The following is a 57,671-nucleotide window of genomic DNA, read 5'->3' on the forward strand; positions in this document are numbered from 1 at the left end:
AATAAGAATACTGAATGGTTATTACTATCTAATTCCATTATTATACCAACCTTTATCAATTATAAGACTGATTATAAAAGAAGAAAAAATAAAAACGAGGGAAACCGATGTACAGAATCAGATGATTCGAAGGTTTTCTAGAAAGGATGCATATATATTGTCTTTTCCTAACATCCCTAATATTACTCCCACTATTTCTGTTACGACTGCACAGACGATTCCATTACTTTTAAGCTCCATTGCCCTAGAAGAATTAGCTTTGGCTCACATTATCAATGCTGAGGCAGAGAAAATTCAATTTGTTCTCGGAACATTACCACCAGGAAGAACGACACTTTCTCCTCCGGTGGTTACGATATCCAATCTTCTTGCTATCGACTCGAGCGTGCAAAGAACTCTTCGTGACGTCATCAAGAAGGAAATGCTGCTTGAATTCAAATTTGAAAATGTTCTGGATCTATTAGAGACTATTTCTCCTACTCCTCCTCCATCCACAACAACGATTACCCTGAACGCTAATCCAACTACTATTATTCTAGGAATAGGATTTACCTCAACTCTTACTGGTCAAGTATTGGTGAATGGAAGTCCCCCTTCAGCAGGTACACCGGTCAATTTTTCAGTGAATAATGCTGCTCTTGGTACTATATCTCCTAATCCTGCTTTTACAGACGCATCGGGCAACTTTACTGCCATTTTTACAATCAGTGATGGAACTGGGACAGTAATGATTACCGCTACTGCTTTGGGAGGAAGCAGTGACCCCGTCACTATTACTATATTTTGATAATAGGGTTCTGTTACAAAATTTCACAAGAGATAGACATAGGTCAACAACGTGTATGACTAAATATTATGCAGCCGCTAGTAATTGTTATGATTCATTGTACGTCGAAAAGACGAAGTCTATTTAAAGACTTCGTCTCCGTTTATATAGGGCATGATTCTTCTCAATCAATTGCACGATATAAATAACACCCGTTTTCTTTGACTTTTATTATTCCCTATGCGTTAAAACGATTTCTTCTTCGCTCCATTCTCGTCTGTCCTTGCACTGTTCCAGTATCATTATGTTGCTCTGTTTGTGTTGCACTGTAAGTTGGTGTTTGGTGTTCTTCATAGTTTCGTTCATATGGACGAGTGTCTCTTTGTTTAGAAGATTTTTTACGGAACTTGAGCATTTTAAATTTTAATCTCGGTAAACTTGGAATGCGAATTTTGAATGTAGGTCTCATTCGCTTCTTTTTTTGTTTAAATGTGTTTGTTTTTTCTTGCTTATTGTTATCACGATGCAGCGCGTTTGCAAGCAATCCACCGAGTAAGAAACCTGCCACTAAAATGACTAAATACAATTTTTCTGATGTGAGTAGGTTCATCATTCGCTGAAGAACTGCTAATGATTGAATTTGTTTTACATCCCAAAGCATTGCGCCCCATAATGCGAGTAATCCTAGCGTAATGGCATATGTACGGAATCGGAATAAAAACGGGATTACAGCAATACATGCAGCGATTTTTGCGTTTGCAATTAAAGAATCGACTGTTATGTATTGATTCCAAATTGCCAGCAAGAGTGTGATAAATGCTGCGTATGCTATCCAACTAAATATTCGTGAATGCATTCGTTTTGCATGATAACTCCCAAAACTAGTTAAAAACAATAACCCGCCTATATATAATGATAATTGTAGCGGCATTTGTTTCATTATACCTGTAACTGGGAACAGGACGCTGAGCACCATTAACAGTACATCAAGTTTTTTCACAATTCTCAATCCCTTTCAGTTTTCTAACCTCTATAGCATAATAGTATTTTTCTGTTTTGTATATGTAAAAATAACATACTTAAAAAATATCTTAATCCTACTGATGATAAAAAGTAAATAAAAAAACATAACGATAATTGACAATAGATTACTACTTTTATACAAGGGAATGACAAATCCCGCTTCTTCCAAATAAGCGGGATTCTCATATCAGCGTATGTAAGGCTATATCCTATCTTTTCGATACAAATTGATCACATCTTTTAAAGCTGCGGCTGCCGCTCCTCTTGGATTGGAAGCTCCGCCAATAGAAGTGACTGATCCCATCGTGTCTGTATAAAAAGTAATTCCTTTTTCAGTTCCTGTAACACCTGCTAATGAGTGGTTCAAGTCTACTGCAGATGGTTGTACTTCAAGCCGCACTTTTCCGTCATCGTCTGTAGATGCTCTTGCTAGTAGTTTGATTTGTGTTCCTTGCTTTTTTGCTTTTTGTATATCTTGTTTTGATACGTTTTCTATTCCTTTCATACTCATATCTTCAAGTGTATATTCTGTATGTAATAAACTATTTGATAACAATAATAATTTACATGCGCTATCCATTCCGCTTACATCTAATACAGGATTTGTTTCAGCAATTCCTTTGCTTTGCGCTTGTTGCAATGCTTCTTCATATGAAGTGTTGTCTTCATACATTTTTGTTAAAATATAATTGGTTGTCCCATTTAAAATTCCTTCAATGCGTTTAATTTTGCACCCCGCTAAGCTAAATTGACCGATATCTAATGTAGGTAGTGCAGCAGCTGTTGCACCGCTATAGCGGATGCTTACATTTGCGACTCGAGCTGCTTCGCTTATTTCTTTCCACGATGTTACAAGTGCACCTTTGGAAATAGAGACAATATCCATTCCATTTTCAATCGCTTGCAATATATATTGTTTTCCTGGTTCCCCACTTTCAATATTGGTTGGTGTAGATTCAATTAAAACGTGCCCCTCCATGTTTTCGTTATACACCGAATGCTGTTCTATATATCTATGTAAAGCTGCTGATCCGTCGCCTAATGCAAGTAAAGTATCGGTATAAAGCCCCTCTGGGCGATATAACTTCACATCACGTCCAATAATTCCAGCAAGGAGTAACTCTAAACCATATTCTTTTTGAATACATGACGCTTTCTCGTGAATAAGTTTTACAAATTCTTTTCCAACGTTTCCATAACCGGCAAGTATTAATTTGATTTGCATAAGATCCTCCGCTAACTTTTGAATGTTTATTTTTTGACAGGTAAATATAAAACAAGTTGCGGTCCAATTGGTCCTATTCGGCGTTGTCCTCTGTCTTCAAATCCGACTGTTATGTATAATTTTTGTGCAGGAATATTTCTTTCATTGACGGCTAATACAATTTCTTCTATGTTTAGAAAGTATACATCTACATAATTTGGTAGCAAATGCAATGCTCGCTTTGCATATCCTCTTCCTTGTTCAGTGTAATTGATTGAAAATGAAGTAAGTAACAAAGAGTTTTCTTTGTTTGTATATTCTTGCACACGACTTCCTGATTGCAACGCAAAAATACCAACTGGCTTGTCATCAGCTAAAATAACAATAGGATTTCGAGTTGGATCCTGCTGTACTTTGTCTAAAAGTTCCATTGGATGAGCTGTGAATTGTACTTGTTCTTCTGGTAAAGTAAAGGTTTGTAACGCTTCTTTATATTCCTCTGTATATGGAACAAGTTGAATAGATTGATTCATTTTCATTACTTTTAATCCCCCAGTTCTAAAAACATATGTTTCCTTCCATACAAAATCATACAATATTTTTGGGAATAAATGAAATTTTCAGTCTTAAAAACGATAAAACAATCCCCGTGCTACATAACACGGGGATTGTTTTATCGTTTTAATTGTTGATTCGATTGGTCAACTTGTTCTTGTTTTAATTCATTTTGTTCGCCTTTTTGTAATTGTTGATCGTTTTCTTTAACTGGATTGTTCTGTTTTGTTTCTAATAAATCATTTGGAACTTGCGGCATCGCACGCCCTACAATTGCCGCAAGTTCATCGAGAATTCCTTCACCAGCTTTTCCTTCTTGAATACGTTTTCCAATTTCTTTTAAGCGCTCGTACGTATCTAAATCGGCCACAACAACTGCGTTTGAACCTTGTGGATCATGTTTTAAGCTCTCTGCAACGGAGTATTTTATTGTTTCTACTCTTGTACGATCTAACTTAGCACCTACATCAATGCCGACAATGGAATACTTACCAAGAACAACAGCCGTTGCATCTCTTACACCAGGTATACTTGAAGCAATGCTTGCAAGATGATCAGCCTTTGTTTCATCTGATTTGCGAGTATTTTCTTTATTTGTTACGTTTCTTGTTTTATATTGATTTATATTTGAAGTTGGTTTTGGGTTAGCTGCATTATCATTCTTTTTTGTACTGCAACTTGCTAATAGAAGTAAACAGATACAAAAATATAAGGTTTTCCTCAAAGGTGTCACTCCTATTCATTAATCAAAAATTTGTTCTACACTTTGCAATTTTTTCACTTTTTCTTCAGTACCACTATCGGCATTAATAAAGATTTGATAGGTGTCTTTCCCAAGTGTTCCTAAAAATTCATAACATAGTACCTCTTTATGCAAGTCATTTACAACGATTGCCTGACGCTCTTCCATAACTTTTAAATTAGGATTAATTTTCTTCCGCGCATCCGGAACCGATAGTGTTGGTTTTGGAATTTTTATATCTTTCCGAGCTGCTAAATAGTCTTTAGAAGAGAAGCCAACAATCGAACCGTCATCAAGCGCTATTTTCATTTGAATGGATTCTGGATATATACGCACGTTGTCCCGATTCGTTACGAATGTGAAAACACCGATAGAGTCGTATTGTGAACTTTCATATAACTCCATATCTTTGAATTTATTTTGTTTTAAAAAGGAAAGTCCCTTTTCTCCTGCTTCATTTAAGCTAATCTTTTGTTCTTTGACTTCACGGCTGTTCATCACCCAAATTGGATAGCCACCTTGTTCAGTAATGTCCATATTCGTTTCACTATTCGTCTTAGGATCTTTTACTGTAATGCTATAAAATTTTTCTTTTGCTCCCTTGCTGCTTTTTTCAGCAGAAATCGTTTCAGATCCCTTTAAGCTAAGGAAAGATTTTGCGATATTTATCGCTTGGTCTTTTGAAATTTTTGGACCAGATATGTGCGTCTCACCTTTTTTTTCTGTTTGCAAACTTGTAAACGTTGGTCCAAAACGCTTTTCTGAATAAGCGTTACTGTTTTTTTCTACTGTTTTAAACCCGTCTATAATCGTGTTATCGGCTGGGTTTTTATTAGAAGCAAGCGCTAGTTCAACATCCATCCAACGTAAATTATTTTTTAGAGCAAGATGCTGTACTTTACGCAGTTCATCTTGAATATTTGCAGCATTATTATATAGTTGCTGGAGTGTATTATATTCTTGGTCATTCAATGGTGCTTTATCTAAATCACGTATAGCTGTACGGTAACTAAATTCTCCGATATTTGATAGAAATTCTTCTGTTTTATTAAACGGGAGTAACGTAAGTGGTAATTGACCAATATCAGAATGTGCCTGAGATGTGATGCGCCACACTTCGGCTAATGCAGGTGATAATGATGTTCGTGAATTCATTGCTAATGTTGTCCCAATTTTGTCATGTAATAAATCAACTTGATAGGCTAAATCATGGAAAGCACGCTGGTAGTTATTTTCAGCGTGAATTAATACCGCATTTTTTTCTTGGTGCTCTTTATATCCCCAATATCCTGTGCCTACAACTCCGATTGTTAATAAAACAATAATTAAACCTCTAAACATATCTCATCCACCTCCTAACTAGTTACAAAAAATGTGTCTTCCAATTTTCTTAATTTGCGGGCGACCCCAAATCCACTTACTTGTTGCAGTATTTGGATTAAAATAATAAATTGCTCCTCCAGAAGGATCCCATCCGTTAATTGCATCAAGCACGGCTTTTTTTGCTGTTTCATTTGGTGTTAAATTAATTTGGCCGTCTGTAACAGCAGTAAAGGCGCGCGGCTCATAAATAACTCCTGCGACTGTGTTTGGAAAAGATGGACTGCTAACGCGATTTAAAATAACAGCTGCGACGGCAACTTGTCCGATATAAGGTTCACCGCGCGATTCTCCGTATACAGCATTTGCCAAGATTTTAATGTCATTTTGCGAGTATCCATTCGGAACATTTGTGCCTTTGTTTTGTGCCGGTTTATTATTTTGTGCTGGTTTATTCTTTTGGTTGTTCGCTGTGTTACTTGATTGTTTTTCGTATTTTGTAGCTTTAACGAGCTTTTGTTTTGTCGCTGTACCAACAAGTCCGTCAACCTTTAATCCGAATTTTTGCTGAAAATTCCGAAGTGCCCAATATGTACCCCACCCAAAGACACCATCTACTTTCCCATTGTAAAATCCAATGTACTTGAGTCTTGATTGTAGTTCGATTACATCTTCTCCAGAAGCTCCCTTTTGGATGACTTGATTGGAAAAAGCCCCTACCTGCTTCTCATGAACACTACTTACCAACAAAGTAATCGCCACCGTAATGAGTAGAAGCGGTACTTTGAAGAAAGCTTTACACTGCATAGTTCAACCTCCTTGAATTTGACGATGATTTCAAGGTTATTTTTTGTAAATAATGCGATTTTATGTAATGAAGACCAAAAAAAGCACATTCATATGAATATGCCTAAATGTAAATACTATAAAAAATGCTATAAAGGAGCTTAATATGACTCGTTTATTTATATGCATCGGCCTTGCTACAATTGTTTTATTTATTTATAAACCTTTTCCTGCTGTTCATGCGCAGCCTCCATATGCGAAATGGGGAAAGATTGCGGTGCAAAAGACGAAAGAAAAATACCCGCAAGCTGATATTATCGATTATCTTCATATTGGAAGAAGACCAAAAACAGTAAATATATCAGTTGAAAAATTTAAGTTGTGGTTGCGGGAGAAAAACGGAAAAGAATTTGGAGTATTTGTTGATGTAGAATTTGACACAAAAACAGAAAAATTTATTAGCATTTCTTTCAAAGAAACTCCAAGATAAGAAAAGCGACATGCCATGCCAAAAGAAGAAGCTATTTTCATGGTAAGTATTATATAAGGTGAACTCTATTCCATTAAAGGAGTTTATATTTTGGTAGTACGTAAGTATGGAAATCATGGCTTTAAAATCGTATGTAAGCATCGCAACAAATTCAGTGAGCGGTTTTGTTGCATTACAATATGTTTGGACAAACAAAGTCTGTTTTTCAGTGCATTTCTTGTAAATATTTCACAAACAGTTTGAGTGGTACTAAACCTCGTTTAGGCATTTGACTGCTAATGACTGCGGTGAGTTCTAATTGAGGTACAATTAAAATATACTGTCCGCCGTATCCCATTGCAAAATATGTATGATATGGCACGTTGCATGTCTCTCTATCTAAGATCCACCAGTGATATCCGTATGCTCCAACACGTTCATACGTTGTAAATCTCTTTTGATGCGATTGTTCAATCCAGTTTGAAGACACGAGTTGCTGTCCGTTCCAATAGCCGTTTTGTAGACATAATTGACCAATTTTCAACATATCTTTTGGTTTCATTTTCATACCAAAACCGCCAACAAAAATTCCTTGTGGATCTTGTTGCCATTGATAGCTCGTAATGTGTAACGGTTCAAATAAATATTTATCAACAAACGCTGCTGTTGTCATTCCTGTCACAAGTTGCAAAATGTAACTTAATACATGTGAAGAACCAGAATTATAGTTCATTTTTGTACCCGGTTGCTTGGTGATCGGTTTATTAAGAATATAGTCAATCCAGTTTTGTGACTCTACGAAATCATTTGGGAAAATAACACCGTCACCAAACTCTTTCCAGTCTTCTCCCGTTGTCATCGTTAATAAATGATACATCGTTAGTAGCTGTTTTTCTTTTGGCATATTTGGAATCCACTCTACAATAGGTGTATGAATACTATGGATATACCCTTTTTCAAGTGCAATGCCAATTAGAATAGAGATAATACTTTTCGTTATCGAATTAATTTTATATACGTTTTGTGCACATTTCTCTGTTTTATAATATTCTATAACGATTTCTCCTTTTTGATAGACGAGGAAAGCATTTACTTTTTTCTTTTTAAATGTATGTTCCAATTCTGATAAGTTCAATATACACCCCTCCATTACTACTTAGCACTAATTTGACTTATTATAACGAAATTTGAAATGAGAAACAAAAAAGAGTAGATTTTTTCTACTCTTTTTATATGTATTCATATGAACGTTATGTTTAAGGGAGCGGCGGATTATCCCATTCTTCGCGTTTCCAAGGTGCTTGGCGAGGGTCGCTATGTTCGTTTGAATAGAGAAGATAAGCTGGATCACCGTAATAAAACGTATCAGGAGCAGCTACATATTTTGTTACACCATCAATTGGATCATTGCTATAGAGAATCCATGGTTGATTCGTTTGATCCCCTTCATCAAGACGTCCATTATTTTTTGTAATGTCTCCATTATAACGAATTTGGACTCCATCTTCTTTATCCCATTTCATCGCATGAGCTCCTCCATCAACACCAATTAAGGGATGCCCATCATCTTTTGAAACTTCTGCCCATGGCTTTATTTTATAACCATTGTGACTCGATATAAGCAAATGTGTTGGAACGCCATTTTTCAAGTAAACAAAATACTTTTCCCAATCGTGTTCATGGTTGTTAATCCAATCATTATCGGCATAATAAAGCCAATACTCATATATTTCATATTCTCCTTTTTTAGCGATATGAAAATAGACAGCTGGTTGTTGATTATTTGGACCACGATTTGTTAATCCTGTTGATCCTATTCCTGTTACGGCATTTCCAATTTTGAAACGAATTTCATTTTCTTTATTATGTTCAATATCGTTATCATAAGACTGGAAACGAAAAGCGTGAGGGAAATTTTTTTCCCCTGTATCCATCCAATCTGTTCCATCAAATTGAAGTGTTGCTAAATAAGCAGATGGATTGGGAGCCGCTTCAACATTTGATGAAAGGATTCCAAAAGATCCTCCTATTGCAGAAAATGTTATGAATGTCTTTTTAAAGAAATTTTGCTTACTAAACATAATCTTTTCACCTACTTTATTTCGTATAACAATACTATAATACATAATTTCAATTTAAAAATATGCAAATAAGCATAAAAGCTTTTTTCATAAAGAAAACTTTTATGCTTATTGTTTAATCGTTTATAGTTTTGTCCGAATAGCCCAAAGTTCTGGGAAAAATGATTGATCAAGTACACGTTTTAAATACGAAACGCCTGAAGATCCGCCAGTGCCCATCTTATTCCCAATAATACGTTCTACCGTTTTCATATGACGGAATCGCCACTGCTGCAGCCAATCTTCAATATCGATTAGCTTTTCAGCTAATTGATATAAATCCCAGTATTTCTTCACATCTGAGTACACTTCTAACCATGCTGCTTCTACTGTTGCATCCGCCTCATATGGTTGTGTAATATCCCTTTGAAGAACGCTTTTATTAATTGGAAAGCCTTCTTTTGCAAGTGATTGAATCGCAACGTCATATAGGCTCGGTGCATGAAGTGCCTTATGTAGACGAGCGTGCAACTCTGCATCTTTTTCATAGATTTTAAGAACATGTGGTGTTTTATAACCGAGTGCAAATTCAATCATGCGATATTGATAAGATTGAAATCCAGATGCTTGACCAAGTGAATCACGGAATTCAATATATTCAGACGGTGTGAGCGTAGCAAGAATATCCCACGACTGAATAATTTGCGATTGAATTTTTGAAACACGTGCAAGCATTTTAAAAGCAGGAGCAAGATTATCATTTTTAATGGATTCAATAGCTGCTTCTAATTCATGCAAAATTAATTTCATCCAAAGTTCACTTGCTTGGTGAATCACGATGAATAACATTTCATCATGATGATTAGACAGCCGCTTTTGACTCGATAGTAAACTATCAAGTTGTAAATATTCCCCGTATGTCATGTTATTACGAAAATCTGTATGAATCCCCTTCTCCATAATCACTTTTTCATTTTCATTCATGCGTGAACATCCTCTCTATGCAGTATATACTTATTTTTATAATGGTTTTAGTACGGCACGCACTGGACTACCGTCTGCATCTGTTAGTGAAAGCGGCAGGGCAATAAGTTCGTAGTCTCCGTCTTGTACATTTTCTAACACAACATTCTCTAAAATATGAATACCGCGTTTAAATAACTCATGATGTGCTGCTAGTTCTTTATCATCAAGTGGGTCCACAGACGGAACATCAACACCAATTAAACATATTCCCTTTTCATAAAGAAAAGGTGCAAGATCCGCACGTAAATATGGAATCGTTTCAGGAAATACATGTGGATTTATTTTTGATGAGGTCCGCAATAATAATCTACTAACCCCCTCTAAATCATGGGCTTTAAGTTCTTTTGCTCCGATGCTTTCGTGACCTGTTACATCTATAATTCGAGCAGGGCCAATGTAGACGTTAATGTCTAAATCACTTACTTTTTTACCGTCGCTATCGAAGTGAAACGGAGCATCAATATGTGTGCCGGTGTGAATACTCATCGAAACTTTACCAACATTAACAGAGCCGCTTTGCTCTTTTGTCCATGAAACTTCATAGGAAAAAGGTGTATCACCAGGCCAAGTGGCAATATCATTGTTTAGAGGTTGAGAAATATCAATCCACTTGTTTTCTTTCATCTTTACGCCACAACCTCTCGTTTATTTTCAAATTGTTTATACTCCTCTTCCACCATAATTTTCTTTAAAATTCGGACAGCATTCCACACTTCTTCATACGTATTGTATAAAGCAACAGGAGCTAAACGAATTCCATTTGGTGCGCGGAAATCAGGAATAACTCCATTTGCCTTTAATGCTTTGCAAATACGTGCTGCTTCTTTATGTTCCAAATAAATATGTCCGCCTCGTTTTTCATCTTCTAATGGATTACCAAGTATAAAGTCCATATCTTTTAATTCATAATTTATGAGGTTTATCATATAACGTGTAATATGCAAAGACTTTTGTCGTAGTCGATCAATGCCCGCTTCTTTAAATATCTCTAAAGAACCAATCAGTGGTGCAACGCTTAATACGTGCGGTGTTCCAATCTGATAGGCGCCGGCATGTTCAGCTGGTGTAAGTTCGTGCTCCATATCAAACTGTTTATCTTTTCGAGAGCCAAACCAACCTGCTAATCCTGGTAGACGATTGAAATGCTTTTTATTTACGTACAAGCCGCCAACACCGCCTGGACCAGCATTTAAATATTTATAATTACACCAAACTGCAAAATCGACGTCCCATTCTTCGAAATGGTGCGGAATGGAACCGATTGAATGGCAAAGATCAAAGCCAATATGGATCCCGCGTTTATGTGCTTCTTCTGTAAGAAGTTTCATATTTAAAATTTGTCCGCTTCGATATAACACGGCTGGAAGTACTATGAGTGCAATATCTTCCGTCATCGCTGCAATGATATCTTCTTCATTTAACGTTCTTCCATCCCTGCTTTTCACTTGAACGAGATGCTGTGCAGGGTCCAATCCTTTTAAACGAATTTGGCTTTGCAAAGCATAAATATCAGATGGAAATGTTAATTCATCAGCAAGGATTTTTGTTTTTCCTTCTTTCGGTTCGTAGAACGTAGCAACAACTTGATGTAAATTTGTCGTCGTAGAACCAGTTACAATTACTTCTTCGGGCGTGGCGCCAATAAGGGGAGCACTTAATTCTCCTAATTGTTCAGATAAGAAATACCAAGGATGCTCTCCTTCTGTCCAGCCATCAATGCCAGATTGTTTCCATGAATCTAGCAATGTTAATAAAGACTTCTCAGCTCGTTTTGATAAAAGTCCAAGCGAATTTCCATCTAAATAAATGGTTCCGTCTTTTTTATAGAATTCATGTTGAAACGATGCAAGTTCATCATAACGATCACATTGACAAGCATACTCATAAGATGGTTCAAATGGTTTTGCGTACATTCTGTCACCTTCCTTTGAATTTTCTCTTAATTCTAATTAGTTAAAATATATCACCAAAACTGACATAACGTCAATGACATAATGTCAGTTGACAGTATATTACTATTTCCCCTACAATAAAGTTAATTTTTCTGATATTTCAGTATAAAGGTGTGGTACATATGACTAAAGATACTTTTTCGGCAAGACAACGCCGTTCGCTAGAAACAAAAAAGAAATTATTATCAGCTGGTCGTGAAGTATTTATAGAACAAGGATTTCAAAAAACAACAATTTCCCAAATTATAAAAAAAGCAGAAACAGGATATGGAACAGCTTACGTATACTTTAAAAATAAGGATGATTTGCTCATTGTTTTAATGGACGATGTGATGAACCAGTTTTATACAATTGCAGAACGTGTCTTTCATCCGGTAACAAAGCAAGCAGCTCACAGTATGATTCAAAAGCAAGTTCATGCATTTTTACAAATGGCAGAAACAGAAAGACAACTATTACAAGTTGTTGAAGAAGCAATCGGTACTTCTAAAGAAGTTCGAAACAAATGGGATGCTATTCGAGAACGATTTATTGAACGAATTGTTCAAGATATTACATATTCACAAAGAAGCGGTTTAGCACGTAAAGATTTAAATTGTTTTTTAGCAGCAAGAAGTTGGTTCTTTGCGAATGAAATGTTTTTATGGGAAATTGTACGAAATGAACGAGACTTTTCTCTCGAAGACATTGTACATACATTAACGGAAATGTATATGGGAGGGCTTTATTCTTAAAATGTACCGTATAAAACAGGCCTTTTAAAGTGTATATTCTATACCGTACACTTTCATTTCTCGTATTTCTAGGTTATCTATTGGAAATAGCATTTCCCTTTTATTTCCCTGGTAAGCGCATATTCTGACAGATAAAAGGGAATTTCCCTATAAATCTACTTTTTTATATAAGAATATAAATACGTCTATGAAATAATCTATTGAATCTCCCTTCCTTCTTTCGATATGATGAAATCAAACTGAAATTCAATAGAAAGTGAGAAACAAATGACAGAAAAAATTGCGATTATCACAGGTTCATCAAGCGGATTTGGGCTTCTTACATCATTAGAGTTTGCTAAAAAAGGCTATCTTGTCATCGCTACGATGCGGAATGTTAAAAAACAAACAAAATTGCTTGAACAGGCAGCATTGTTACATGTAGAGCGTAATATAAAAGTCCAACAGCTTGATGTAACTTCCCAAAAGTCTATTGAGAATTTTACATCTTTTCTAAACAATCTCAGGCGAATAGATATACTTATTAATAATGCCGGCTACGCAAATGGTGGTTTTGTAGAGGAAATTCCACTGGAAGAGTATCGTAAACAATTTGAAACAAACGTATTTGGAGCCATCGCGGTAACACAAGCTATTCTTCCAATAATGAGAAAACAAAAACATGGAAAAATCATTAATGTTAGTAGCATCAGCGGAAAAATTGGATTCCCCGGCCTCTCCCCTTACGTTGCATCTAAATATGCCCTTGAAGGCTGGAGTGAGTCCCTTCGTCTAGAAGTTAAACCATTCGGAATCGATGTTTCATTAATTGAGCCAGGATCATATAACACAAACATATGGGAAATCGGACAAAAACTTGCGGAAACCTCTTCCGAATCTCAGTCACCTTATAAAGATTACATGAAAAAAATTGAACAACATATTCAAAACGGGAATGAGAGTTTTGGAGACCCGCAAGATGTTGCCGAGAAAATAGTAAGTATTGTACAATCACAGCATCCAACTTTACGTTATCCAATTGGAAAAGGTGTAAAATTAATGATGCTCATAAAGAACATACTACCGTGGAAATGGTGGGAATTTCTTGTTTTAAGGCGTTTTAAATAGTGTGAAAAAAAATAAGAGAACTGACTCGAAAATGGACTACTGTCAGCTCCTACTGGTACACTCGGAATGCCGAACATTTTCGAATCGCCGATATTATAAGATGGAGTTGATTCAAAAGACTAACGGGTTCAGTTTTGAAGTACAAAATTATACTTAGAAGATAAATTCACAATAAAATTAGAAACCGAATTGACCTGCAAAATCACATTATAATTAGCATATGAAAACGCCCAGAGTTGAAAAAAACTCTGAGCGTCTTTTATTGTCTTATTCAATTAAAGTCCCCTTGAGCGTTAACTCTACTTGGAGCAACACACTTTATAAGTGTAATGGTTTATAAGCCAATGCTTTGTCTATAATTTCTCTGGCGGTTAATTCTTCATCACTCCAGAAAATATAATCACTTATTTTAGGGTCAACAACAGACGATGTAAGCATGTCCAACCAAATTGTCAGCTCCCATTCTTCTCCTTCCCCATCCATAAGTTTTTGAACCAAGGTAACTAACTCGTCTTTACTTAACTCACCTAACTTTATAGTTTTATGGTTAATAGCTCTTTTTACAATGTATTCTGCACCGTAGTCAGCAAAAAATAATTCTTTTGCATTTGGATAGGGAACACTATTTTCAAATACAGTAAGTTTATGTTCAAAATCTTTCCCCAAATCTTGTAGCTCTTGAATTTCTAAAACTAATTTTAATAGTTTCTTTTCGTCCAATTCCTTACTCCCTTTGTTCAAGATAACCGTCTCATTAATTTAAGTACATTTCTTCACAATTTCTATATTCATTTTAACATAAAATTACAATTATCCTTTTGATTTATCAAAATTAACATAGTATTTAACGCGTTGACAATAGCTATTGTCAACATGTTATTTGAGGTTTTATTCCTTATGCTATATTATCCGTAAAAACTCTATTATTTGTTCAATTCTCTTTTCCACACTTGCTAATTCCCTTCTTCCAATACATTTTTAACCCTTACTAACAGTACAAATTAACTTCTCTAACACTTCCGCTACACCATCTTCATCATTGGATTTCGTAACGACATATGCCACTTCTTTTAATTCTTGTATTGCATTTTCCATAGCGACCGGAAAGCCGCACGCATGAAAAAGATCTAAATCGTTCCAATCATCACCAAATGCCATTATGTTGTTCATAGGTATTTGACTTTGAATGCAAAGATCCATTACGGCTTGTTTCTTAGAAACGCCTTTGGCCATAATTTGAATTAAAGTTCCCGAATCGGTACATACAGTGTTTACTTTATGTTCAAATTTCTTTTGTAATTTCTCGTAATACGGATATTGTGTGATTAATAATTTTGAAGCCTTAATTTCTTTCAATTCATCTAACGAAACTACAATTGGATTTACAATTGCATTCATAGCTTTACTATAATCTAGCGTCTTGTTGCTATACCATGTATCTTCAGATTCAATAGAAAGACAAGCATCTGAATGATGAGTAATTACATATTCAACAATTTCATCTGTAATAGCTGATTCAACTGGATAATGTTGTCTGTACTCTGATGTATTATCGATGATTAAGGCGCCGTTATAATACACAATCGCTGCCATATCTTGAAGTTCCTGAGGAAGAAAGGCTTTTACTGAACGCGGGGGTCTTGCTGTCGCAAAAATAACAGTTATTCCTTTTTTATAACATGCGAGGATAGCTTGTAAATTTCTTTTCGATACTTCTTTTTGTGAGTTTAATAACGTACCATCTAAGTCTAAAACAATTCCTTTAACGTTTGATATAAGATCCATGTGAACATCTCCTTGTGTGAAAATATCTTTTTCATATTCTATATATGGTTTGGAAATCCTCTTTATTTAAACTTAACAATAAAAACAAACAAAATACTTGACAAAAATTTTTATTTATGTTATGATTATTATTTATTTGTTGATTAGAGTCGTGAAGCGTGGTAAATTATCCTATGTAGCAGTTAACTACTATACAAACACATTTACTAAGGAGGCTTAATCAATGAAGGTTTCAAATGGAGTTGCAACACTTGAATTAAACATACAAGGTTTCGCCTTACATCCTACACTTATCTGGGATGATGAAGAAGCTGTTTTGATTGATTCTGGTATGCCTGGTCAGTTAGAACAAATACGTACTGCGATGAATGATCTAGGAGTTCCTTTTGAAAAATTAAAGGCAGTCATTGTATCACATCAAGATATAGACCATATCGGAAGTCTTCCAGAACTACTACAAGCAGCCACTAATCAAATCAATGTGTATGCACACGAGCTTGATAAACCATATATCGAGGGGAAATTCCCACTTATAAAAACAGACCCTGAACGTATGAACAAAGAAGAATGGGCATCTCTTCCGAAAGAAATGCAATTGTTATATACGAACCCTCCTAAATGTAATGTAAATCAGATTTTAGAAAACGGACAAGAACTTCCGTATTGCGGAGGTATTCAAGTGATTCATACACCGGGACATACTCCTGGACATGTTAGCCTGTATGTAAAGAAAAGCAAAACCCTTGTTGCCGGTGATGCGATGATATGTGTAGATGGTTCTTTACAAGGACCTGTTCAGAGAACAACGTTAGACATGAATACAGCCCTTGCTTCTTTAGAGAAATATTTAGATTTTGATATTGAATCAGTCATTTGTTATCACGGAGGCGTATATAAGGATAACGCGAAAGAACAAATTCAAAATCTTGTAGAGCGAGTTAAGTTATAAAATCCAATACTTAGGTATAAAATGTATGATTATTATACTTAAGAAGTAGTAAAATAAATGTTTTAGTTACAATATCTTCAAAGAAAAAGCCTCTTTAAAGTTCAACTAAAGAGGCTTTTTCTTTCTCCTACAAGGGGGCATTTCTTTAAAGTCCAGGTTTATTGAGGAGCTTTTGCTTGAAGCAGCTTCAACCCCATACCGATAAAAATTATCCCTGTTATTTTATTTAGCACCATTCCCACTTTTTCATTTCCTCTTAGTTTTTTTGTAACATGGGAAGAAAAATAAGCAATAAATAGGCACCAAAATAATCCAGTAATTGTAAATGTAAGTCCTAAAATGATAAAGGATACAGGACTAGAAACTTTTGTATCTATGAATTGCGGGAGAAATGCAATGAAAAATAAAGCAACCTTTGGATTCGTAATACTTGTTAAAAGTCCTTGTACATATATTTTTCTAAGGTTCAGTTTGTTAGGTGCACTAGCTTGAAAATTGACATTTGTTTTATCAATCATCATTCTAATTCCTAAATAGACTAAATAGATCACACCAATAATTTTAATCGTATTAAATAGAATAATAGATTTTGTAAGTATGATTGATAAGCCAAAAGCAACTAATAATGTATGAACGAGGGAACCAGTAATAATACCAAAAACAGAATAAACACCAGCTTTTCTACCTTGTGAAATACTTCTCCCTACTATATACATTGTGTCTGCACCAGGTATTAAATTTAAAAGAATTCCCGTGACTAAAAACACCTCATAATTTATGATTCCATACATTTTGACACCCCTTTTTTATTTTTGCGGCGCCCTTATTCATAATATAACAAATTGTATGAAAACAACAGGTTTTACATTTCATTTTATTTCTTCCGTATCGAATTAATGATTGGACATCTGTTTCATCCATTTTCTCCAGAGCTAAAATCATATCTTTATATGAGCGTTCTGACTCAATTTTTCTTATAAGGGTCAATCTGTTTTCTTAAGTTGATGGCAATGTATGATGAGACCTAGTAGATATTACCACTATCTAAAAAAATGTTTTATTGCTTCAAGTTGTATTTTATGACTACATTCGTCACAGCAATATTTCCCTTTCGGATTTTTTTTGAATTGCTTATATTTTTTAGTTCCTTCATATACCCGAAATACATTTTTACAACAAAAACAAATAACCTCATAAAATATCATGTACTTCCCCCTCCTTAGGGTGATACGTTACTTTTGAGTTGCCCGCTCAAAGATCGTGATAAGTTCTTTAGTGTAATCTTTAACATTAAGATCCGGATTTCTCATTAGTTCCAGGCTAAACCCGTCGATAGCATGCCTGATTGTTAACGCCATTACCCTTGAGGACATTGCGAAAAACTCTCGAAATACTCCTTCTTGCATACCTAAACGTAGAATATTTTCAATGGGAAGAAAAATAGTATCATCATGTTTCGCTGCAAACCGAAGTTTTCCTTCATCTGTTCTTTCATTCGAAACAATTTCTATAACAGCGAATACATGCTTTCGATTTTCATCTATAAATTTCAGATTGGATTCAATATACGTTTGAAGCATTCCTTTTGGGGACGTTTGAGCTTCGATTTGCGGCCAAATAAAGGACTGGCAAGCTATATAGTAATCAATTACAACTTGCTCGAGAAGTTCTTCTTTGTTTGTAAAGTAATAAGAAATAACCCCCTTACTTATTTTTGCTCGTTTAGCAATTTGTCCCAAAGAAGCTTGTGCATAACCAACTTCAGTGATTGTCTCAATCACACATTCCACAATTTGAGCTCTACGGGCTTTTCCGATAAATGACATTTCTTTTTGCTCGTTTGTTTTATTTTTTATACTCATGGTTATATTTTAGCACAACTGTCCAAAAAAATACAATAAATACCATTTAGATAAGTTATTTCAGTTCATCTTTTTTATAAACGGGACGACTTTCTTACAAACGGTTCATCTTTGTTTCAAACCGGCAATTTAAGCATTTAAGTATTCAAAAAGATCCCCATAATGAAGACACCATCAAACATATAAAAGATAACTTTACGATAACCAAAATGGTTTTAGACAGTTGTTCTTTCTCAGTTAACACAACTTATGATAAACTAATATTATCAGAATTTTCAAAACAACAGAACGTTCATTATTCTGTTAAAGGGCCAGTTTAATTGAACAATGAATTGGCATGACACCTTAATTAGTGAGCTATCTACAACACGCCGCATATGAATTTTGACCAAAGGGATTATCTATTAAAGGGATTAAATTGGAGGGAATAGAAAATGGATGTAAAGACACTTTTGTTACAACAATGGGCAAGCTGCTTAGATGAAGAAGACTGGTTTCCACCACTTGAAAAAGTGCTAGAGGATATTACTTTTGAACAGGCAATTTGGAAACCAGTTGAGGGGAAAATGAATTCCATTTGGGAATTAGTTTGTCATTTACTTTTCTATAAAAAGAGACTTCTGATGCGATTTCTTGGTGAAACAGCGAATGAACCCCAGGCAGAAGATAATGAATCTACATTTCGATTACCAACTGAGACGTTTCAAAATTGGAAGAAAACAAAACAAGAATACTTTTATGTTCATCGTGAACTTGAAAAAATACTAGCAAAATCAGAATATGAAGATTTGTATAGACACATCCCTGGAGAAAGATCATTAGTGCTTGAACTGAAGAGTTTAGCATTGCACGACGCATATCATATTGGGCAAATTGTATTCCTAAGTAAAATGCAAGGAGCTTGGGCAGGGAAACGCAGCTTTTAAAAAGCTTCATTAGCTTTACAGTTATTCCATTATAGGGGGCTTTAATGGAATAAGAACGGGAACGTCCAAATCGGACGTTCCCGTTCTTATACCTGAAAAACAACAATACTACTTAACAAAGCCTATTGATTTTGAAAAAACAGTGAGTTTACAGCTCACTGTTTTTTCTATTCTTGTTGTTTCTTTAATATTTATAACTTTACACCGTTAGGATCAATATAGCTTTAAATTTAGTTTTTATAAAAAGTTTGATCATTTTCTAGATGTTTTACGCAATAATCATACTTATTAAAAAAGAACTGTATAAACAACTCTCAATCCGAACCAAATGTCGATTTTTTAAGAAAAAATGGATTACTCTTCTCTTGCCTATTTTTGATGAATAGCATCTTCTGAATACCAATAAAAAGCATAATCAGTCATAACGGAAGAAGCATCCAACTGATGCAACATAGCTGAAATATTCCCTCTATGATAGGTTCCATGATTCACAACGTGTAAGACCATTTCAGATAGACTTGTTTCTCTTACTCTTGCATATGGATTATCCAGCATAATTCTCTTTTCTATATCTTCCTGTCTGTTCAAAAAGGAAATAAAACGAGTTGTTAAAGTGTGAAATTCTGTTTCTAAATCTTCGATGGATAGTTTCTCAATCTTTTCTTGAAGTTGAAGTGATAATTGCATCGCCTCATTCATACTATGACCTTCAAGGATATTAAGCCATAGATATTCTGACAAATAGATATGAGACAAAACCTTTGAGATAGAGGAAAAGACACTTTTTATTTCTTCTTGATATTTCTCAGGAGAAAGTGTCTTAAGATGATTAAAAATCCGTTGATTTGCCCATACATGATAGTTATATAGACTTTCTACATGATTAGCTATACAATCGCCCCCTTATCGTCACTTTTCTCAATATTCTTTATCTGAATAAATTATTCCTCTTTTCAAAACGATACGAATTTCTTATTAACAGTAAATCCTTGTTTCAAACCGACAATATTCATACATATCCTATTGAAACCAACGATAAAACTTCCATATAAACAGCAGGAAAATCATGTATCCAAAAATGGAATAAGAATGATGCCATGATTCGTTATGAGTGAACCATCCTAGCTGTTCCGCAAATCGTTCAGAAATACTCATACAAAGTCCAATCAAAATGATAAATATGATTTTTGAAAATGTAGGTAACATCTTCATAATCCACACAAAAAGAGCAGTGGAAATAGGTAATATGAATAACGTAAATGCGATATTAATTGTAAATATATGCGGGAATGGCCTCACTGGAAAGGCGTACATTTGTTTACTGACAAACAATAAGTCTAAATATGTTCCGATTAAACAAGAAAGAAGGATCGTGGCTACAATAGCTTTATAGTTATTCTTCCTCTGCTTCTTCTCGGAGCAAGACATTTTTTTTGACCAAGATGGCAAGCTCAATTTTTTCAAGCGTTTTGCAGTATTCGTTATAAATCTCTCCATCTATACTTTCTCCCTTATCAATCAAATAATCCATTATGCGCCAGTCTTCAAACCAATCATTATTTTCCGCTTCTTCATGATTACGATCTTTCCATGCATATATTAACCGCGGGCTATATAAGCGGCTCGCACCTTTTCTTAATTGGCAATTTTTTATTCGGCGTTCATAAAATGCACGGGAAAATGATTCGTTTACATCATAAAACAAATGCGGCCAGTAGTCTTTTCGTGAACCAGTATGTGGATGATCATGAGCCCAGTTTATTACTCTTCGTAAGATGTTCTCGCGGCGAAATAATAGTGAGTATAATCGTTTTCCGAGTAGAATTCGTTCATGGAGGGAAGTAAAATGTTTCATCGTATCACCAAATAGCAATGTTTTTTGTTTAGTCTCATCTTTATAAAATGGAAAGAGGATATGATTAAAGCGGAAAAAATCGTAAAGTTTGAATGTAATACTATTCAGTACAGTCTTTTTAAAATGTTCATTTTGAATAACCCTTTTTTCTAAATAGCTTTGTTCATTAATAACGGTGGCAATGGCTAATGTATAGCTGTCACCTGTGCTCCAAAAATAGTTCCATATCGTTTCCATAAACGTTGATACATGAAAAAAAGGTAGAAGATAGAACAAATTTTTTGATCTTTTTACACTTTGTTCGTACAACAAAAATTGCGGATATACATCCTGGAAGATTAACCAGTTCCCTCGTTCTAAAAAAGAAAAGAAGGTGAATTGATCTTTTTCTGACAATAGTCTAGTATATAACTCCCCTCTTAAATCGGTCATATTCCAACCGCCATTACGCGATACCATATGCCCAAGCAATGCCCATTGTATTTCTGGGTATCGGCGGTAAAAACGATAATAAGCATGTGTTCGCGTCACATTATTTTTGTTGCGTTCACTTGTTTGTTCTTTAATTTTATGAATTAGCATTGTTTCTTCTTCTGTTAACTTCCATGTTTTAACGGGAAGTTGTTTTTGTTCGCATTTTTTCTTTAGTTCATTTTTTACATCTAAAAGAGAATGCGGAATTATTTTGGAAAAGTCGTTCCATTTCTTTTTCCGATCGTTTTGATGCATTCTTCTTCCTCCGTTTAACGTATTTTCGAAAGAAGTCCCTATCTTCAAGCGCGTGACGAGCAAGAGCCCCGCGGTAAGGTGGGGATGAATTTCGGTTAGGCATCGCCTAACTGATTTGTAAGAATTGCAAATTGTTCGTATGGTGTATACATTCTATATCTGATGCCTTCACTTGCTTATAAGATTTCACAGGATTTTGTATATAGTGTCCATGTATATCTTGTGCGTATACCATTTTCCCTGTAAACCCTGCCACAAATCCTACTTGTCCAAATACTTTCACTTTATCACCTAAATAGATTCCATTTACATGCGGTGTGTTTTTCTTGTTCCGTTTTGCACTTGTATTCTTTGTTTTCCTTCCTTTTCTTGCGGTTGCTTCATGTAGAGAACGTTTTTTCTTTCTAAATTGCTTGATGCAAAATTCACCGCTTTGATCATATCCTTGTATTTGTGTTGGATTAGTAATCGCAATCGCGTCATTTACATGTGTTTTTGATAAACCTAATTCTTTTCGTTTCAATGTTGTGTAGCTCCCATACGTAATGTCACAATCTAAACGATTCATGATTTGTAAACGCAGTATATTCATAAAAGCAGTCTCTTTATATTGTTTTGGTTTCTTGAAAGTGTGTTTAAGTTTCCCTTGATGGAATTTTTGATGACATTCTTCATGTACTGTGACAAGGTTATCTGCTATATCTGAGCCACCATTACAGCGTTCGATGATATGATGCGTATGCAAAATGCCACCTTTCTTCTTACAAATTTGACAGGTGTAATTGTCTCTTGCAAATACGTAATATCTCGTATTCCAAAAGCCCAAAGCATCTCCTTGTTGATATGCTGTTCCATGTATATCGGGATTTTTTAGCTTTTGTGCATCAAATTTTCCTACTTCGACAATCACTTTTGGAGATGGTAATAATGAGCAAAAGATTTCAATCCAATGAATTTGGTTATCCACCCTACTTTGAATCGATGGAGGTAACCATCCCTCTTTCTTTTTCCGATTGAGGAAACGTGCTTTGCGATACCTTGTTTTTCGTTGTCTTCTCCCTCTGCGTAATGTAGCTCTCAATGTAAGGTTTTCTTTGACGTCCTGACGCAACTGGATGATCCCTTTTGTTAATACTTTGTCTTCAGTGGTAATTGCAATGCCGATATGCTTTGCACCACTGTCAATACCGATTGTGACGGGTTGCACCGCTTCACCTGTTGCATATTGCAATTGAATTGTAAACGGAGTGTATCCAACAATCTTTGCTTTTCCTTGTTCGAGAAGAATTCGTGCCCTGCGATGACTGCAAGGCATGAGCGGTTCTCCCCTTAAATTTTTGACAAATACACATATGTTTTGTCCCTCCTAAGAGTTTGTTTCCCTTCGCCAATGTTTGTAGATGTTGGCAACTTCTTATAAAAGAAGGCTTGTGGTTGACCGTTCCTTCCCAATCAGAACTGTTACAGAGCCACCATAGAGCCAAGAACTAGGGAATCATTCTTGGGTATGCAACCTACGAACGGAGTCCACAAAAGACTGAGGCTAGACAACCAAGGCTTCTTTCAAGCCTCCACTTCAAAACGTGTTAGCGTTTAAGTGGTGGGTAGTTGACCATGAATGTTCTTGTATCATTTTATTACAAACGCCTAGAATAAATGATGACTGTTTCTTATCACATAGTTAACTTCACGAAAAAGGTCATCACTTGTTTTTCCAGGGTATTACAAATTTATCGTAACTACTCAGCCATACATTTCATTTAGAAGTTTGGTAAGGAGTATGATTCCAGCGAAAATACGCTTCTTATTACCTATAGAAAGTTATTTTCATTTTTCATCATATAGATTGCTATTATGAAGATAAAAATGGCAATGCACCTTGCTATCTTTCTTTGTTTTAAAACTTTGCGCGTGGCAGGAAAAGGCCCTGACCACTCCTATACATAGCCAGTCCCTCTCCACCATTTAGAAAAATGCTGTTCTGCCTTTTTTTCATAGAGGAAATGAGTAGTTACAATTTATCTACATCAGTTATAATCTTCTTGAAGAACACTATATATTTCTAAATCAACAATTCCCTTCCCAGACCATAATGTAGCTTGTCTTAATAATCCTTCCTTTATAAATCCGTTCTTTAAAAGCACTTTCTTTGATATATCATTTGCTGGCATAACCTCAGCTTGTATCCTATTTATATGGACATCCTCGAATAAAAACTTTACAACTGCATGAACCGCTTCAGATGCAATCCCTTTCCCCCAGTATCCTTCAGCTAAAAAGTATCCGATTGTGACCATATTTACCTTTCGATTAAAATCCATCGCTTCAATAATTCCAACTAATGTATCACTATTATTCTTTTGAAAAATTCCCCACTTAATTCTACTCTGTTTGTTATAGTCTCTCTCAAAGTGTTGAATCATCTTACTTACCGTCTTCAAATTGTGTTTCGGGATAATTCCGCAGTATTCAAATACTTTATCGTTACTATAGATTGCATATACGTCCTGTAAATGAACATCTTCAATCTTCTTTAATACTAAATTCGTAGATTCCAAAATCGGAAATTCTTCAAAAACTATTTCTAAATCCATGTTACTCCCCTTCTTTATAAGAATTAAGCTTTATTTTTGAAATATTTGATCGCTTGGATAAGTAGATGGTAAAGAATTTATATAATCCCAACTTATAATAGTCGCACTATCTCTTCCATGCTGCTGGTGTACATGTTGTAATGCTTTTTCAATACACTCGGTTAGCTGGATATTCTCTTTATTTGCATAAAGATCAGTATATAAATTAAATGGTTTTTCGTAATATTGTTCCCCGCATTCTAATAGACCATCTGTTACCATTACAATACGGCTATGCCCTGTTCGCAACTCTCGAACTCCAGATGAATAACAAGGAACTGGTAATGAAAATGTATTGATAAAGCCAACCCATTCATAGAAGTTTCGTTGATTCAGAGTGTACTGACCTAATTTATGTAATTCATCATGCAAAAGATATACTAAACAATCCCCAACGGATAACCACCAGAGATAATTTGCTTTTCGTACACAAATTAAACAAGCCGTCTCTCCTTTTATACGCTGACAAGATTGTTGAAATGATTCAGATTGAAAAACAGATAATATATGTCTTTCCACAGATTTAAATACTGTTTCTATCGGTTCGTCTAACAAGACTTTTAGATTAGAAAACTCATTTTGCATCGTTTGCACTAATAATGCTGTACTTTCCGCGCTATAATGAGCATCTAAAATCATAGCGAGTTCCCAGTCGTTATGTGCCCATACTAATGCTCCGTCTTCGTTCTTTTTAGCACCAGCGGTTTTGTTTCCGCCATATCTCCCGATGATTACATTGCTGCATTGATCAATTTTTATTTGATCGATACACATCTCTTTATTCCCTACCCATGAAAACTGCTGAGGTTTATCCATTATATTCATATTCATTCACCAAATACATTTTAATCCTTTCACATAATTGTTCGATTTCTTTTTCTCTTCCTAAAGGCGCCCCTGGCCAAGTTGCAACTTTTGTTGGAGACCAAAATTCTTTCAGAGTGTTCGGATAGCGCGGAATAAGATGCATATGCATATGCGGTACACCATTTCCAGATACAAATGCATAAATATGTTCTGCACCTTCGCATTCTTTTAAGGCACGACTCACTCTACTAACAATGAGCCCAAATGCCTGCGCTTCTTTTTCGCTTAATTCGGCTAATCCTGGTGTATGTCTTTTCGTATCGATCATTAGATAGCCTAAATATGTTTCCTCTTCCTCCCAATAAACATGTCCAACATAGACAAAGTCATCTTCGTAAATGACACCGCCTGGTACGGATATATTTCCTTCATGTTTCTGACAAATAAAGCAGTTTTGATCATGAGAAAACATACATGTCCCTCCAATTCTTAAAATCGAAAAACGTATAACATCCTTGTTTATATGTCACTCATCGTCCATTACAGTTGATTCTAAAGCCTCGTTTCTCATTTCCAGTATAAATTCATTCAACACATGCTCTCTTCCACCGTTTTTTTCGTACCAGTCATGAATTCGTTTCAGGTGAGCCTCGTCACTTCTAATTTTGGATTCAATTTCTACATAATCCTCGTAACTGTCATATTCCCATATAGCAAAAATTTCAACGGTATCATTTTCATTATCCTTCATCCATCGACCTACTAGCCGTGAACCATATTTCAATTGATTCGGTAAGTTTGTTTCATTAAAGTGCCTGTTAAAAATCTCGACAAACTCGCTTTTTACAATATAAAACTTTCGTCTATAAAACATAAAGTCCCCCTTGTCGATGATAATACATTGCCAATTTAAGATTTTAAGATTTCTACCAATCGCTCTAACGGCAGTTCATGTACTTTTCTCCCTTTTTGTCCTGTTATAGTTTCTGCCATACACATAGAATTAACAATTGCTTCTTGAACAGATTCAATCGCTGCTTCAAAAATAAAATCTAACTGTTCTGATGGAAACATATTGATAGGATAAGGTGTTTCATTATCGTAAGAATAGCAATTCCCAGTTGAAAAAGTCAGGAAGAAGTCTCCGCTCCCTTCTTCTCCAATACCACCTAATTTAGCCATTGCTAGCGATGCTCTTTTTGATATTCTTTCGCATTGTGAAGGTAATAACGGTGCATCCGTTGCTACTGTAACGAGAAGAGAACCTGCATTTTCTGGGGTACTCCACGGTAATGGTACTTCCATTTCATTTAATATACTGCCAACAGGTTTATGATTCATAATAAAATCTTCTCTTCTACCAAAATTGGTTTGTACAAGAGCACCAACTGTGTAAGTCCCGGATTCACATTCAATAATGCGAGAAGAAGTACCGATACCGCCTTTAAATTCAAAACAAATCATTCCTGTACCGCCGCCAACATTTCCTTCTTCGATTACGCCAGATTTAGCATGAAGGATTGCTTCTTCTAAATCTTCGTATGTCATGGATGTTTTTTCTAAATCACTTAACCATCCATCCCACGTCTCTGCTACTATTCCATTTGAGAAAGGCTCTAAATTTTCGATTCTTCTTGTAACACGTGAAAGAAAATGATGTGCTAATCCAAGTAAATGACTACCAGTAAAAACAATCGGTGTTACTAAAGTACCTGTTTCATCAATCCAATGACTTCCTGTGAATTCACCCGTTCCATTAAAAGAAAAAAATCCTGCTGGAAAGTGCGATCCAGCTAGATTCCCGTTGTTAGGTAGAATAACGGTAAGTCCGGAACAAACATCCTTATCTAAAATCGTTTTGTGACCGACGATTACACCCTCTACATCTGTAATCGCATTACATGTTCCTGGTTTTAATTTTCCAATATTAATATCTAAATCTCTTAGTCTTTTTCTTTGCATTGTAGACCCCTTAAATAATATGTATTTTATATATTAATACGAAGAAATATATAATATTTTCATCTTATTCCATAAATTGAGAAAATTCAATTGTTTTTCATTCTAAAAAAGAGGTTATTGAACAATATGGTTCAATAACCTCTCACTACTTGCGCTTTAACCTTTTGAATTCCACGGTACCGTGCATAGCGCAAACCGTGAAGTTCTTTATATATGCGAAACTTAGTGGACAAACAGAACGCAGAATTTCTCCTCTCATGGACAAGCACTGTTGCAACTTTGAAATAAAGTTTGATTATTTTCTACTTATTCTGCTCAACAATCATGCCCTTTCATTCAGTTTTTAATCATTATTATGGAGAAGAAAATGTAACTAAATCTGCATCCGTTAGCCTAAATAAATGTGATTACATCCTCTCGATATAAATACTCTTGCTTATAAAGTGAAACTTTAATCAGTGGGGGTTTTCTTCATCCCCCACTGATTATTAGCCCTCACCAATCGGGCTTTTACGGGCAGTTTATCTCCCACCGAACATTCTAGCCACTGGAACTGGACAATACTCTCTCTGAATCTTGAGGTGGGGGTCTTACTGCCCGTTAATGCAGGATAAAGGGCATTTTAACCTATTTTTTCCTATAATCCGTTCAATTATTAGTGATCAATCAATAACTAATAATTAATTTTAAATAAATCATTATTCTATGCTTATAGTTTTAGTCTTGATTTTCACTCTCTGCCTTTTTATTTTTTTCCATTAAGAAAGTTAATGTTTCTTTTAACCCATCTTTATAAGGTGTAGCTACAATTTTACCTATTCTATTTTCATATTTTTCTCCGCTTAGAGTAAATCCTTCTTCTGTAAGATACATTATTTCTACTACTTCCTTCATAACTGGATCAAACAATCCACTTATACGAATTGCATTTTTATTTAACGGAATAACTAATTTTTTATTCCCAGTAATTTCACGTGCAAGTTTTATTATTTCTTTCCCTGAAATCAAACCAGCACCAGGTATATTCCAATTCTCTCCATAAGAGTCATCTTTGTTTGCTATTTCCACAATCATCTTTGCGGCATCTGGTAAATAGACATATTCTCGTGGTGTTTTTAGATTCCCAATAAAAATAGAAATTTTATTTCCTGCCATTCCAGTTAATGTAGGGTGTAAATAAGAGTTCTGAGAAGTTATACCATAATAGTCCGGTAACCTAGCGATTAATGCTTTTGCATGTTTCCATTTCTTATCAAATATTAAATTTTCAAATCCCACCCTAATCTTCCCTTTTTTTGTATGAGGTTGTTTTGGATGATTTTCATCTCCCTTAGCTACTTGTCGGCCGTAAACATATATTCCATCTACAATAACTATTTTCTTACCTAAAATATCTGCTGCCTTCATTACATTTTCTCCAAGCAAAAGGAGCTTCTCCGCCATTTCATGATATTGAACATTCGCACATTGGAATATGACATCTGCATCTTTTGCGGCTTCTATGATGGTCCTATAATCGAAGATATCCCCCAACTTATAAGTTAACAGTGGTGTAGAATCATGCTCTTTCATTAATTCTTTTAATTTATTTTCTGAACGTCCGAACGCAATAACCTGTATATCTCTGGATAGCAATTCTGAAACAATTGCTTGACCTGTTCCACCTGTTGCTCCTAAAACAATTACTTTTTTCATTTTATAAATCCCCCTTATATTAATTATTTATTTATTAATCAATAACTAATGCTGCAATAAAAAACCGAAATGAATCGGTTATCTTATTTTGTTCAGTTATGAATAAGTTCTGGTAAATCTAAGTAATAGGAAATGTTACAAAGTATTCCTCTAGCTAAGAAAGTTGTTACCTCCCTTTCTCCATTTGGAACATTCGCTAATTGGAACCTCTCCAAAATGTAGCTTCTAATACGAGACAAACCAATTTTTGTACAATTTCTTATTGCATCTTCTGTAACTGAAAGTCCTATCACCTGCAAGGCAATTTCATTAGGGTGTGATATAGATAATTTTTCATATGCCTCAACCATTTTAATAACGATTTGCTCGGGGCTTGATTCCACATTTTTAAACGTTTGAAGTATCCTTTCGAATGCCCTATCCAAAGCTGCGACAAACAACTCTTCTTTTGTTCTAAAAAATCTAAATATATAAGGCTGAGAAATACCAGCTTTTTCTGCAATTAATGCTGTAGTGGTATTATAATAACCTTTTTCTGCAAATACCTCTAACCCAGCTTCAAGGATTTCTTCCTTTCGATTTTCCTTGCTCTGCTTCATTATATGTCAACTCCTTCAAATTTGTTATTGATTGATTACTTACTCAAATAATAACTCATTCCTATTTAAAATTCAATGCCTCAAGGATTTCTTCCTTTCGATTTCCCTTTTTCTTATTCAGTGGCCTTTTTCAGTGGCTTTGCATTTGCTTGCTCCCTTTGTTTAAACCTCGCATGTGGCAGAAAAAGGTCCTGACCGCTTCTATGCATGACCAGATATTCTCGCTCACATAAAAAGAATGGTTTTGTTGGGTTTTTAATTTGGATTTATATAAATTGTTTTTTAACAGCATGAGAGGTTATTGAACAATATGGTTCAATAACCTCTCTTCAGCTTTAACCGATAATCCCATCTACAATGCCATATGCTTTCGCCTCTTCTGCGCTCATAAAATAATCCCGTTCTGTATCGTTTGCTACTTTCTCAACTGGCTGTCCTGTTTTATCGGCAATAATTTGATTGATATGTTCTTTTAATTTCAAAATCCGTCTTGCAGAAATTTCAATTTCAGTTGCTTGCCCTTGCGTTCCGCCGAGTGGCTGATGAATCATAATTTCGCTATTTGGCAAAGCAAAGCGTTTCCCTTCTGCTCCCGATAATAACAATAACGCTCCGAACGAGGCTGCTAAACCAATGCAAATGGTTTGCACATCCGGCTTAATATAATTTATCGTATCTAAAATGGCAAAACCCGCAGAAGTTGAACCACCAGGACTGTTAATATAAATAGATATATCCTTCTCTGCATCTTCTGCCGTTAGGAATAATAATTGTGCCACAACACTACTAGCAACTTGATCATTAATTTCTTGCCCAATCATAATAATTCTATCCTTTAGTAACCTAGAATAAATATCATACGAACGTTCTCCAAGTTTCGTTTGTTCTATCACATAAGGAATCGCATTCATGAAAAATCCCTCCACTATTTTAGTTTAAGCAGCACATAAGAAACAGTTGTAAGAAGATTTTTTGTGTAATAAAAGTAACGGTTGTTGTAGTGAGATTTTTGAAAATTGCAGTGTTGGTATGAGTTTTACTAATAACTCTGGCCTTTGTTGCCGAATTGCTTTTACGAGTATTTCAGTTTCTTCTTCCATATCTTTTGAAGATACAAGACGTTCCTCTTCTTTGATCGTTTTCAGTTTGTTACGTGTTCGAAACAAAGAAGCTTTTACTGCTCCTTCTGACATAGAAGTAATGGCCGCGATATCAGCTAAGCTATATTCAAACACATCCTTTAATAAGAAAATAACAGTTTGCATTTCATTTAAACAAGATAGCATCGTTTCGATTAAAGCATATAATTCAGCAACGTTTTCATGTGGTTCATAAGAAGCTTCTTTATTACTTTCTTTTTCATATGCTTTTGTCCGCATTTGATCCAGCCATTGATTGCGAGCTACTTTGTACAGCAACGTTAAACAAATGCTTTGCTTCCATTCCGTATCCGTATATTTTTTTAACACTTTACAAATCGTTTCTTGTGCGAGATCTTCTCCGTCCCATGTGCTTTTTGTTAAAAATGTACAATAACGCTTCAGTTCCGCATAATGTTTAATAATGATAGATCTATTTAATTGTTGCATTTCTACATTAGATTGTGAAATCATCTTTCTTTTTGTATTCAAAGTGATCACTCCTTTTAAGCGCGCTTATTTAATAAACGATTAACTAAAGAAAAAAGTTACGGGAGTTATGAATTTTTTTAATAAGTTTTTCATCTAGGAAATATTGCTGCTCTTATGTTTACCTTTTACAGGGTAAGGTGATAATTATGTTATTCATATTTTATATGAGGAGAGTGTAAAATGCCAAAAATAACCGTTCCAGGAAAAGGAACTTTTGAAGTGGAAGCAGGAACAAAATTAGTATTGGCGTTAGAAGATAATGGTGTGAACATTCTTCATCGCTGCGGCGGGAAAGTAAAATGTACAACTTGCCGTGTGGAAATTTTAGAAGGTGACTTTTGTGAACCTGATAAGATTGAAAAGTCTGCATGTGCTGAAAAAGGTGTAGAAGATCATTTACGTCTCTCATGTCAAGTATACGTAAATGCAGATATGACAGTGCGTCCTATTTTAACAGTAGAGACATCAGGAATGAACGCTGGACCAAGACCAGTTGAAGATTAACTATATAATTTTTCAATATGTAAGTCGCTGCTATGCAGAATACAATATGACCACTACTTGCTTTCTCCCTTTGTTTTAAACCTTGCATGTGGCAGGAAAAGGACCTGACCGCTTCTATGCACGACCAGATGCTCTCGTCCACATAAAAAAGAAAGATGTTTTTATGCCATTTTTTCAATTTGTATTTATATAGTAAACGCATTATAAACTTCATTCTCAGAAGAAACAACTCACGAAAAAAATATATCCATTTTAATTTTTCGGCATATAAGTCGCTGCTACGCAGAATCCAACGTGACCGCTACTTGTTTTCTCCTTTTGTTTTAAACTTTGCATGTGACAGAAAAAGCCCTGACCGCTTCTATGCATGACCAAATGCTCTTGCCCGTCTAAAAAGAAATCGGGTTTTTATGTCGGCTTTTTAATTTGTATGTATATAGCTATAACTCTAAAAGTAACATTGTACATAACATGCTTTTAGAGTTATAGCTTCTAAATTCATTTCCTTCTTAATTAAACATCTATCCTTTCTTCGTATAACTCTTTTGGAATTTGTTGAATTAAAGGTGAACATATTCCTGAATAAAAAATCCATAAGTCATGTAGGGAGCGAGTACATCCGACATATAACAATTTGGCATCTTGTTTTGTTTGTTTATAGTGAGTTGCATCTACATCGATAAGTAGTACTGCGTCGAATTCTAATCCTTTTGCTAAATAAACAGGAACGACTGAAATGCCACCTTCATATTTGCTTTGATTAGCTTCTATTATATTTGTAGAAATACCAGCTTCTATGAGTTTTCCATATATCTCACGGCATTCTTCCTCTGTTCGTCCGATAATCGCAATCGTTTTTACATTTTGTTCTTGCATAGTTTTTATAGTAGATAAAATAGATTGAAATTGATCTTTTGTTGAGACGACTTTTACACTTTCACCGCTGCGAAACACAGGATTAGCAAGACCTACTGGAATATTTGCTGTTTGAATCACTTCATTTGCAAAATAAATAATTTCTTTTGTTGAGCGATAACTTCTTGTTAATTCATAGTACTGTGCATTTTGATTAAATACATCTTGAAACTGTTTCCAATCATCGATACCTTGATACTCATGGATAGCTTGTGATAAATCACCTAAAATAGTAAACGAATTACCAAGTGTTATTTCTTTTAAAATGGAAAGTTGAAATGGTGAGAAATCTTGCGCTTCATCAATTACGACATGATGAAATTTTTGTCCAAATTTTATGCCCTCTAGATAGTGATGAATATAAATGAGCGGTGCTAAATCTTCTAATGCCACTTCTTTTTTTCGGCAGTTTTTTGCTGTTTCTTGGACAAGTTCAGCTGGCAACATACTTAAAATATCATCCTGTTTCATTAGCATACTGTAAAAGGATAGTGCGGTCATCTTCGGCCAACATTTTAAATAACCATTCAGTCTTTGCGTTGCTTGTTTTTTCAGTTGTTTCTTTTTATTTGTGTCTGAAATCATCTTGAGTTCCATCTCAATCCAACGCTTCATACGAGCTACAATTCGCTCTCTTCGCTTTCCAACTGGATAGTGTTTATATTCTGCTTCAAACCATTGCTGAATTACGTTTCCTTGTAATACTGAACCATCCCAAGCTTCAAAATCTTTCGTTGGCACTATGTCTTTCTCATAGCACGATAGACTTTGCTTAATAAAGAGTTGAAACTCGATTGATCCTTTTAATTTACCAGCCATAATCTCATGCTTGTTTTTATGAATGGAGAATGCTTGTTGTAGTTGTGCATCAGTATTCTTTACAAAAATACTATTTTCTAAAGTATGTAATGCCCAGTCTTGAAACGTAGTTTGATGAATATCACCAATACCAAGTTCTGGTAAGACACTGGAAATATAATCGAGAAATATACTGTTAGGTGCAAAAACAATCATTTTCTCAGCCTTGAGCTGCTCATGATATTGATAAATTAAAAAAGCAAGACGATGCAGAGCAATCGTTGTTTTTCCACTACCTGCAACACCTTGAATAATAAGAGGAACATTTTTTTCAGCACGGATAATATCATTTTGTTCTGCTTGAATTGTTGAAACAATATCTTTTAATTTGTTATCTTTATTTTCCCCTAAGCGATAGAGAAGAAAATCATCTGCTAGTGACAGATCCTCACTTCCCCTTACATATGTATCTACAACACGTTCAAGTATTTGCTTCCTAACAGCAATATTGCGTTTTAAGTGAACAATTCCTTCAACGATTCCTTCTGGAGAATCATAAAAAGCTTCATCTTCTCCTCCTGTAAATGAATAAAACATACTGGCAACAGGCGCCCGCCAGTCGACAACGATTGGTTGCTGCGTTTCTTCATCAGAAGCACCAACTTTACCAATATAAATAGGCGCTGGCTGTGCATGCCCTTCTTCCTGAAAATCTAATCGTCCAAAATAAGGTTCCTCGCTGGCAATGCGTAGTTTTTGACGACTAGATTCTCGCATAGTTTCAAGCACTTGTTCTGTAAAATTTTCTCCATGATAAACTGGGATACTCTCTAGCTTATTCAATTGATGATTAATTTGCGAAAGCGTATGATTTAATTTCTCTAACTCTAGTTCATAAATGTCTTTCATCTTCGTAATTCCCTCCCATTCGTTGAAATTTTCAGTCGAAGATTAATTTTATTAAAAAGGAAACCTATAAGTCAAGTGTTTAGAAGGGATTTTCAGAGAAAAAACGAATAACTATACTATTTATAAGTGATATATCAACAACATTTTATATCTTTTTTGTATAGGTATTAGCAAATTTGTTAACATTTTTTATACCACGTGTATTATACGTGCTATTTTTTTGCAAACAAACCAGAATATAATTACCAGAATATAAAGGAGCTTTTTTTGAATATTACTGTACTAACTGCAAATTCTATTGATGTTACAAAATAATTCGATTTGGAGGATATACATATGCCATTAAGAAATTATACAGTTTTAAAAGGAAAAGCAGTTGATACGGACATAGCCAAGTCAGGAAAACCACATTTCGAAATTCATATTAAAGATGACCAAAAACATGATTACAGAATTGCTGTTAACATTGAGTCCGGATCCCGTCCATCGGAAGTTCTTTATTTTGCTAGTGAGAATTTCAACTCAGAACAAATCACAAAATTACCACAATTAAATTCTGGATTTACTTCAATAACTAGCGACAATAGGGATATTGCTTTAGATTATGTTAGAGGAAAGTTATTTGACCATACGAAAATGATTCCTCTTCCTCATGATAAGCCAGGAGCTAATAACGATTTAAAAGAAAAAATAGAAGGCTATATGGATGAAGCCATGAACAAAAATGCAACTTTATATGCTTTCGGTGAAGCATGGGGACCAGAGGAAAATGAGCCAGATAAATATTTTAATTTTGTCCCTGGTAGCGGTATACATGACATTCATATGAATCAAGGGAATATCGCTAGATGGAAATCTGACGACGGAATCTGGCAAGATGGCGGCATTCTAATTCACTTTGAAGAAGAGAATAGATGGGTAGGAATATTTTTAGCATTCCAATCTCAATCTTGGTGTACAGATTCAAATGGACATGCTATTAAACCTGTAAAAGATTGTAGTTATAATAATCCAGGTCATTAAGCCAAGACTAATAAGGTACACACCCGTACCCATTAGGCATCCCTTCTTCAGTCTCAACAGACTAAAGTCCATAATCAAAAGGAGCTATCTCTCTGAGAATAGCTCCTTTTAAAAGTCACTAAGTTATTTTTCGGGAGTTTACTAATTTTTTACTCCTGTCTGTTCAATGATGCGCTTCATCGCTTGAATTTGTCCTAAGTGATTAGCTTCATGCATTAATGTAAGGCCGGCTAATTCTCCGAAAGTTTCAAGTCCCATAAATGGTTTTTCCAGCGTTTCATTTAACCGTTCAGCAGGAATTTGTTGAAGACGAACTAACTGATCCTTCAACTCGATAATGAGTTTATCTACGGTAGGTACATCTTCTTTCCAATCAGCCGGCTTTGTACCGTTTCCAAATAATTCGATATAATTTGCAGGAAGATAGGTCGTTTTATGCGGAAAGCCCAGCATAAACTGTTCAGCAACCGTTAATACATGGCCGATATGCCATTGGATCGTGTTGTTAAAACCGTCTGGCTGCACATTTACTATTTCCTTCGAAAGTGACTCCACATTTTTAATAAAATAACCTCTTGTTATCTTAAGGTGTTTAAATACTAGTTTATCCATACCTTACTCCCCTTTCAAAATTCCTTCATTCCTTAATATATGAAAAATCTTGGTACATTAGAAGACACATAAAATAAATATTGATTCTACTTTATACAAATCCGTCATTACTTGTAAAGAAAAATGGTTTCATACATGTTATTCCCTCTTACTATCACACTACTATTTCTTCATTTGTAAATAAGCACGAATCATAAAATAGCTAATATAATCAGGAAGTTGTTCCTTAATGGCCTTCAATCCACCCTCAGCTTGCTCTATAGCGGCCCCAATCATAGATTCATATTCTTTCGGAACAAAACTTGACCAATCTACTTCCATTCCTTCTTCAAAACAACGAATTAAATGATTTTCTACAGTTTGCAAAGACAGTTCTCGTGCATCGGCAATATGAGAAAGTTCTTTCCCTTGTTTATACATTTCATATGTAGCATGATGAGAATTTTTCATTGCCTTTTTTGACTGTTTTCGTTCTGATATAACTTCGGTTGTAATCATCGCATCTATATCGGGATGCTGTTCGAGAAAATTTGTGATAACTTGTAAAAATATATTTCCATATTTATCAAGTTTATGATCCCCAATTCCTTTTACTCCTAGCATTTCCTCTAGTGTTTTCGGTAGTTTTGCACACATATCTTGCAATGTTTGGTCAGAAAAAATAACAAATGGTGGTACCCCTTCTCCTTGGGCAATTTCTTTACGCACATGACGTAACTCTTCGAATAATGGATGATCTTTCACTATTTGTTTTGTTTCTACTCTTTCTTTCTGGAAAATAAGTTGGTTCCCAAGTAAAACATCTTTTCCTTTTGCTGTTACTTTTAATGTCGGATACGTGCCATGTTCAACTGCAATAAGTTCCTCTGAGATTAAAAACTCAATGAACTCACTAACCTCTTTTACACTTTGATTTGATAGAAGTCCGTACGTTGGTAATGTATGAAAATTAAATTCCATTACCTTTTTATTTTTTGATCCTGTTAATACTTGTGCAATCATTTGCTTACCGAAACGTTGATTTGTTCGAATCATACATGACAGTACCATTTGTGCTTCTTTTGTAACATTGACACTATTTCGATCGTCTGTACAATTGCCGCAGCGGCCACAATCTTGTTTTGGCTCTTCACCAAAATATTGTAGAATGAATGATTGTAAACAATTCTCTGTATGGCAATAATCTGTCATATGCTGCAATTTTTCTAGTTCATTAGAAAATCGAGACGCTCCTGTTGACTGATCAATTAAATATCTCTGTACTTGCACATCTTGCGGTGAATACAGCAAGATACATTCACTATCTAATCCATCACGTCCAGCACGTCCTGCTTCTTGATAATAACTTTCCATATTTTTTGGAAGTTGATAATGAATCACATACCGAATGTTCGACTTGTCTATTCCCATCCCAAATGCAGATGTCGCAATCATTACATTTACTTCGTCTCGTAAAAAACGTTCTTGCTGTTCATTTCGGTCGTTATCATTCATACCAGCATGATAACGTGCGACAGAAACGTCTTCTTTATTTAATTTTTCATACAGCCCATCAACAACTTTACGCGTTGCTGCATAAATAATTCCCGCTTCTTTTTTGTTCTGACGAATATACCCTGATAAAAAAGCATCACGGTCCTGTCCCTTCACAACAGAAAACGATAAATTTTCTCGTTCAAAAGTTGTCATAATTGTATTCTGTTCTGCTATGTCTAAAGCACTACAAATATCTTGTCGGACTTGCGGCGTTGCCGTTGCCGTCAATGCGAGTACGATTGGCTGAACTGGAAGATAATCAAGTACACGATGAATATGTAAATAACTCGGACGAAAATCATGTCCCCACTGTGAAATACAGTGTGCTTCATCAATTGCAATTAACGGGATTTTCATATCGATAAGTTGATCAACAAAATCAATCGAATCAAGGCGCTCCGGCGCAATATATAACAATTTATAATGTCCTTGTTTCGCTAGCTGAATGCGCTGATTTGCTTCCGTAATTGAAATAGAACTGTTAATGTATGTTGCTGGAATACCATTTTGTGTTAAGGTATCAACTTGATCTTTCATAAGGGAAATAAGGGGAGAAATAACCAATGTTGTTCCCTCTAATACTAATGCTGGAATTTGATAGCATAAAGATTTCCCGCCGCCTGTTGGCATAATACAAACGGTATCTTTTCCATCCAATATATTTTTAATTGTTTCATCCTGCCCTCTACGGAATGACGAGTAGCCAAAATAAGAAGCTAAAAGTTCTTGTGCTTTTGTAAACAAAAAAGATTCACCTGCTTTTCTTAGTCTTTCATCTATTAATATTATACCATTAGTCAAAAGTCATTGTACTCACTACTTCACTCCAACACCTCGCATGCTTATGAATAATTATTAACAACTCATGTAAAGCTAGAGAAAACCACTTTTAGCAATAACATTAATGAAAAAATGATTAATATCAAAATAATCATTCGCTATTTGCTATGATTATTCCTATTGCTATCTAAGTAATAAACATAATTTTTGAAAACAAATCACATATATATACTATTTGCTTCTCCAACATAATGAACAGATTCTTCTCCAAATCCACTTTACCCCTTTACATTTAACATATATCGATATATTTTATTAGTATCTTTTTTTATACCGTATTAATAGGCAGTAAGACCCCCACCTCAAAATTCAGCAAAGGCAAAGGAATTAGTTGGGAGATGTGCTGCCCGTAAAAACCAATTGGGCGGGCTAACCATCAGTAGGGGATGAAGCCCCTCCACTGCTGAAAGTTTCACTTTATATTTATAGGAGGCAACATATTGATTAACGCAATAGGTATCGCTTTTATTCTTTCTAATAAGCCTGAAAAGAAGAAAAAAGTTTATCTTAATGATAGATTTGCACTAATAGACATTTTTGAATCTAAAGATGTATATGATTCTGAAGGTAACCCACTAGTAGAGCTAACATGTAAATATAGCATTTATTTGGATGAAAAATACTATTGTAAATCTCTCGAAGACTATACCGGACAAATATTCCCTTTCCTAAAGGAAAAAATCGGAAAAGGCCTTGTTAGAAATTTAAATTATTACTCTTCATATATTGATATGTACGATAAAAAACCACCCGTTAAAGAGATAAGAAATCTTATGGAGCGAGTGATAAACTATTACTAACATTTAGAACTTTAAAATAAGGGGGTATCCCAAATGCCCCTTTATTTTTCAATAACTACTTATGAATCTTCCTCATAAATCAAATTCTATTATCTTTTACTGAATCTCCTTATGATTTTCAACTGCCTTCTTCAGCTTCTGCAACATATACCCAATCCCTTTACAATCTTCTAATGGATAAGAAATGATCTCTTCTGGATATAACTTTATCACTACTTTTTTATGCTTCTTGCCTGCAAGCAGAACAATTTTATCAAAGTCTAGTAAGTCTTTATCCATCATCTGTTTTTTTAGTTGTTCTATATTCATAATCTCACTACTTTTCGAATGAAAAGCAAGATCATAGTTTTCTTTCACTATATCGGTTGGCAGTAAAAATCCATGCTTTGCAGATAAAATAACCCAGTGTGTAAAAAATTGAGAAGCATACGCTTGGCACGCTTTTCCGAATGGACTAATGTACACTTCTCTTGCTTCTGTCGGCCCCTCATCAGGGCACTTATCCCAAATCTTCTTTTTCCCACATGGGATTATACATAGTCTTTTCATTGTTACCTTCTTACCTCTTTTCTCTTTCACTCTTATATAATCTGCTTCATTCTTTCATTATTGCTTTTAAATATTAATTAGCAATAAAATCATAGCATTTTTCATTCACAGATAAAAATATCAGGTTTTTCTTTTCTGCCTACCCAATTTCCATCTTTCCTATATGAAATATTAAAATAACAGACCTTAATATCCGAAATTTTATGCTTCCTTAAAACAAAAAAAGAACAAGTAGACTGTATATCTGCTTGTTCTTTCCTTTTCGTCCAAAACTTCTCTTATAGAGTTTGGAATGTTTCTGTTAAAACAGGAACGATTTGTTTTTTACGTGAAACAACACCTTTTAAAGTAGCTGTGTTGTTTTCTAACGTTACATTGTATGCTTTTTCAACAACTTGCGTTGCTTTACCGATAGCAAGGCCAACAGAGTCGTTTGTTAAAATATCTGTTACAACGAATAAGAATAGGTCTAATCCTTTTTCTTCTACTACTGCAGAGATTACTTTTTCTAATTCTGCTTGGTGTACAAGAACGTCATTTGTATCAACAGCGTTTACTTGTGCAATTTCAACTTTAGCATCGCCCATTTGGAATTCTTTTGCGTCAAGAGAAATTAATTGTTCCATTGTTTTACCGCTTAAATCTGCGCCAGCTTTTAACATTTCTAAGCCGTAGCTTTCCGCATCTACACCAGCGATTTCTGCTAATTCACGAGCTGCTGCTACATCTTGTTCTGTGCAAGTTGGAGATTTAAATAGTAAAGAATCAGAAATGATTGCAGATAACATTAATCCTGCAACTTCTTTACGAATTGCAACGCCGTTTTCTTTGTACATTTTATTTAAAATTGTAGCTGTACAACCAACAGGCTCACAACGGTAGTATAAAGGGTCGCTCGTTTCAAAGTTAGCAATACGGTGATGATCGATTACTTCTAATACACGAACAGACTCGATATCATTCGCACTTTGTTGACGTTCGTTATGATCAACTAAAATAACATTGTCCACTTCGTTTGCAACTGTTTCAACAAAACGTGGTCCTTCTACTTTGAAATAATCTAAAGCAAATTGTGTTTCACCGCTGATTTCACCTAAACGAACAGGCTCAGCATTCATTCCTAATTCTTTCTTTAGCTCTGCATATGCAATTGCAGAACAAATTGCATCTGTATCTGGGTTTTTATGCCCGAAAATAAGTATTTTTTCCATGATTTCACCTCTCTACAAAAGGATATCTTAAAGGACAGGATATGACAATATTTTAGGCGAATTTTTTTAGAAATAATTACAGTTTCTTTTGGATTTACGTGAAAAATAGAGACTCTGTACCGATATATAAGACTATTCCGTCTAAAAAAAGTCCAATATCAAAGATTGTATTAGATTTTATAAGAAGCTTTGAATACATAGTTGGAATAAAGCATATTTTTGAATATATAAACTTATTTTTTGTGAAAAGGAGGTTTATGCGCATGCCTTATTTAAAACTTGATAATGATGTGAATATATATTATGAAGATCAAGGACAAGGAACCCCAATTATATTCGTACACGGAGTCTGGATGAGCAGTCGCTTTTTTCATAAACAACTACCGCATTTTAGTAAAAATCACCGCGCGATTTCACTGGATTTACGAAGTCATGGCCGTTCTTCACATGTTCAATCTGGGCATACCATTGCAAACTATGCTCGCGATCTACATGCATTTATCAAAAAATTATCTCTTGAGAACGTTGTATTAGTTGGTTGGTCTATGGGGGCATTTGTTGTTTGGGAATATGTAAAACAATTTGGAGAAAGCAATGTGAAAACCTCTGTTATTGTAGATGAATTAGCCTCTGATTTTAAATGGGATGATTTTCCTATTGGAGCTTTTGATTTCCCTGCCCTTATTCATATTATGCGGGAAATGCAAATGAATCGAACCGGCTTCCTACAAGAATTTATATCATTAATGTTCAAACATCCTCTTTCTGAAGATGATTTTGAGTGGATATTAAAAGAAGTAACTACAATTCCAGAGTCTATTGCAAGTGCTATTTTGTTCGATCAGTCTGTTGTGGATTATCGAGACTACCTAGATCAAATTACGATTCCTACTTTACTTTGTTTTGGTAGAGAAGAAAAGCTCATTCCTGTTGCAGCAGGCGAGCATTTACACAAGCACCTCAAAAATTCTCAACTTATCATTTTTGAGGATAGTTGTCATTGTCCATTTTTAGAAGAAGCGGACCGCTTTAATAATATAGTAGATAATTTCATTCAATCCGTAGATAGTAATAAAACAACCCCATGATGAAGGTGTTTTGGTCTTTTAATGCTTTTGTTGACGTAATTCTTCCATACATTTCTGTACAAGTGTAACAGTATGACTCATCGCAGTCCCGCCAACAAATACTGCTGCAACGCCGCATACTTTTAAGAGCTCCTTATCAGAGCACCCTTGATCAATGCAACCTTTATACTCTTTTACAAACATAAAAAAAACAACTGCTGAGATTGTTACATCTCAACAGCTGTTTTTTATTACTCATAAGAATTATTTAAATTCGCATACGCGATAATACCTTCTTCATCATGTAATTCAAGCTGTAATCTTGCAGCAAATGGATTAATGTTATATTCCATATCAAGCCATAAGCGAAGTGCCTCAATTAAATTTGCCTGAATTAAAATTTGCTGACGACCGTTTACTTCTACTTCTGCCGAGAAACCATAATCGTCATCGTACATCAGTTCCACAGACACCTGTTCCGGGGCAACTTGACGTTTTTGTGCAATATATACACAGAGTGCATTGATTAGCTCTTGTTCAGAGATTTTTATCGTTTCCATGCAGCTTCTTCCACCTGTTTCTTACGTTGATTTTTAAAATATTTGAATGCGCGAACCGCTAGCATTATAATACCAGCCATTACTAGCATATTCACCATAAATGCTAATACAGAACCAAGAGCTCCCATGTTAGCAAATAAGCTTCCCATTAATAAACCACCAAGACCACCAAGTAAAAGACCTTTCATAAAGCTTCCTTTATTACTTTTTGGTGCCGTATTTGTTGCTTTTGTTTTTGAATCTGTTGTTTTATTTGCATTTACATTAGAATCTTTTTTGTTCAAATCTACTTTTGATTTTTGTGTTTGACTTGAACTTGGAGTAAATGATTTTTTACCAGATTTGTAGCTTTTTGCGTAAGCACTATCTACTGATACGAAACTACTAGCAGCAAAGACAAACATAAACGCTGTCAATATTGTAACGATTTTTTTTAACATATACGATTCATTCTCCTTCTACTATAAATGTATATAACATCTATCATTCTCTTAAATTATGAAAAGATAGATTGTTTTTAAGGTGTTTTAAAAGGTTCTTATGAACTTATTATATGAACTTTTTCTATAATAATCAAGAGTAAATTTTTATGATTGTTAATTTGTTCAACTATAAGAGAAATTATAAAAATACAATTGACTTTACATATAGCAATGCATAATATAAGTTCATAAGAACTTTTATATTATTGGAGGTGAAAAGATGGAAACATTTCATCTCACACGAAACGAAATGGCGATGCTCCTTCTTTCTCTTAGAGGATGGGATACAAAAAAGCCTCTTGCAATTTTACAAGAAGCCTGGGCAAAGTCACATAAAGAAGATATTGAGAACGGTCAAAGTTTTACAGCTATTATTACAACTGCACTAGCACCTATTTTCGAAAAGCTTATTAAAATAGAAGAAACGGATATTGGATTCTCTTTAAATGAAATTGTAGCTCTTGGGAATCAAATTGAAAATACTAACTTTTCTGTTACCGCACTGCAAAACTGGGTGAAACGCGATATAAAAGAAATGATTGGTTCTCCGCAAAAAGGAAAAAAATATTCAATTGAACAAGCAGCCTTATTATTTATTGTAGAAGATTTAAAAACAGCGCTCGATTTTGACTCCATTCGAAAGTTGTTAAAGCTTATCGTGAATGACCCTGCCGATCGTAATGACGATTTAATTAACCCGATTCAATTATATGTTTTTTACTCTTCTCTATTTGAAAAATTAAATCAACGAGGTTTCATTCAATTCAATACAACGAATACAATTTATACCATTGAACAAACTATTAAAGAAAATGCTGATCAGTTGGCAGCTAAAATTGAGCATATAAACAAGGAACAACGCGAAGCAATTCGAAATGCAATTGTTATTGCAACGTTATCTGTTCATACTGCTTATGTACAAAAATTAGCAAAGCGCTACGTATCAGCTACGTTGTTTTTACAGCACTTAAATGTGAATTAAACCTGCGCAAACCATATATACCCGAAAACAAATGTTATCGGGTATATATGGTTTCATTGTTTGTACGCCAAAGTACGATCCCACTTATCATATAAAGAATGGAAGCAACATAAAAAATCGTTCCGATTGTTAAAAAATCCACTAAATATCCTGTTAAAATAATAGCTATTGCTGCTCCTAAAGATGTCCAAACATGATATTTTCCGATTTCATACCCAGCTTCTTGACGTTCTACCTTTCTTGCAAGCGATGTTTTTTCTGCATTTTTCTGCATAGCTCCTAACAATCCCATCATAATTTGCAAAATATATACATGCCAAACTTCTGTAGCGATTGGAAAACATAGCATTAAAACAGCCATTGACCAGGAATATACGACTAACAGTTTTTTATCACCAAACCGATCAGAGACTTTACCGATTAGAGGATAGGAAAGCGCTGATGTTAATGCAAATAAACCATATGCCCAGCCAAATTGTGAAAAGCTGTTTCCTACGTTCCTTAGTAATAATACATAAAAAGGAAATACCATACTTCCTGCCATCATGATGAGACTTTGTGAAACTACAAATCTTGTATATGTCATTGACCATACTCCTTGTAAAATAGATTAACAAACCGTTCTTGTGGGTCATATTCCCTCTTTTTTTGAAAAAATTCATTTGAACGCGAGTAAGCTTTTTGTAACTGCTGTTTTTCCGGATATTGATAATATGGCAAATAGTAGCTTCCATCATGTTGTAAAGTAACGTTTACCATCTTCTGAATCACTTTTTTTGTTTTTTCTATTTCTTCTTCAGAACGTCCTTGATTGATAAGAAGGACAAGAGCAAACATATCCTCTTTCGCATATGATAAAACCGCACTTTCGTTTTTTGTCACATATCGAATTGTAATATTAAGAAGATTTAGTTCTTCACGTTCTAATATGCCTCTTAAGTCATCTATATAGATAGAAAAGTTATCAACTGGAATAAAGTACTCTTGTAAAATTTCTGTACGATTCGGATTTTCATATTCCATGAATGCACTATCTAATCTCATGACGTTATTACGAGTTTCATAGGAGCCATCAGTATGTTCAAAATATTTCTTTTGGATATTCCAAAACATTGTTTTTCCCCGGTCACTATACCTAGATAACCCAAGAAAAAACTTTGGCAGAGCAACATTTGTCTCTTCTTTTAAAGTACTATATTGCTCTCGCTTTTCTTGATCCGTAGCGAGAACGTAATTTGTCACGTACATCTCACGTAAAAATGAATCTGGTGCAACAGAAATACGCGCTAAATGCATACGCACACCTTCATCACCTTCTACATGTTTCTTAAAATAGGAAGTATATTCACGATAGTCTAACGTTTTAGTTTGTATTTGATATAGTTCATCTTCCGTTAACTTTAATGTTACATCTAGAATAACCCCGAATAGACCATATCCACCTATTACTAGAGAGAACAACTCTGCATTTTCACTTCTACTTACATTTTTAATGTTACCGTCTGCCATTAATAACCGAAATGAAGCAACGGTATCTATAAGTGCATCATGCCGAATATCTCGCCCGTGTACATTTGCACTTAAAGAACCACCAATCGTGAAGATATTTTGCGATTGCATAACTTGAATCGCAAGACCATATGGATTAATTACTCTTTGAATATCATTCCACGTTGCACCGCTCTGCACTCTTATTCTTTTTTGCTCCGGATTGAACTCTAATATTTTATTGTAACTTTTCATATCTAAAACAGTGCCATCCGGATAATATGTATGCCCCCCTTGCGTATGCTGCATCCCAGCAATAGAGAGTTTTTCATTTGAAGTATTTGCATCTCGAACAAATTGTTGTAACTTCTTTTCATCTTCAACACTCTCAATTCGCTTAACTTTTGTCGGAAGTAACCGCCCCGCATCTGCTATAACAGGTTGAGCTAATTGTTTTGTATATGAATGTATAGATACAGTTAGTAAACTTGTATATATCACTAGAGAAATTATTATCTTAGCGCTTTTCAATATATACTCCCCCTTTCAAATAAAGTGTAATATTACACTTTATTTGAAATTATATCATTTGTTTTCAAGTATAGAAAGCTATATTTTCATTAGTAAAGATATCTTTTTCATTTTTTTGTAGCCAATAAATAGCGCGATAAATAAAAAATCAGCACTTCATTATAAAGTACTGATTCCCCTTAAAAATTTACTTATTTCTTCTGCAAATTAAAGTTATGTTCTTCTCCATACCGTACCTCTTTTTTCATATTCCAGTCTTTTTTCAACAGAATACGCTACTTCAAAACCTACAAAACGTTCAATAATCCATAGAGCTAAATCGAGGCCGGAAGTTATCTATTCTTTGCCACTTCATTCAATCTTCTAATAACATAAAATTATTATGTAAACTATTTGCGGGTTTAAACAGGACAAAATTAATTTAAGGCTCCTATAAGGCCCTTTAAAGAATTTTATAGAAATTGAACCTTATCGTATTATTTTCTACTTCATTTCCTCTTAAAAACGAATCTGAAAGGCCATTTTTAATAATAATTGGATATTTTTGTATATAAAAAGACTTATCAACAATATGATAAGCCTTTTAGTTTTTCATCATGTACCGATCTAATTTTTCACGGATTGCTGAAGTAATAAAATCCTCTATTGAAATCTTTTCTTCATTTACAATATTTGAGATAGATTGATACTCTGATGAAGATAGTACAATGCTTTTCGTAACACTATTGCTATCTAAGTAAATACTATTATTGGGGCGTTTTGCTAATTTCCCTTCTATTATATATGGCATAAGAGAGTCGATCCACTCTTGTTGAATTTGTATTGGAACTTGAATGAGCGATTGGCGAATTTCAACGATCCAAAAATTGTGTTCTTCTGAAATTCGAAGGTTTCGTGGTGAGACATATTGCAATAAGAAATCAATTCGCTGAAAAATATCGCTTCGTAAATTGTGTGTTTTCAAAAAGCGAAACTTAACAAATTTTTGATGGTGGCTTCTTGGCTTGTCTGATAATTGATATGCTGCAAAAAAGCCCCCTTCTTTTGCCTGCTGCAATGTCATTTCATTTCCAAATTCATCTGTTACGATAATATCTCCCCGTTTTGGAATGGAGGTTATGCGGGCAATTGTATTCCCTTGTATAAACTTTTGAAATAAAACAACATTATATTTTCGAGAATATGTATAAAGACTATTGGTATCATCTAATTTTTCAGCCAGATTCTTTACATCTTCTTCTTGTACAAACTTTGTTTCTTTATTTCTATGCATTTGAATTGTATAGGACAACTTCTCTTCTTCAATCCATTTCCATAATTGATACATACTAATATGAAACTGTTTACTTGCTTGGTTTAATGTCATTCCTTCTATACATAATTGAGATTGTAATGCAGTAACCTCATTTTTTCGAAACAAAAAACTTCCATCCAATCGCCACGTATCTTTATTAATTGGCGTTAATTTATGTTCCTTCATTAATTTCTTAAATGTGAAATTTGAAATACGTAAATATTCTTTTACCTCATTTGTATCCATATATTGATCGTATGTTTGATCGTACATAAAAATAAATCCTTTCTAATCAAAACTAAATATAATTTATATGAAAATAGAACTTAAAAGATAAATGTTATACAGTATAAATTTATTATATCACATGTAAATACGAAACTATAAGTATATTACAAACATACTTAATTTCTTTTTGTTTTTAAATTAAATTTTATATTATTTTAATTCAACTTACAAAATATAAATTTTACAAATAAATTTTAAACTATAGAAAATGTGTGATTTTCTATGATTTAGAATAAATATTGTATTTTATATACACTCATTTTAAAATAAATAATAGATATATTTTATTTTCTTTCATTCATACTATAAAAGAAATAAATAAGGATTTGATATAACATGACATTTAATTTAATACCAATTCATAATCAATATTCGTTATTACATAGTAAAAATAATAAAGAAAAATTCGCAAATACGATTGCGATTTGGAACGAAGATTTTTTAAAGGAAGCTGAAGATCGAAAAGAACAAAATGAACGTCAACATACATATTCATATGAAGGTTTTTCCGATGAAGAAATTTTGTACTATTATTTAAATCGCCAAACGCATTTTGATAAAGAAAAACGAGTGAAAGATACTTCACGTCTTCTCTATTCTAGAGATTTATCACAATTTTATTTTTTTATTAAAGAACATACGGAATTTTTACAAATGGATGTGAAACATTTCATAGAAGGTAAAGTTTGGATAAATTTACGAAAACGACATATTCGTAATTATCAAAAGTGGCTTGCTGAAGAAGCTATTTCCTATCAATCAAATGAAACTTATAAGCCAGCAACAATAAGTAGAAAGTTACGGATTATACGTTCTTTTTTAAAGTGGTTATATGAAATTGAATACATTAAAGAACCTTTGTACATTGATATACTAAGTACAACGATAACAAAAAAACATAAACCAAGAAGAGAGTTATCTTATGAAGAAGTAAAACAATTGCTTTCCTATTATAAAAATAACCCTATCAATTATGCCCTGCTTTCCATATTAGCAACAACTGGATTACGTGTTGCAGAGGTTGCACATGCAAGATGGGAAGACTTAGAATTTGATGCATTACGCGATCGTTATTATCTTTATGTAAATACAAAGGGGAATTCTGAACGAATTGTACCTATTAATAAAGCTGTATTTGAACGAGTCATTGCTTTCCGAATACGCCGCCGCTTGCCAATTGAGTTAGGAATCCAGCATGGCGGCACAATTTTTCAAACAAAAAATCACAAAGCATATAAAGAAAATTATCTGTCACAATATATTACCAAAATTATAAAAGAAACAGATTTATCGTTTACAAGGAATGAAAAAATAACCCCGCACTTCTTTCGGCATTTTTATGTTCAATATTTATACGATTACAAGAAATTACCTCCACATATCATCGCAGCAACTGTTGGTCATAAAGATGATAGAACAACGAAAGAGAATTATTTGAAGCAACGATTAATGAAAGATCATGACGCTGGTACTTTAATTCACGAGGATGAGTTTTAATTTTCTTTATATATACAAGTTAAAAAAACGACATAAAAATCTCTTTCTTTTTAGAGTAGGACGAGAGTAACTGGCCGTGCAATAGGGCCCTTTTCTGTTACATGCGCGGTTAAAACAAAAGGAGGAAGAGCTATCAAATAAGCTCTCCCTCTTTTAGTTTACAATAATCAAATTATATTAAACTATATCTGTTTTGCTTGCGTCCTTTTCCAGTTTCCTTTATTATATAAGACTTCATAATAAGTGTTGCTAAAGAATCTACTAATGTTTTATACGATAAATTTGATAAAACGAGTAAATCATTTGTATATAGTATTCTATGTTTTTCTAATAATAATAAAATAAGTCGTTCTGACGGCTTTAATACCTCATCACTTTCAAGAATAAAATCAATGTTTTTCACGCACAAATCTCCTTGAAAAAAATTTTAAACGTTTAAATTTCAATATTTATTATGTGAAAATTATATAATAAAATCTCTATTTTGTCTTAATAATTATCTCACAGTATATACTTTATGTTAAAACAAAAAAGAGCCTATACTATAAGCTCTTTTCCATATACATATAAAATTGAATTTCCTTTTCAAAAGTACGCACACCATATTGAAAGCCATGTCGCTCAAGTATTCCTTTTACAATGGCTAAACCTAATCCTGTACCAGATATTTCTTTACTTCTAGATGATTCTAAAACAAAGAAAGGTTCCCAAATCTTTTCAATATCTTTTATGTGTAGTTGATCTACACCATTTCTAATATTAAATAATACTTGTTCTTCTAATTCTTTAAATTCCACGATAATCTTGTAGTTCGTTGTGTATTTAATAGCATTTGTTATGAGATTGTTGAAAATCATTTCCATCTTATTTTTATCAGCAGTAATAAACATCTCACTTTGATTCGCTTCAATATCTATTTTTATATTTTTAGACTGCATTTCGATTTCATACTTTTGTAATATAGAATAAAAAAGCGAGACCACATTAAATGTTTCCTTACTAATAGCATCTCGTTCTATTTTAGAAAAACGTAACAATTCTTCTATCAAATGTGAAATATTATCTGTTTGTTTTATAATCGTATCTACATACGTTCCATCGTCTAATCCATCTTTTATTCCTAAAGAATAAGCTTTTACTAACGATATAGGTGTTTTTAATTCATGTGTAATATTTGCCATAAATACTTTTAAATTTTCATTTTTCTGTGTTAAATCTTGATGAGCCTTATTTAATTTATTGCTCATTACATTAATACTCACTGCTAAATCTTCAATTTCATCATTTGTTTTAATGTTTGCTTTTTTAAAGTTTAGATTTGAAATATCTTTTGCAACATCACTTAATTCTTTTAGCGGCCTTGTTATATTTTTAGATAGCACCCATACTAATACAATCACAAGAACAATTGAAAAACCAAATATATATAGGTTAAATTGATTGATCATTTGTATAATTTCATTAGAATGTGCAATAGAAACACCTACTAAAACAAGCATGTCGTCTTTAGCAATAAAACTAGCAAAGAAGCTGGCTTTCAATTTTTCTTGATCATATAATGTATTCACTTTCCCTCCCTCTTTTACATGTTTTAAATCTTCTTTTACAATCCAAAATTTACTTAGTGTAATTTGTTTTTTTGATAGTCGTTCACGTAAAGACCAATTTATATCATCTGCTGTACTATTAATTGGCACATACACAATAGATATATTGTACTGTTGTTCTATTCTTGAAATATCATTTATAAATTCTTCTTTTGACTGCTGTTTTATTTGAGCTGTAACTTTATTTATTTGCTCTTTCGTTTTGTATAAATTATACTTTGGTAAGAAATAATTCGTTAAAAGTAGTGAAATGGTGAAGATTAAAAAAATTGCAATCGATATACTAATGAATAGTTTTTTACCAAGTTTATTCACTATGTTCCTCCAAACTATATCCTAAACCTCGATGTGTTTTTATAATACCTTCTCCTATTTTTTTGCGTAATCTTCTAATATGAGTATCAACCGTTCTTTCTTCTCCAAAATAATCGAATCCCCATGCCATATCTAGTAATTTCTTTCGTGTTAAAATACTTCCTTTATGATATAAGAAGCATTTGATTAGCTCAAATTCTGTTTTTGTTACATCAAGTTCTTCTTCATCTTTATATATTTTATACTTATTCAAATCTATTTTTATATTTTTGATTCGAACAACTTCGTCTTTATTGAGAAGTTTCTTTGCTCGCGTAATTAAAATTCCTGGATGAAATGGTTTTTTTACATATTCATCTGCTCCGCAATTTAGTGCTGTTAATTCATCATCATTTTCACTTTTTGCTGTGAGCATTAAAACTTTTATACTGGAATTTTTCTTCATTTCTTTACAAACAGATAAGCCATTTATTTTCGGCATCATCCAATCTAAAATTGCTAAATCTATTTTCTCATGATAGAAGGTATGTAAAGCTTCCTCTCCATCTTTAGCTAAAAAAACTTGAAAGCCTTCCTTTTCAAAATAAGCTTTTAAAATTTTCAACATATCTTGTTCATCATCAGCAATTAATATCCTCATATTGTTCCCCCGTATACAATACATATATTTTACTAATTATACTCTCTCATTTCTTCTATTTCCATTTATGATTATAATTAGTGTTTGTTACAGCAAAATGACAAATAAAAAAGAAAAAGCCCCTTATTTTTAAGAGACTTTTTCCTTCTTATATTTCATTTAAGAAAAAGATAGCTAATGTTCCCGGACCGGCGTGGGCTCCTACAGCCGCACCAATCGAATTTACTACAAATACTTTGCATCCAAATTTTTCAGTAATCATTTCTGTTAATATGTTTACACTTTCTAAATCATCGCCGTGTGAAATTCCAATTGTTTGATTTTCAAGGTCTTTACCCCTTGTTTCCATAATATCTACTATATGTTGAAATGCTTTCTTCCGGCCGCGTATTTTTTCTAGCGGAATAAGTTTTCCCTCTTCTACATTTAAAATAGGCTTAATATTTAATAAACCACCTATAAACCCTGCTACTTTACTTAATCGTCCACCACGAACTAAATATTGTAAATCCGCAACAGTAAATATGTGTTCCATATGCTTAGTCATAAATGCAATACGATTTAATACTTCCTCTTTTGTTGCTCCGTTTTGTGCCAGTTTGGCAGCTTCTAATACAACTAATCCTTGACCAATTGATATACATTTTGTATCAATAATATCTAAAGAAAAATTAGGATATGTTTCTTTTACTTCCTCTTTTACAAGAACAGAAGATTGATATGTGCCAGAAAGCTCGGAAGAAAAAGCTATATAAATACAGGTAGCATCTTGTTTTGCGTATGTAGTAAATACTTCTTGAACTTTTTCTAAAGAAGGTAATGATGTTCTATATACTTTTCCTTCTCTCATATTTCGAAGTAAGTCAATCGGATCTAGTGTTATCCCGTCAAAAAATTCATTTTCTTGTTCATCATATACACGAAGAGGGATAACCTCTATATCATAAGTATGAAGCAGTTCTTTCGGTAAGTCCGCCGCACTATCTGTAATAATTTTTATTGTCATTGTTCGTTAAACCTCAATTCTTTTATAAATACATAACAGTCCGATTCGTCTCCTCTAAATTATATATGCAATACAAAAATTAAGAAAGGGAAAAATTATATATATAACATTTCTACTATATTGTATTCACACAAGGAAGCAACAATGAATTTTTTCTAAAATATATATCCATTTTAATTTTCCGACATCTTTGTCTAGCTCTGCCTTCTAGGCCCTCATGTCTAAGAACCTTCCACACAAGAAGGTAAAAAACACCTTCTGTGTGAAAGAACCTTAGCCAACGGGCCTAAACAGTCGGCTCCGCTTTTCTTTGTAAGTCGTTGCTATGCAGAATACAACATAACCTATACTCGTTTTTTCTTTTTGTTTTAAACCTTGTATGTGGTAAGACCGTTTCTATGCGCGGCCAGATGCTCCCCTTAAAAAGAAAGAGGGTATGTCATTTTTTAACTTGTATAAAGTGAAACTTCCATCCGATGGGGGGTTCTTCATCCCCCTCGGATAGAAAGCTCACCCAATCGGGCTTTTACGGGCAGTAAGACCCCCACGAATATCGGGATAAATAAAAAAACGATAAAAGTTTATAGAATTGTATTACTTTTTATTTATAGCTATGTTACTGTTTCATGTTTTTCATAAAAAACGTTATAATAATATATAGCCTCTTAGATTAAGAAATAAAGGAGAATAGAATATGGCTAAAATTAAAGTATATCAACCGAAAGAAGAGCATGTAGATGCAGTAAAAAATATAATTGATGTTGAGGAATTAAACCCATCAGCTACTGATTTACAAAATTTATATGCATGTGTATTAGAAACTGAAGATATGTCTTTACCTGAATCTTACATCGAAGAAGATATTTTAATCGACTCTGTTGAAGGAATGGTAAATGCTTCAGCAAATAAAGTAAAAAATTTAGGAACGTATGATGTAATTGAAGTACATACTAAGGGTAAGAAATTACAAATTTTATTATTAGCAGATGAAGAATACGAAATTATTGAAGAATAATTCCAGTTTGTAGTTTTTGAATCATTAAAATAAAAGCACTCTCTTCATATGAAGGGAGTGCTTTTATTCAATTTACTCAAACTTTTCTCTAAATCTTGAGGTTAAACACGGAATATTAGTTGAACCAATCGGGCTTTTACGGGCAGTTTATCTCCCACCTAACTTCTTGAAAAAAGTGGAAGTGTCTCGTTCAGAATGTGAGGGGAATGGAGCTTCTGACGTAGAGGGGTTTTTTACCTCGTAGGAAGAAGCGAAGCCACCGAACATTCTAGCCACTGGAGCTGGACAATGCTTTCGCTGAATTTTGAGGTGGGAGTATTACTGCCCGTTAATACGGGATAAAATAGCTCTTAAATCATGTTTTTCAGTACTCCCGCTATATTTGTTTATATTCTTTCACAATTGATTGATCTGCATTTTTGTAACTTTCGTGATATTCTACCACACCGATTTCACACTCTGGACCAATCGTAACATTGTTACCTCGAACAACATCAGCTTTTGTGTATTCAAGATAAACCTCATCCCCTTCGATTATATTGGCATGAAGATATCCTCCGTGTTTTGAGAAAGGAAAAAACGATGATTTTTTTTGAACTGTAATTTTCTCGCCGCCTATTTCTTTTACATTGCTGTGCTCATATCTTAGAATGATATTAATATTTCCCGCATTCAGCATATCTGTAATCGTAAGGCCTCCATTTAATGTGAAATTCTCTGCTTCTAAGTTTCCTTTCACATTTATTCCACCTGTTATATCGATCTCTTCACCAGTAAAATTTTCACCAATGTCAAACATCCCTCGTACTTTTGTACGTTTCACTTTTACCGGACCACTAACTTCAAGATTACCGTTAACTTTCACATTTTCTGAATGCAAATCTCCACGAATTTTCGTCTCTCCAAACACAGTTACCATGTGTGCTTTTACATTTCCTTGCACTTCACTCGCTCCATACGTCTTAAACGCATCGCAATCAATATCATCCAAAATTGTTCCTTCTCCGCAAATTTTGACATTTTTGTAGGTACCGCCTGATGAATTACCAGAACCATTTAAACTAAGGTTATACTGTTCTTTCATGCTATCTTTCCCTTTCTATTAAAAATTTAAATTTTTCGACTTTCTTTTACGTTAGCGTTTTTATCGATTGTACAAACCCCTGTATATTCAATAAGATTAATTTCACAATTTGGTCCAACCGTAACATTGTTACCTCGAATTGTGTTCGTGTTTGTATACTCAACTATAATATTGTCCCCTTCTATTAACTCTGTTTCCATTCGAGGAGTAAACATTGTTTCGAAGAGCCAACTTAAAGCGGATTTCTTATATTTTATGTTAATCGTTTGACCGCCTATTTCTTTTGCTTTACATTCTCCGTGCATATCAATAAAAATATCATCTGCACTCAATAAGCCACCCACGATAAATTGTCCTTCTGAATTGAATGTATCTACTTCACAATTCCCATCAATAATTGCTTTACCGCGAATATTCATATCCTCACCAGATACATTTCCTCCGACTGTTCCTTTACCGGAAATTTTTATTTTCTTTACAACCGCATCCTGTTGTATACTGCCGCTGCCTTCAATGCTCATTTGCATGGCATCTATTTTTCCATTTATCTTTCCGGAACCACTTATTTTTACTGTCTCAGCTTTTATATCTCCATTTACATGACCAGAACCGTTACATTCGAAATCCACACATTCTAAATCCCCATTTACTGTCCCTCTTCCGTTTAATTGTACATTGCGAAACTGCCCTCCGTTCGACATTCCATGTCCATTAATTAATAAGTCATCTGTTTTCACTACTTTCCCTCCATCATAACAACTTTGTTTTTAATTCTTCTGTACAAATCATTAAAGGTAAACGTATAACAATTTTAGTACCCTGATCAAAATATAAATCCTCTACACTCGAAAGTAAGAAACATGTTGAAATACCTAACTTTCGAATAAAAATAAGCTCACCATGTTTGTTCTTCATCATTTCATAGTGCTCATTTAAAACATGTAAAACCATTCTTCCTTCTTCAAGGCTAATCTCTCCAGACTGAAGTACTTTTTCTAAAATATAAATAAAAAGGATTTTTGCAAAACGAAATTTATTCATTTCTTGATTTTGCTCTATAAAAAAACTGACCACTGATTCTGAAGCAATCCCGCGTTTTACAATTTCTTCCTTTGTTAAACAAACCTCATTCACATTTGGTGAAAACATATCCGCCAAATCATCAAGAGATAAATTTTCTTTCATCGTTTGAATTTTTTCGATTCTATCTAAAATCTTTTCTTTAGGAAAAAACGTCTCCTGCCCTGTAAACGTGGATTTTCGCACAAACCAATCTTCTGGTATTAAGTTTTTTCTTTTCCACCTATATAGCTGACCATAGGAGATTCCAGTAAGATCTAGCAAATCTTTTTTCGAAATTAAGTCCTGACTCAAAATTTTTCTCTCCCTTCTTTTTATTCAATGTAACATAACACTGTTACGCTGTAAAGGTGCGTTTTCCCATTTTTATGAAAAATAGACTGCAATCCGCTCTTTTAAAAGAAAAAACCCCTCATTTCATCGTATGATAATCGACGAAATGAGGGGTTATGAGCACTTTACTTTGTTACGTTATATGTATGCTTAAACCATATATGATAAAAGTTAATCCAGCCCTGGGAGTTAATTGTTACATTTTGTATAGTCTCATGCGTATGTATCGTCATATAATTTCGATACAAAGGAATGATATGAATATTCTCTAGCAGCTCCTGTTCTGTTTCCCCTAACAATTGCATACGCACACTCCGGTTCTGTTCCTTAAATACACGTTTCAACTTTTCATTTAAATTGAAAGAACTATGCTGATGAAGAAAACTATTGGTCGTTAGTAGTAAATATAGATAACTTAATTCAGCGTGCTCGCTTATTGTAGCACTATCATGAATCAAATCAGCTTCTTGTATTGTTCGAAATGTAAGAAGTTCGTGTGCATCTAAAAAAGATAATTCTATTTTAATTCCATACTTAGCACATTCCCTTTGAATCCAATGTGAATCCTCAACATGATCTTGCTCTTGAAAGGTACATAAATATAATGTTTCTCCGTTATATCCACTATTTCCTAATAACTCTTTGATTGAACTTTCTTTACTTATTTCATTGGTTTTTCCTAATAACAGATTCGTCGCTGCTTCTTTGCGTTCACCTTTTAAATCGTTTAATATTTGCATGCCATTGATAATCTGTTTTAATGCTTGTCGAAAAACCATATGTTGCATAGGACCTTGTTTTTTTGTATTGAGTGTTATATATGTTACGTTCGCTTCTAATTGAGACATTTCTTTTTGAACGTTCTTTCTATCATGCTGTAAAGAATCTAATAAAACTTCATAGCCGCTATGACTACTTATATCTTGTGAATACCAAAGCTCAATACGATCAAGAAATGGGCGCTCACGAAAATACAAAGGATTTACTTCTAAAATAAGTAGTGCATCATTATTTTTAACGAGTTTGAATGGACCTGTTCCATTTAATATGTATTGATTATTCTCCTTTGCATGCGATTCGGAAATAATAGAACAATGTTCTCCACCTAAAATATGTAAAAATAATTCATTTTCTCTTTGTAAATGAATTTCAATCGTATATTCATCTACAATATGTATTCTTTCAATATCTTGTAGCATCCAACGATAAGGATTGTCTTTTGTACTTAAAAAACGAGTGAAAGTATACTTGACATCGCGAGCAGTAAACAATTTTTGATTATGAAAATGAACGCCTTTGCGGAGATAAAATGTCCATATTTTATATGTATGATTGTATTCCCAATAAAAAGCGAGGCGCGGTTCAACTTCATTCGTTATTTCATTATAATGAACAAGCGTATCACAAACATGCTTAACAATGTGACACTCAGAACGAAGAGTTACATACATAGGATCTAGACATGTAATTGGTTGTATGCGCATGTTTAAACGTAAAACATCGATTCTTCCTTGCGGTGAATGTTCAA

General features: G+C 34.0%; 60 protein-coding genes and 1 pseudogene (1 of these 61 running past the window's edge). 13 read left to right on the plus strand and 48 right to left on the minus strand.

Annotated features, from left to right (window positions below):
- Positions 1–157 precede the first annotated feature (157 nt).
- Positions 158–475: pseudogene (locus ACIGHG_RS19950) on the plus strand (alpha-helical endospore appendage domain-containing protein); the annotation flags it as partial.
- Positions 476–1,004: 529 nt separating this feature from the next.
- Here the strand turns inward: ACIGHG_RS19950 and ACIGHG_RS19955 are convergent.
- The 6 genes from ACIGHG_RS19955 to sleB all read right to left on the minus strand — a co-directional run bounded on the left by ACIGHG_RS19955 (position 1,005) and on the right by sleB (position 6,417).
- Positions 1,005–1,766, minus strand: a complete 762-nt coding sequence (locus ACIGHG_RS19955) for a DUF3959 family protein (RefSeq protein ID WP_396550172.1) — start codon at positions 1,764–1,766, stop codon at positions 1,005–1,007.
- Between the two features lie 225 nt (positions 1,767–1,991).
- Positions 1,992–3,014 (minus strand): homoserine dehydrogenase, encoded by a 1,023-nt coding sequence (locus ACIGHG_RS19960; protein WP_396550174.1) that lies wholly within the window; start codon positions 3,012–3,014, stop codon positions 1,992–1,994.
- A 26-nt stretch (positions 3,015–3,040) separates the two neighbouring features.
- Positions 3,041–3,532: a GNAT family N-acetyltransferase gene (locus ACIGHG_RS19965; RefSeq protein WP_396550176.1), complete on the minus strand. Its 492-nt coding sequence runs from the start codon at positions 3,530–3,532 to the stop codon at positions 3,041–3,043.
- Between the two features lie 134 nt (positions 3,533–3,666).
- Positions 3,667–4,272, minus strand: coding sequence for a YhcN/YlaJ family sporulation lipoprotein (locus tag ACIGHG_RS19970; RefSeq protein ID WP_336474442.1), 606 nt, complete (start codon positions 4,270–4,272; stop codon positions 3,667–3,669).
- Between the two features lie 18 nt (positions 4,273–4,290).
- Entirely contained in the window at positions 4,291–5,631 is a 1,341-nt protein-coding gene (gene ypeB, locus ACIGHG_RS19975) for a germination protein YpeB (protein WP_396550178.1), read from the minus strand.
- A gap of 18 nt (positions 5,632–5,649) precedes the next feature.
- Positions 5,650–6,417, minus strand: a complete 768-nt coding sequence (gene sleB / locus ACIGHG_RS19980; RefSeq protein ID WP_336474444.1) for a spore cortex-lytic enzyme — start codon at positions 6,415–6,417, stop codon at positions 5,650–5,652.
- Between the two features lie 145 nt (positions 6,418–6,562).
- On the opposite strand from sleB, the gene ACIGHG_RS19985 reads away from it, so the two are divergent.
- Entirely contained in the window at positions 6,563–6,886 is a 324-nt protein-coding gene (locus ACIGHG_RS19985; RefSeq protein WP_396550180.1) for a YqzG/YhdC family protein, read from the plus strand.
- 205 nt (positions 6,887–7,091) lie between these two features.
- On the opposite strand, the gene ACIGHG_RS19990 is transcribed toward ACIGHG_RS19985, so the two are convergent.
- The 5 genes from ACIGHG_RS19990 to kynU form a co-directional block, all read right to left on the minus strand.
- On the minus strand, positions 7,092–8,000 hold the full coding sequence (locus tag ACIGHG_RS19990) for a serine hydrolase domain-containing protein (RefSeq protein ID WP_396550182.1): 909 nt from the start codon (positions 7,998–8,000) through the stop codon (positions 7,092–7,094).
- Positions 8,001–8,121: 121 nt separating this feature from the next.
- The gene (locus ACIGHG_RS19995) at positions 8,122–8,946 is read right to left on the minus strand and encodes an NPP1 family protein (RefSeq protein ID WP_336474447.1); all 825 of its coding nucleotides are present in this window, start codon (positions 8,944–8,946) and stop codon (positions 8,122–8,124) included.
- A 123-nt stretch (positions 8,947–9,069) separates the two neighbouring features.
- Positions 9,070–9,909 (minus strand): tryptophan 2,3-dioxygenase, encoded by an 840-nt coding sequence (gene kynA, locus ACIGHG_RS20000; RefSeq protein WP_336474448.1) that lies wholly within the window; start codon positions 9,907–9,909, stop codon positions 9,070–9,072.
- A gap of 36 nt (positions 9,910–9,945) precedes the next feature.
- Positions 9,946–10,575: an arylformamidase gene (kynB, locus tag ACIGHG_RS20005; RefSeq protein WP_336474449.1), complete on the minus strand. Its 630-nt coding sequence runs from the start codon at positions 10,573–10,575 to the stop codon at positions 9,946–9,948.
- Positions 10,576–10,577: 2 nt separating this feature from the next.
- Complete coding sequence (gene kynU / locus ACIGHG_RS20010) at positions 10,578–11,864, minus strand: kynureninase (RefSeq protein ID WP_336474450.1); 1,287 nt, start codon at positions 11,862–11,864, stop codon at positions 10,578–10,580.
- Between the two features lie 161 nt (positions 11,865–12,025).
- Here kynU and ACIGHG_RS20015 point away from each other — a divergent pair, with 161 nt between their 5' ends.
- Both ACIGHG_RS20015 and ACIGHG_RS20020 read left to right on the plus strand, forming a co-directional pair.
- Positions 12,026–12,637, plus strand: coding sequence for a TetR/AcrR family transcriptional regulator (locus tag ACIGHG_RS20015; RefSeq protein ID WP_090914711.1), 612 nt, complete (start codon positions 12,026–12,028; stop codon positions 12,635–12,637).
- Between the two features lie 267 nt (positions 12,638–12,904).
- Entirely contained in the window at positions 12,905–13,744 is an 840-nt protein-coding gene (locus tag ACIGHG_RS20020) for an oxidoreductase (RefSeq protein ID WP_396550188.1), read from the plus strand.
- Between the two features lie 318 nt (positions 13,745–14,062).
- Here the strand turns inward: ACIGHG_RS20020 and ACIGHG_RS20025 are convergent, their stop codons facing one another.
- Positions 14,063–14,485, minus strand: coding sequence for an e9imm peptide (locus ACIGHG_RS20025; protein ID WP_396550189.1), 423 nt, complete (start codon positions 14,483–14,485; stop codon positions 14,063–14,065).
- Between the two features lie 237 nt (positions 14,486–14,722).
- Positions 14,723–15,529: an HAD family hydrolase gene (locus ACIGHG_RS20030; RefSeq protein ID WP_396550191.1), complete on the minus strand. Its 807-nt coding sequence runs from the start codon at positions 15,527–15,529 to the stop codon at positions 14,723–14,725.
- Between the two features lie 223 nt (positions 15,530–15,752).
- On the opposite strand from ACIGHG_RS20030, the gene ACIGHG_RS20035 reads away from it, so the two are divergent.
- The gene (locus ACIGHG_RS20035) at positions 15,753–16,478 is read left to right on the plus strand and encodes an MBL fold metallo-hydrolase (protein WP_336474454.1); all 726 of its coding nucleotides are present in this window, start codon (positions 15,753–15,755) and stop codon (positions 16,476–16,478) included.
- Positions 16,479–16,636: 158 nt separating this feature from the next.
- Here the strand turns inward: ACIGHG_RS20035 and ACIGHG_RS20040 are convergent, their stop codons facing one another.
- From ACIGHG_RS20040 to ACIGHG_RS20050, 3 genes are all read right to left on the minus strand, one after another.
- On the minus strand, positions 16,637–17,269 hold the full coding sequence (locus tag ACIGHG_RS20040; RefSeq protein ID WP_090914721.1) for a LysE family translocator: 633 nt from the start codon (positions 17,267–17,269) through the stop codon (positions 16,637–16,639).
- A 249-nt stretch (positions 17,270–17,518) separates the two neighbouring features.
- Positions 17,519–17,683, minus strand: coding sequence for a DUF2197 domain-containing protein (locus ACIGHG_RS20045; protein WP_090914723.1), 165 nt, complete (start codon positions 17,681–17,683; stop codon positions 17,519–17,521).
- Between the two features lie 27 nt (positions 17,684–17,710).
- Positions 17,711–18,340, minus strand: a complete 630-nt coding sequence (locus tag ACIGHG_RS20050; RefSeq protein WP_336474455.1) for a TetR/AcrR family transcriptional regulator — start codon at positions 18,338–18,340, stop codon at positions 17,711–17,713.
- Positions 18,341–18,774: 434 nt separating this feature from the next.
- Between ACIGHG_RS20050 and ACIGHG_RS20055 the strand changes: the two genes are divergently transcribed.
- Positions 18,775–19,266: a DinB family protein gene (locus tag ACIGHG_RS20055; protein ID WP_336474456.1), complete on the plus strand. Its 492-nt coding sequence runs from the start codon at positions 18,775–18,777 to the stop codon at positions 19,264–19,266.
- Positions 19,267–19,635: 369 nt separating this feature from the next.
- On the opposite strand, the gene ACIGHG_RS20060 is transcribed toward ACIGHG_RS20055, so the two are convergent.
- The 13 genes from ACIGHG_RS20060 to ACIGHG_RS20120 form a co-directional block, all read right to left on the minus strand.
- On the minus strand, positions 19,636–20,157 hold the full coding sequence (locus tag ACIGHG_RS20060) for a DinB family protein (protein WP_090914729.1): 522 nt from the start codon (positions 20,155–20,157) through the stop codon (positions 19,636–19,638).
- Between the two features lie 129 nt (positions 20,158–20,286).
- Positions 20,287–20,694: a CBO0543 family protein gene (locus ACIGHG_RS20065; RefSeq protein ID WP_336474457.1), complete on the minus strand. Its 408-nt coding sequence runs from the start codon at positions 20,692–20,694 to the stop codon at positions 20,287–20,289.
- Complete coding sequence (locus ACIGHG_RS20070) at positions 20,660–21,850, minus strand: DUF2515 domain-containing protein (RefSeq protein WP_396550195.1); 1,191 nt, start codon at positions 21,848–21,850, stop codon at positions 20,660–20,662. The genes ACIGHG_RS20065 and ACIGHG_RS20070 overlap by 35 nt, the downstream gene beginning before the upstream one ends.
- A 106-nt stretch (positions 21,851–21,956) precedes the next feature.
- Complete coding sequence (gene iscB, locus ACIGHG_RS20075) at positions 21,957–23,204, minus strand: RNA-guided endonuclease IscB (RefSeq protein ID WP_336474490.1); 1,248 nt, start codon at positions 23,202–23,204, stop codon at positions 21,957–21,959.
- Between the two features lie 673 nt (positions 23,205–23,877).
- Positions 23,878–24,444 (minus strand): GNAT family N-acetyltransferase, encoded by a 567-nt coding sequence (locus ACIGHG_RS20080; protein WP_336474459.1) that lies wholly within the window; start codon positions 24,442–24,444, stop codon positions 23,878–23,880.
- A gap of 30 nt (positions 24,445–24,474) precedes the next feature.
- Entirely contained in the window at positions 24,475–25,308 is an 834-nt protein-coding gene (locus tag ACIGHG_RS20085) for a PP2C family serine/threonine-protein phosphatase (protein WP_396550238.1), read from the minus strand.
- Positions 25,292–25,762, minus strand: a complete 471-nt coding sequence (locus ACIGHG_RS20090) for an HIT family protein (RefSeq protein ID WP_396550197.1) — start codon at positions 25,760–25,762, stop codon at positions 25,292–25,294. The genes ACIGHG_RS20085 and ACIGHG_RS20090 overlap by 17 nt, the downstream gene beginning before the upstream one ends.
- A gap of 54 nt (positions 25,763–25,816) precedes the next feature.
- Complete coding sequence (locus ACIGHG_RS20095; protein WP_336474461.1) at positions 25,817–26,164, minus strand: NIPSNAP family protein; 348 nt, start codon at positions 26,162–26,164, stop codon at positions 25,817–25,819.
- A 35-nt stretch (positions 26,165–26,199) separates the two neighbouring features.
- Entirely contained in the window at positions 26,200–27,252 is a 1,053-nt protein-coding gene (locus ACIGHG_RS20100; RefSeq protein WP_336474462.1) for a P1 family peptidase, read from the minus strand.
- A gap of 717 nt (positions 27,253–27,969) precedes the next feature.
- Positions 27,970–28,947: an SDR family NAD(P)-dependent oxidoreductase gene (locus ACIGHG_RS20105; protein WP_396550200.1), complete on the minus strand. Its 978-nt coding sequence runs from the start codon at positions 28,945–28,947 to the stop codon at positions 27,970–27,972.
- A gap of 92 nt (positions 28,948–29,039) precedes the next feature.
- The gene (locus tag ACIGHG_RS20110; RefSeq protein WP_336474464.1) at positions 29,040–29,546 is read right to left on the minus strand and encodes a TetR/AcrR family transcriptional regulator; all 507 of its coding nucleotides are present in this window, start codon (positions 29,544–29,546) and stop codon (positions 29,040–29,042) included.
- A 335-nt stretch (positions 29,547–29,881) separates the two neighbouring features.
- Positions 29,882–30,457: an ATP-dependent Clp endopeptidase proteolytic subunit ClpP gene (gene clpP, locus ACIGHG_RS20115; RefSeq protein WP_090914748.1), complete on the minus strand. Its 576-nt coding sequence runs from the start codon at positions 30,455–30,457 to the stop codon at positions 29,882–29,884.
- Positions 30,458–30,481: 24 nt separating this feature from the next.
- Positions 30,482–31,177 carry an RNA polymerase subunit sigma-70 gene (locus tag ACIGHG_RS20120; RefSeq protein ID WP_396550203.1) on the minus strand — a complete coding sequence of 232 codons (696 nt, stop codon included), beginning with the start codon at positions 31,175–31,177 and terminating at the stop codon, positions 30,482–30,484.
- Positions 31,178–31,357: 180 nt separating this feature from the next.
- Here ACIGHG_RS20120 and ACIGHG_RS20125 point away from each other — a divergent pair, with 180 nt between their 5' ends.
- Positions 31,358–31,681 carry a 2Fe-2S iron-sulfur cluster-binding protein gene (locus tag ACIGHG_RS20125; RefSeq protein WP_090914752.1) on the plus strand — a complete coding sequence of 108 codons (324 nt, stop codon included), beginning with the start codon at positions 31,358–31,360 and terminating at the stop codon, positions 31,679–31,681.
- Between the two features lie 513 nt (positions 31,682–32,194).
- On the opposite strand, the gene ACIGHG_RS20130 is transcribed toward ACIGHG_RS20125, so the two are convergent.
- Positions 32,195–34,303 (minus strand): HelD family protein, encoded by a 2,109-nt coding sequence (locus ACIGHG_RS20130; protein ID WP_396550205.1) that lies wholly within the window; start codon positions 34,301–34,303, stop codon positions 32,195–32,197.
- A gap of 336 nt (positions 34,304–34,639) precedes the next feature.
- On the opposite strand from ACIGHG_RS20130, the gene ACIGHG_RS20135 reads away from it, so the two are divergent.
- Complete coding sequence (locus tag ACIGHG_RS20135) at positions 34,640–35,326, plus strand: DUF2278 family protein (RefSeq protein WP_336474467.1); 687 nt, start codon at positions 34,640–34,642, stop codon at positions 35,324–35,326.
- 141 nt (positions 35,327–35,467) lie between these two features.
- Here the strand turns inward: ACIGHG_RS20135 and ACIGHG_RS20140 are convergent, their stop codons facing one another.
- Both ACIGHG_RS20140 and recQ read right to left on the minus strand, forming a co-directional pair.
- Positions 35,468–35,938 carry a DinB family protein gene (locus tag ACIGHG_RS20140; protein WP_336474468.1) on the minus strand — a complete coding sequence of 157 codons (471 nt, stop codon included), beginning with the start codon at positions 35,936–35,938 and terminating at the stop codon, positions 35,468–35,470.
- A 162-nt stretch (positions 35,939–36,100) separates the two neighbouring features.
- Positions 36,101–38,218 carry a DNA helicase RecQ gene (gene recQ / locus ACIGHG_RS20145; RefSeq protein ID WP_336474469.1) on the minus strand — a complete coding sequence of 706 codons (2,118 nt, stop codon included), beginning with the start codon at positions 38,216–38,218 and terminating at the stop codon, positions 36,101–36,103.
- Positions 38,219–38,754: 536 nt separating this feature from the next.
- Between recQ and ACIGHG_RS20150 the strand changes: the two genes are divergently transcribed.
- Positions 38,755–39,114 carry a cytoplasmic protein gene (locus tag ACIGHG_RS20150; protein WP_336474470.1) on the plus strand — a complete coding sequence of 120 codons (360 nt, stop codon included), beginning with the start codon at positions 38,755–38,757 and terminating at the stop codon, positions 39,112–39,114.
- A gap of 96 nt (positions 39,115–39,210) precedes the next feature.
- Here ACIGHG_RS20150 and ACIGHG_RS20155 read toward each other — a convergent pair whose 3' ends face one another.
- Positions 39,211–39,663, minus strand: coding sequence for a DUF6884 domain-containing protein (locus ACIGHG_RS20155; protein ID WP_336474471.1), 453 nt, complete (start codon positions 39,661–39,663; stop codon positions 39,211–39,213).
- 278 nt (positions 39,664–39,941) lie between these two features.
- Positions 39,942–40,874, minus strand: coding sequence for a manganese-dependent inorganic pyrophosphatase (gene ppaC, locus ACIGHG_RS20160; protein ID WP_336474472.1), 933 nt, complete (start codon positions 40,872–40,874; stop codon positions 39,942–39,944).
- A 263-nt stretch (positions 40,875–41,137) separates the two neighbouring features.
- On the opposite strand from ppaC, the gene ACIGHG_RS20165 reads away from it, so the two are divergent.
- Positions 41,138–41,962, plus strand: coding sequence for an alpha/beta fold hydrolase (locus ACIGHG_RS20165; RefSeq protein WP_396550209.1), 825 nt, complete (start codon positions 41,138–41,140; stop codon positions 41,960–41,962).
- Between the two features lie 18 nt (positions 41,963–41,980).
- On the opposite strand, the gene ACIGHG_RS20170 is transcribed toward ACIGHG_RS20165, so the two are convergent.
- The 3 genes from ACIGHG_RS20170 to ACIGHG_RS20180 are packed head-to-tail and all read right to left on the minus strand — an operon-like array spanning position 41,981 to position 42,941.
- A complete protein-coding gene (locus ACIGHG_RS20170; protein WP_396550211.1) occupies positions 41,981–42,145 on the minus strand; it encodes a carboxymuconolactone decarboxylase family protein in 165 nt (54 codons plus the stop codon).
- Between the two features lie 47 nt (positions 42,146–42,192).
- On the minus strand, positions 42,193–42,501 hold the full coding sequence (locus ACIGHG_RS20175; RefSeq protein WP_306197517.1) for a YxcD family protein: 309 nt from the start codon (positions 42,499–42,501) through the stop codon (positions 42,193–42,195).
- A complete protein-coding gene (locus ACIGHG_RS20180; protein ID WP_396550213.1) occupies positions 42,489–42,941 on the minus strand; it encodes a hypothetical protein in 453 nt (150 codons plus the stop codon). The genes ACIGHG_RS20175 and ACIGHG_RS20180 overlap by 13 nt, the downstream gene beginning before the upstream one ends.
- 262 nt (positions 42,942–43,203) lie before the next feature.
- Between ACIGHG_RS20180 and ACIGHG_RS20185 the strand changes: the two genes are divergently transcribed.
- Complete coding sequence (locus ACIGHG_RS20185) at positions 43,204–43,965, plus strand: DUF1836 domain-containing protein (protein WP_090914776.1); 762 nt, start codon at positions 43,204–43,206, stop codon at positions 43,963–43,965.
- Positions 43,966–43,999: 34 nt separating this feature from the next.
- Here the strand turns inward: ACIGHG_RS20185 and ACIGHG_RS20190 are convergent, their stop codons facing one another.
- The 3 genes from ACIGHG_RS20190 to ACIGHG_RS20200 form a co-directional block, all read right to left on the minus strand.
- On the minus strand, positions 44,000–44,551 hold the full coding sequence (locus ACIGHG_RS20190; RefSeq protein WP_336474475.1) for an MFS transporter: 552 nt from the start codon (positions 44,549–44,551) through the stop codon (positions 44,000–44,002).
- Positions 44,548–45,984: an FAD-binding oxidoreductase gene (locus ACIGHG_RS20195; RefSeq protein ID WP_396550216.1), complete on the minus strand. Its 1,437-nt coding sequence runs from the start codon at positions 45,982–45,984 to the stop codon at positions 44,548–44,550. Before ACIGHG_RS20195 ends, ACIGHG_RS20190 begins: the two co-directional genes overlap by 4 nt.
- A gap of 583 nt (positions 45,985–46,567) precedes the next feature.
- Positions 46,568–47,551: a DNA-binding protein gene (locus ACIGHG_RS20200; protein ID WP_396550218.1), complete on the minus strand. Its 984-nt coding sequence runs from the start codon at positions 47,549–47,551 to the stop codon at positions 46,568–46,570.
- A 351-nt stretch (positions 47,552–47,902) separates the two neighbouring features.
- Here ACIGHG_RS20200 and ACIGHG_RS20205 point away from each other — a divergent pair, with 351 nt between their 5' ends.
- On the plus strand, positions 47,903–49,063 hold the full coding sequence (locus tag ACIGHG_RS20205) for a tyrosine-type recombinase/integrase (RefSeq protein WP_336474478.1): 1,161 nt from the start codon (positions 47,903–47,905) through the stop codon (positions 49,061–49,063).
- Between the two features lie 172 nt (positions 49,064–49,235).
- Here ACIGHG_RS20205 and ACIGHG_RS20210 read toward each other — a convergent pair whose 3' ends face one another.
- From ACIGHG_RS20210 to ACIGHG_RS20225, 4 genes are all read right to left on the minus strand, one after another.
- Positions 49,236–49,466, minus strand: coding sequence for a hypothetical protein (locus tag ACIGHG_RS20210; RefSeq protein ID WP_336474479.1), 231 nt, complete (start codon positions 49,464–49,466; stop codon positions 49,236–49,238).
- 139 nt (positions 49,467–49,605) lie between these two features.
- Entirely contained in the window at positions 49,606–50,985 is a 1,380-nt protein-coding gene (locus ACIGHG_RS20215) for a sensor histidine kinase (RefSeq protein ID WP_396550220.1), read from the minus strand.
- Positions 50,978–51,625 carry a response regulator transcription factor gene (locus ACIGHG_RS20220; protein WP_336474481.1) on the minus strand — a complete coding sequence of 216 codons (648 nt, stop codon included), beginning with the start codon at positions 51,623–51,625 and terminating at the stop codon, positions 50,978–50,980. Before ACIGHG_RS20220 ends, ACIGHG_RS20215 begins: the two co-directional genes overlap by 8 nt.
- A 148-nt stretch (positions 51,626–51,773) precedes the next feature.
- Positions 51,774–52,631, minus strand: coding sequence for a DegV family protein (locus ACIGHG_RS20225; RefSeq protein WP_336474482.1), 858 nt, complete (start codon positions 52,629–52,631; stop codon positions 51,774–51,776).
- 694 nt (positions 52,632–53,325) lie between these two features.
- On the opposite strand from ACIGHG_RS20225, the gene ACIGHG_RS20230 reads away from it, so the two are divergent.
- A complete protein-coding gene (locus ACIGHG_RS20230; protein ID WP_336474483.1) occupies positions 53,326–53,646 on the plus strand; it encodes a hypothetical protein in 321 nt (106 codons plus the stop codon).
- A gap of 376 nt (positions 53,647–54,022) precedes the next feature.
- Here the strand turns inward: ACIGHG_RS20230 and ACIGHG_RS20235 are convergent, their stop codons facing one another.
- The 4 genes from ACIGHG_RS20235 to ACIGHG_RS20250 form a co-directional block, all read right to left on the minus strand.
- Positions 54,023–54,730 (minus strand): cytoplasmic protein, encoded by a 708-nt coding sequence (locus tag ACIGHG_RS20235; RefSeq protein WP_396550224.1) that lies wholly within the window; start codon positions 54,728–54,730, stop codon positions 54,023–54,025.
- Positions 54,731–54,756: 26 nt separating this feature from the next.
- The gene (locus tag ACIGHG_RS20240; protein ID WP_336474485.1) at positions 54,757–55,467 is read right to left on the minus strand and encodes a polymer-forming cytoskeletal protein; all 711 of its coding nucleotides are present in this window, start codon (positions 55,465–55,467) and stop codon (positions 54,757–54,759) included.
- Positions 55,468–55,480: 13 nt separating this feature from the next.
- The gene (locus ACIGHG_RS20245; RefSeq protein WP_396550226.1) at positions 55,481–56,104 is read right to left on the minus strand and encodes a YhbD family protein; all 624 of its coding nucleotides are present in this window, start codon (positions 56,102–56,104) and stop codon (positions 55,481–55,483) included.
- Positions 56,105–56,268: 164 nt separating this feature from the next.
- Positions 56,269–57,671, minus strand: partial view of an SgrR family transcriptional regulator gene (locus ACIGHG_RS20250; RefSeq protein ID WP_396550228.1) — the 3' portion only. 373 nt of this gene lie beyond the right edge of the window; 1,403 of the gene's 1,776 nt are visible here — the last part of the coding sequence; its start codon lies off the right edge, out of view — the gene reads right to left on this strand; it ends in the stop codon at positions 56,269–56,271.

Origin of the sequence: Bacillus sp. NPDC077411 (genome assembly GCF_044543425.1) — a bacterium.
Taxonomy (GTDB): domain Bacteria; phylum Bacillota; class Bacilli; order Bacillales; family Bacillaceae_G; genus Bacillus_A; species Bacillus_A bruguierae.

What these genes read in the sequence shown, in the direction of transcription:
- ACIGHG_RS19960 (WP_396550174.1), bottom strand. Translation starts at nt 3,014, where the DNA reads ATGCAAATCAAATTAATACTTGCCGGTTATGGAAACGTTGGAAAAGAA.
- ACIGHG_RS19965 (WP_396550176.1), bottom strand. Translation starts at nt 3,532, where the DNA reads ATGAAAATGAATCAATCTATTCAACTTGTTCCATATACAGAGGAATAT.
- ypeB (WP_396550178.1), bottom strand. Translation starts at nt 5,631, where the DNA reads ATGTTTAGAGGTTTAATTATTGTTTTATTAACAATCGGAGTTGTAGGC.
- sleB (WP_336474444.1), bottom strand. Translation starts at nt 6,417, where the DNA reads ATGCAGTGTAAAGCTTTCTTCAAAGTACCGCTTCTACTCATTACGGTG.
- ACIGHG_RS19985 (WP_396550180.1), top strand. Translation starts at nt 6,563, where the DNA reads ATGACTCGTTTATTTATATGCATCGGCCTTGCTACAATTGTTTTATTT.
- ACIGHG_RS19995 (WP_336474447.1), bottom strand. Translation starts at nt 8,946, where the DNA reads ATGTTTAGTAAGCAAAATTTCTTTAAAAAGACATTCATAACATTTTCT.
- kynA (WP_336474448.1), bottom strand. Translation starts at nt 9,909, where the DNA reads ATGAATGAAAATGAAAAAGTGATTATGGAGAAGGGGATTCATACAGAT.
- kynB (WP_336474449.1), bottom strand. Translation starts at nt 10,575, where the DNA reads ATGAAAGAAAACAAGTGGATTGATATTTCTCAACCTCTAAACAATGAT.
- kynU (WP_336474450.1), bottom strand. Translation starts at nt 11,864, where the DNA reads ATGTACGCAAAACCATTTGAACCATCTTATGAGTATGCTTGTCAATGT.
- ACIGHG_RS20015 (WP_090914711.1), top strand. Translation starts at nt 12,026, where the DNA reads ATGACTAAAGATACTTTTTCGGCAAGACAACGCCGTTCGCTAGAAACA.
- ACIGHG_RS20020 (WP_396550188.1), top strand. Translation starts at nt 12,905, where the DNA reads ATGACAGAAAAAATTGCGATTATCACAGGTTCATCAAGCGGATTTGGG.
- ACIGHG_RS20030 (WP_396550191.1), bottom strand. Translation starts at nt 15,529, where the DNA reads ATGGATCTTATATCAAACGTTAAAGGAATTGTTTTAGACTTAGATGGT.
- ACIGHG_RS20035 (WP_336474454.1), top strand. Translation starts at nt 15,753, where the DNA reads ATGAAGGTTTCAAATGGAGTTGCAACACTTGAATTAAACATACAAGGT.
- ACIGHG_RS20040 (WP_090914721.1), bottom strand. Translation starts at nt 17,269, where the DNA reads ATGTATGGAATCATAAATTATGAGGTGTTTTTAGTCACGGGAATTCTT.
- ACIGHG_RS20045 (WP_090914723.1), bottom strand. Translation starts at nt 17,683, where the DNA reads ATGATATTTTATGAGGTTATTTGTTTTTGTTGTAAAAATGTATTTCGG.
- ACIGHG_RS20050 (WP_336474455.1), bottom strand. Translation starts at nt 18,340, where the DNA reads ATGAGTATAAAAAATAAAACAAACGAGCAAAAAGAAATGTCATTTATC.
- ACIGHG_RS20055 (WP_336474456.1), top strand. Translation starts at nt 18,775, where the DNA reads ATGGATGTAAAGACACTTTTGTTACAACAATGGGCAAGCTGCTTAGAT.
- ACIGHG_RS20065 (WP_336474457.1), bottom strand. Translation starts at nt 20,694, where the DNA reads ATGTCTTGCTCCGAGAAGAAGCAGAGGAAGAATAACTATAAAGCTATT.
- ACIGHG_RS20070 (WP_396550195.1), bottom strand. Translation starts at nt 21,850, where the DNA reads ATGCATCAAAACGATCGGAAAAAGAAATGGAACGACTTTTCCAAAATA.
- ACIGHG_RS20080 (WP_336474459.1), bottom strand. Translation starts at nt 24,444, where the DNA reads ATGGATTTAGAAATAGTTTTTGAAGAATTTCCGATTTTGGAATCTACG.
- ACIGHG_RS20085 (WP_396550238.1), bottom strand. Translation starts at nt 25,308, where the DNA reads ATGAATATAATGGATAAACCTCAGCAGTTTTCATGGGTAGGGAATAAA.
- ACIGHG_RS20090 (WP_396550197.1), bottom strand. Translation starts at nt 25,762, where the DNA reads ATGTTTTCTCATGATCAAAACTGCTTTATTTGTCAGAAACATGAAGGA.
- ACIGHG_RS20095 (WP_336474461.1), bottom strand. Translation starts at nt 26,164, where the DNA reads ATGTTTTATAGACGAAAGTTTTATATTGTAAAAAGCGAGTTTGTCGAG.
- ACIGHG_RS20100 (WP_336474462.1), bottom strand. Translation starts at nt 27,252, where the DNA reads ATGCAAAGAAAAAGACTAAGAGATTTAGATATTAATATTGGAAAATTA.
- ACIGHG_RS20105 (WP_396550200.1), bottom strand. Translation starts at nt 28,947, where the DNA reads ATGAAAAAAGTAATTGTTTTAGGAGCAACAGGTGGAACAGGTCAAGCA.
- ACIGHG_RS20110 (WP_336474464.1), bottom strand. Translation starts at nt 29,546, where the DNA reads ATGAAGCAGAGCAAGGAAAATCGAAAGGAAGAAATCCTTGAAGCTGGG.
- clpP (WP_090914748.1), bottom strand. Translation starts at nt 30,457, where the DNA reads ATGAATGCGATTCCTTATGTGATAGAACAAACGAAACTTGGAGAACGT.
- ACIGHG_RS20125 (WP_090914752.1), top strand. Translation starts at nt 31,358, where the DNA reads ATGCCAAAAATAACCGTTCCAGGAAAAGGAACTTTTGAAGTGGAAGCA.
- ACIGHG_RS20130 (WP_396550205.1), bottom strand. Translation starts at nt 34,303, where the DNA reads ATGAAAGACATTTATGAACTAGAGTTAGAGAAATTAAATCATACGCTT.
- ACIGHG_RS20135 (WP_336474467.1), top strand. Translation starts at nt 34,640, where the DNA reads ATGCCATTAAGAAATTATACAGTTTTAAAAGGAAAAGCAGTTGATACG.
- ACIGHG_RS20140 (WP_336474468.1), bottom strand. Translation starts at nt 35,938, where the DNA reads ATGGATAAACTAGTATTTAAACACCTTAAGATAACAAGAGGTTATTTT.
- ACIGHG_RS20155 (WP_336474471.1), bottom strand. Translation starts at nt 39,663, where the DNA reads ATGAAAAGACTATGTATAATCCCATGTGGGAAAAAGAAGATTTGGGAT.
- ppaC (WP_336474472.1), bottom strand. Translation starts at nt 40,874, where the DNA reads ATGGAAAAAATACTTATTTTCGGGCATAAAAACCCAGATACAGATGCA.
- ACIGHG_RS20165 (WP_396550209.1), top strand. Translation starts at nt 41,138, where the DNA reads ATGCCTTATTTAAAACTTGATAATGATGTGAATATATATTATGAAGAT.
- ACIGHG_RS20170 (WP_396550211.1), bottom strand. Translation starts at nt 42,145, where the DNA reads ATGTTTGTAAAAGAGTATAAAGGTTGCATTGATCAAGGGTGCTCTGAT.
- ACIGHG_RS20175 (WP_306197517.1), bottom strand. Translation starts at nt 42,501, where the DNA reads ATGGAAACGATAAAAATCTCTGAACAAGAGCTAATCAATGCACTCTGT.
- ACIGHG_RS20180 (WP_396550213.1), bottom strand. Translation starts at nt 42,941, where the DNA reads ATGTTAAAAAAAATCGTTACAATATTGACAGCGTTTATGTTTGTCTTT.
- ACIGHG_RS20185 (WP_090914776.1), top strand. Translation starts at nt 43,204, where the DNA reads ATGGAAACATTTCATCTCACACGAAACGAAATGGCGATGCTCCTTCTT.
- ACIGHG_RS20190 (WP_336474475.1), bottom strand. Translation starts at nt 44,551, where the DNA reads ATGACATATACAAGATTTGTAGTTTCACAAAGTCTCATCATGATGGCA.
- ACIGHG_RS20200 (WP_396550218.1), bottom strand. Translation starts at nt 47,551, where the DNA reads ATGTACGATCAAACATACGATCAATATATGGATACAAATGAGGTAAAA.
- ACIGHG_RS20205 (WP_336474478.1), top strand. Translation starts at nt 47,903, where the DNA reads ATGACATTTAATTTAATACCAATTCATAATCAATATTCGTTATTACAT.
- ACIGHG_RS20220 (WP_336474481.1), bottom strand. Translation starts at nt 51,625, where the DNA reads ATGAGGATATTAATTGCTGATGATGAACAAGATATGTTGAAAATTTTA.
- ACIGHG_RS20225 (WP_336474482.1), bottom strand. Translation starts at nt 52,631, where the DNA reads ATGACAATAAAAATTATTACAGATAGTGCGGCGGACTTACCGAAAGAA.
- ACIGHG_RS20230 (WP_336474483.1), top strand. Translation starts at nt 53,326, where the DNA reads ATGGCTAAAATTAAAGTATATCAACCGAAAGAAGAGCATGTAGATGCA.
- ACIGHG_RS20235 (WP_396550224.1), bottom strand. Translation starts at nt 54,730, where the DNA reads ATGAAAGAACAGTATAACCTTAGTTTAAATGGTTCTGGTAATTCATCA.